This window comes from Streptomyces sp. YS415 (assembly GCF_023544665.1).
Lineage (GTDB): Bacteria > Actinomycetota > Actinomycetes > Streptomycetales > Streptomycetaceae > Streptomyces.
Genome location: NZ_JAMJFL010000003.1, coordinates 1 through 57470, shown reverse-complemented (window position 1 = coordinate 57470; position 57470 = coordinate 1). Strand labels below are relative to the sequence as shown.

The following is a 57470-nucleotide window of genomic DNA, read 5'->3' as shown; positions in this document are numbered from 1 at the left end:
CAGCAGGAACGGCGGGATCTTCAGGGCGACCAGGACCCAGCCCAACTGCTCGGTGTCCGCCCACCAGTACAGCGGGAAGAGGATCGCGCACTTGGCGAGCAGGATCGCGCCCCAGGCGTAACTGGCCTTGGCGTACGCCTTCTTGCGCCCCGGGTTCCGCTTGCGCCAGGAGAGGTTCTCCTTGAAGACCGGGCCGAGGATCAGGCCGATCAGCGGGACACCGCACAGGGTGGTGATGATGTACGCCAGGCCCAGACCCAGGGTGTAGAGCATGCCGGGCAGGTAGAAGTCCTTGGCGTTGCCGGTCATCATCGCGAAGACGACACCGAAGGCGACGCCGAAGACACCGCTGAAGGCGTGCTTGACGGTGTCCTTCATCACCAGGCGGACGGCGACGAGCAGCAGGGACACACCGAGCGCGGCGATCGCCGACAGGTGCAGGTCCTTGTTGATGGTGTAGATGGTGACGAAGAGCAGTCCGGGCAGCACCGTCTCGACCATGCCGCGCAGGCCGCCGAAGGCCTCGAACAGCGCGTCCTGGGTCACTGCCCGGGAGTCGTGCCCGCCTTCTGCGGTGGTGTCTTCGGTCGGCTTGTCGAGCGACGTCACCGGCTACTCCCGTCCGAGCGGTCTCAGTTCGTATTTCGGGTTGAACAGCACCCGGCGGCCCCGGCTCATCGAGATCCGGCCCGATGCGATCAGCTTGCGCCCCGGCTCTATGCCCACGATGGAGCGTCTGCCGAGCCACACCACGTCCAGTGCGGCGGAGCCGTCGAACAGCTCGGCCTCCAGGGCCGGGACCCCGGCACGCGGCCGCAGGGTGACCGTGCGCAAGGTACCAGTAACCGTGACTATCTGTCGGTCGCGGCAGTCACCGATGCGGGTGCAGCCGGCCGTCGCGGAGTCCTCGCGCAGTTCCTCGGACTCCAGGTCCTCCTGCGACGAGGAGAGCCGGTCGAGCATGCGCCGGAACCGGCCCGCCGGTTTCTCGGATCGAGGAACAGAACTCATGTCTGAAGCGTACCGGGGCGCACCAACCCCTTCGTAACCCCGGAGCGGGCCCGGACCGGGGCGAGCACATACCCCCTTGCCTAAAGCCTTTAGGCAATCCCATACTGGCATTCGGCAAAAGGAAGGGCGGTCATGGTACGCGCAGGACTCACCCCGGAGCTGCTGACCCGGGCCGGGGCGGAGCTCGCCGACGAGGTCGGCTTCGACCGGGTGACCGTCTCGGAGCTCGCCCGGCGGTTCGACGTGAAGGTCGCCAGCCTGTACTCGCATCTGCGGAACTCCGAGGAGCTCAGGACCCGGATCGCCCTGCTCGCCCTGGAGGAGCTCGCCGACCGCGCGGCGGACGCCCTGGCGGGCCGGGCCGGCAAGGACGCCCTGACCGCGTTCGCCGACGTCTACCGCGACTACGCCCGCTCCCACCCCGGCCGCTACGCCGCCGCCCGCTACCGCCTCGACCCCGAGACGGCGGCCCGCAGCGCGGGGGTCCGGCACGCCCAGATGACCCGGGCCGTCCTGCGCGGCTACGACCTGACCGAGCCGGACCAGACCCACGCCGTCCGCCTCCTCGGCAGCGTCTTCCATGGCTACGTCGACCTGGAACTGGCCGGCGGCTTCAGCCACAGCTCCCCCGGCAGCGAGGAGTCCTGGACACGGATCCTGGACGCCCTCGACGCCACCCTGCGCAACTGGCCCCCCTCCTGAAAGCCCACTCCATGCAGACCGCACCCCTGACCCCCGCCCTCGTGCGCGGCGCCCTCGAGCTGGAGCACACCGAGCACGGCCTGCTCCCGCACCGGCTCCCCGCCCGGGCCCGCGCCCAGTGCGCCGACCCCCAGCTCGCCATGGTGGAGTCCCAGCCCTCCGGCGTACGCCTCGCCTTCCGCACCCGGGCCACCACCGTCGAACTGGACACGCTCCCCACCAAGCGGTCCTACGTCGGCGTCCCGCCCCGTCCGGACGGCCTGTACGACCTGCTCGTCGACGGCATCCTGACCCACCAGGCCGTGGCGGCCGGCGGCAACACCCTGATCGTCGACATGGCCAGCGGCTCCACCGAGCACCGCCCCGGACCGGTCGCCACCCTGCTCTTCTCCGGGCTGCCCGCCCGGGACAAGGACGTGGAGATCTGGCTGCCGCACAACGAGACCACCGAACTGGTGGCCCTGCGAGCCGACGCCCCCGTCAAACCCCTGCCCGACCGCGGCCGCACGGTGTGGCTGCACCACGGCAGCTCCATCAGCCACGGCTCCGACGCGGCGAGCCCCACCGGCATCTGGCCCGCCCGCGCCGCGACCCTGGCCGGGGTGGAGCTGATCAACCTGGGCTTCGGCGGCAGCGCCCTCCTGGACCCCTTCACCGCCCGCGCGATGCGGGACACCCCCGCCGACCTGATCAGCGTCAAGATCGGCATCAACCTGGTCAACCTGGACCTGATGCGGCTGCGCGCCTTCACGCCCGCCGTCCACGGCTTCCTGGACACCATCCGCGACGGCCACCCCGACACCCCGCTGCTGGTCGTCTCCCCGATCCTGTGCCCCATCCACGAGGACACCCCGGGCCCGGGCGCCTTCGACCCGGAGGCCCTGCGCACCGGAGGCCTGAAGTTTCAGGCACTGGGCGACCCCGCGGAACGGGCCGCCGGAAAACTGACCCTCACGGTGATCCGCGAGGAACTGTCCACAATCGTCGAGCAACGCGCCCCCGAGGACCCCAACCTCCACTACCTCAACGGCCTCGACCTCTACGGCGAACAGGACTGGGCCGAGCTCCCCCTCCCCGACGACCTCCACCCGGACGCGGCCACCCACCGCCTGATCGGCGACCGCTTCGCCGAACTCGTCCTCAAGGCCCGGTCCTAGCGCTCGAAGCGGTACCCCATCCCGGGTTCCGTGATGAAGTGCTTCGGGTGCGAGGGGTCCGCCTCCAGCTTCCGTCGCAACTGGGCCATGTAGACCCGCAGGTAGTTCGTCTCCGTCCCGTAGGACGGTCCCCAGACCTCCTGCAGCAGCTGCTTCTGGCCGACCAGCCGCCCGGCGTTGCGGACCAGGACCTCCAGCAGGTGCCACTCGGTCGGCGTCAGCCGGACGTCGGCCCCGGCGCGGTTGACCTTCTTGGCGGCCAGGTCGACGGTGAACGTGCCCGTCTCGACGATCACCTCCCCCTCGCCGCCGCCGAGGGGCTCGGCGCGCCGGACCGCCGCCCGCAGCCGGGCCAGCAGCTCGTCCATGCCGAACGGCTTGGTGACGTAGTCGTCGGCGCCCGCGTCCAGCGCCTCGACCTTCTCGTCGGAGGAGTGCCGGGCGGACAGCACGAGGACGGGCACCCGGGTCCAGCCGCGCAGGCCCCGGATGACGTCGACGCCGTCCATGTCCGGCAGACCGAGGTCGAGGACGACCACGTCCGGGTGGCGGGCGGCGGCGAGCTCGAGGGCGCCGGCGCCGTCGTACGCGGCGTCCACCTCGTACTTGCGGGCCTTGAGGTTGATCACCAGGGCGCGCACGATCTGCGGATCGTCGTCGATCACGAGCACCCGGGTCATGGGGCCTCCTGCCTTTCGGGTTCCGGTACGTGCGGTACTGCGGGCCGGTCGAGCTCGTCGGCGGCGACGCGGAGCGTGAGCACCATCGTCAGGCCGCCGCCCGGGGTGTCCTCCGCGTTCAGCGTGCCGCCCATCGCCTCCGCGAACCCCCGCGCCACCGCGAGCCCGAGCCCCACCCCGGCCCCGCGCGGCGCGTCACCGTACCGCTGGAAGGGCGCGAAGATCCGCTCCTTGGCGTCGTCGGGGACACCGGGCCCGCGGTCCACGACCCGCAGCTCGACGCGGTCGGCGAGAGAGCTGGCGGAGACGAGGACCCGGGAGCCGGGCGGGCTGTACTTGACGGCGTTCTCGACGACGTTGGCGACCGACCGCTCCAGCAGCCCGGGATCGACGGCGACGATGGGCAGGGTCTCCGGGATGTCGAGTTCGACGCTGTCCTCGGGCACCCCGCCGAGCGCCACCGGCACCACTTCGTCCAGGCCGGTCCCGCGGACGATCGCGCTGACCGTGCCGGTCTGCAGGCGGGACATGTCCAGGAGGTTGCCGACCAGGTGGTCGAGGCGGTCGGCGCCCTGCTCGATCCCCGCCAGCAGCTCCGCCTCGTCCTCCGGCGACCAGGCGACGTCGTCCGACCGCAGACTGCTCACGGCCGCCTTGATCCCGGCGAGCGGGGTGCGCAGATCGTGGCTGACGGCGGCCAGCAGCGCCGTACGGATGCGGTTGCCCTCGGCCAGCGCGCGGGCCTGCCCGGCCTCCGCGCGGAGCCGGCGCCGGTCCAGGACGACGGCGGCCTGCGCGGCGAACGCGGCCAGCACCCGGCGGTCCTCGGCGGGGAGCACCCGGCCGGTGAGCGCCAGCGCCAGGTGATCGCCGACCGGCACGTCCACGTCCGCGTCCTCGGGCCGCCGCACCGGTCCGCCCCGGCCGACGCTGCCCGCGCAGGTCCACGGATCGAGGTCGCCCGCCCGCTCCAGCAGGGCCGCCGACTCCATCCCGAAGGTCTCGCGGACCCGTTCCAGCAGCGCCTCCACGCTGGTCTCGCCGCGCAGCACGTCACCGGCGAGGAAGGAGAGGATCTCGGACTCGGCGCGCAGCCGGGCGGCCTGGTGGGTGCGGCGGGCGGCGAGGTCGACCACCGAGGCCACCGACACCGCCACGGCCACGAAGATCACCAGGGCCAGGATGTTCTTCGGGTCGGCGATGGCGATCCGGTGCACGGGCGCGGTGAAGAACCAGTTCAGCAGCAGCGACCCGGTCAGCGCCGAGGCGAGCGCGGGCAGCAGTCCGCCGAGCAGGGCCGCCGCCACCGTCAGGGTCAGGAACAGCAGCATGTCGTTGGTGAGGCCCGGGTCCGCGTCGGCGTGGGTCAGCAGCAGGGTGAGCAGGGCCGGACCGCCGACGCCGGTCAGCCAGCCCCACACGATCCGGGACCGGCCGAGCCGGGCACCCCGGGCGACCGGCAGCCCGCGCCCCTTGGCGGCCTCCTCGTGGGTGACGATGTGCACGTCGAGGTCGGGCCCCGACTCCCGGGCGACGGTCGCTCCGACGCCCGGCCCGAAGACGTACTGCCAGGTCTTGCGGCGCGAGGAGCCGAGCACGATCTGGGTGGCGTTCACCCCGCGCGCGAAGTCCAGCAGGGCGGCCGGGACGTCGTCGCCCACGACATGGTGGAAGGTGCCGCCGAGCTCCTCCGCGAGGGTGCGCTGCACGGCGAGTTCCTCGGGCGAGGCGGAGGTCAGGCCGTCGCTGCGGGCGATGTAGACGGCGAGCACCTCGCCGCCGGCGCCCTTCTCGGCCAGCCGCGCGGCCCTTCGGATCAGGGTGCGGCCCTCGGGGCCGCCGGTGACTCCGACCACGATCCGCTCGCGCGAGCCCCAGATCCTCGACACCCGGTGCTCGCCGCGGTAGGTGCGCAGGTACTCGTCGGCCCGGTCGGCCACCCACAGCAGCGCCAGTTCGCGCAGGGCGGTGAGGTTGCCGGGCCGGAAGTAGTGGGACAGAGCGGCGTCGACCTTGTCGGGCCGGTAGACGTTGCCGTGCGCCAGCCGCCGGCGCAGGGCCTGCGGGGACATGTCGACGAGCTCGATCTGGTCGGCGCGGCGCACCACCTCGTCCGGCACGGTCTCCCGCTGCCGTACGCCGGTGATGGACTCCACGACGTCACCCAGCGACTCCAGGTGCTGGATGTTGACCGTCGATATGACGTCGATCCCGGCCGCGAGCAGCTCCTCGACGTCCTGCCAGCGCTTGGCGTTGCGGGAGCCGGGGACATTGGTGTGGGCGAGCTCGTCCACCAGTGCCACCCGGGGCCGCCGGGCGAGGACGGCGTCGACGTCCAGCTCGGGGAAGGTGCCGCCGCGGTGGGTGGGCTCCCGGCGCGGGATCCGCTCCAGGCCGTGCAGCAGCGCCTCGGTGCGCGGCCGGCCGTGATGCTCCACGAACGCCACCACGCAGTCGGTGCCCCGCTCGGCACGCCGGTGCGCCTCGCAGAGCATCGCGTACGTCTTGCCGACGCCCGGTGCCGCACCGAGATAGATCCTGAGCCTGCCGCGTCCCACAGCGTCGACCTTACGACCCGCAAACCCGGCATTTGCCACCGGGTGCGCCGGCCGGGGCGACCTTGACGCAACCCTGACGCGCACGGGAAAGGGCCGCACCCCTCGGGGGTACGGCCCTCTCGCTCATGGCTGTCTAGCGGACCTCGGTGATCTCCGGTCCGCGCTGCAACTGCCCCATGCCGCCGGAGAACCGGGATCCGGCGTCCTCCTGCTGGACCCCCTCGGGGACCATCTGGGCGTCGTTCGGCAGCTTCAGGACGATCGGGTCGCGGGGCGCCATCGGGCCCTCGCCGCGGACCACGACCGTGTCCCGGAAGATCTGCTCCAGCAGCCCGGCCGCCTGCGGCTGCACCGCGCCCTGGCCGGAGATCACTCCGCGCAGGAACCAGCGCGGACCGTCCACACCGACGAACCGCACGACCTGGAAGCCGCCCGTGCCGTCCGGCAGCTGCACCGGGACCTGCGCCCGCAGCTCCCAGCCCAGCGGACCCTCGACCTCGTCGATGATGCCGCCTTGCTGGGTGATGCCGGAGCCGATCTCCTCGCGCACCTCGCCCCAGATGCCCTCGCGCTTGGGGGCGGCGAAGGCCTGCAGCTGGATGGCGCTGTCACGCAGGACGACGGTCGCCGCGACGATCGCGTCGCCCGCGACCTCGACCCGCAGCTCCATGCCCTCGACTCCGGGCACGAAGAGCCCGCCCAGGTCGACCCGGCCCTCGCCGGGCTCGCGCACCTCGGTGCTGTCCCACGGTCCGTCGGGCCGCGGCTCCGGCTCCAGCCGCACGCGCTCGCGCGTGCCCTCGTCGTCCGCCTCGGTGTCGACGCCGTCGACGACCTGCTCGGGCTCGCCGGCCGCGTCCTCGGCGGCACCCTTCTTCTTGCGACGTCCGAACACGTCACTGTCCTTCCCGGTCGGATACGACCGAAGCGTATCTAGTCCCACCCGTCGTGCCGCCCTCGGCGGCCTGACCGCTTGTGCCGGGCTCGCCGTCCACGGCGGCGTGCCCACCGGTGGACCCGAAGCCCCCCTCGGCCCGCGCCGAGCCGGGAAGCTCCGCGACCTCCTGGAAGCGGACCCTCTCGACCTGCTGGACGACCAGTTGGGCAATCCGGTCGAAGCGCTCGAACCGCACGGACTCGCGCGGGTCGAGATTCACCACGATCACCTTGATCTCCCCACGGTACCCGGCATCAACCGTCCCCGGGGCATTCACCAGGGCGACACCGCAGCGGGCGGCCAGACCGGATCGTGGGTGCACGAAGGCCGCGTACCCCTCAGGGAGCGCCACAGACACCCCCGTCGGCAGCACCGCGCGCTCCCCCGGCGCCAGTTCGCGGGCTTCGGTGGTGCGCAGATCCGCGCCGGCGTCGCCGGGATGCGCGTACGACGGCAGCGGTACGTCCGGGTCGACGCGGCGGATCAGCACGTTCAAGGGGTCACGGCTCACGGGTTCACCTCGAAGGCGCGGGCCCGCCGCACCTGGTCCGGGTCGCTCATGGCCGCCTGGATCTCCTCCTGGCGGCCGTTGTCGATGAAGTGGTCGACCTTGACCTCGATGAAGAGCCCGTCGGCGCGGACGGCGACGGGCCCTTCGGGGCCGCCGACGCGTCCGGTGGCGGTGCAGTAGATCTTCCGCCCGGCCACCGCGGTCACCTCGGCCTGCAGATGCAGCACGGTGCCGACCGGCACGGGCAGCCGGAAGTCGGTCTCCAGGCGCCCGGTCACGGCAATGGTCCGCAGCAGCCAGTTCAGCGAACCGAGGGTCTCGTCGAGCGCGGTCGCGAGGATGCCGCCGTGCGCGAGGCCCGGCGCGCCCTGGTGCTCGGGGCGCACGGTGAACTCGGCGGTGAGGGTGACCCCTTCACCCGCCCGCGCCTGGAGGTGCAGCCCGTGCGGCTGCTCGCCGCCGCAGCCGAAACACTGGCCGTAGTGCGCGCCGAGCAGTTCACCGGGCGCGGGGGCGTCCGGGTGCCGGACCGGTTTCACGGCGTCGGCCGGGGGCTGAAGGTTTGCGGATGTACCACTCACAGCCGCAGACCTTACCCGCGCGTCGGCGCCTTCCGGACACCGTGCCAAGCTTGGATCCATGCAGCTCTCCGCCACCCCGTACGAAGAACGCCTCACCACCCCCCGCTCGTGGTGGCTGGTGTCGCTGCTGGCCGGCTTCTCGCTGGCGCTGATCCTGCTGCCCTTCGGCACCCTGCCGACGCTCGGCGGACTGGTCGGCGGCACGGCCGCGGCGGCCGTGGTGGCCAGTTCCTACGGCGCGGTCCGGATCCGGGTGGTGGGCGGCTCGCTGATCGCGGGCGACGCGAAGATCCCGGTCACGGCGCTCGGCGAGGCGGAGGTCCTGGACCGCGAGGAGGCCCGGGCCTGGCGCACGTACAAGGCCGACACCCGCGCCTTCCTGCTGCTGCGGGCCTACATCCCGACGGCGCTGCGGGTGGAGGTCACCGACCCCGAGGACCCGACGCCGTACCTGTACCTGTCGACGCGGCAGCCGGAGGCCCTGGCGGAGGCCATCGCGGCGGCGAAGGCGGCCTAGCGGCCGCCTGGCACACAGGGTCGAAGGCTCCCCGGAACAGGGGACCCGAAGCAGGTCATCCCCCTGACCGCCCGCGCCAGGGACGTCCGGGGCGGATCTCCTTCGCGACATCCCCCACCGTCAGCGGATCGGCCGGTGCCTCCAGCGGCGGGAGATCGGCCAGCGCGTCCCAGGGCACCTGGATCCGGCGCAGGTCCGCGCGGATCCGGTCGGCCAGCTTCTTGGTGTCCCGGCGGTTCATCAGCGCGCCCACGGCCGCACCGACCATGAACGGCATCAGGTTCGGCAGGTTGCGCACCATGCGCTTCATGATCTGCTGGCGCATCTGGTGCTTCATGTGGGTGTTCAGCGCCGTGCTGACGGTCGTCGGCTTGGTCACGTCGATGCCGCGCTCCCCCGACCAGGAGTCCAGGTAGGCGGTGGAGCGCTGTTTGAGGTTCCCCGGCGGGCGTACGCCGTAGACCTCGTGGAGTTCGGCGATCAGCTTCAGCTCGATCGCGGCCACTCCGGTGACCTCCGCGGCCAGCTCCGCCGGCATGGCCGGCGGCACGGGCAGCATCGCCGCCGCACCGACGCCCGCCCCGACGGTGGACGTCGCGGTCATCGCGCCCGCCACGAGCTTGTCGGCGAGCTGTTCGGGGCCGAGCCCCGGGAACTGTCTGCGCAGGGTCGCGAGGTCCCGTACGGGCACTCGCGGGGCGTTCTCGATGATCCGGTCGGCGAGGTGGGCGAGGCCCGCCTTCGCGCGGCTGCCGCCCTTGCGGACGCCTTCCGCGGCCTTCTCCCGGATCACCGCGGCCCGCCGCCGGGCGACGGGAGCCGGAGGCTGAGCCGGCACCGGCGGATTGCCGGAGCCGGCCGCCGGTTCGAGCGAGGCCGATCCGTCAGCGGATGAGCCTCGCCCGTCGTCACGCGCGCCGAAGGGGCCGCCGGGCGGCCCTTGGTCCGCTCCCCGGCCGGGGAAGCGGCGCTTCCAGGGAGGGGTCGAGCCAGTCACGGCCGACCCGCCCTCAGTCGCAGTCGCGGCAGATCGGCTGACCGTTCTTCTCCCGGGCCAGCTGGCTGCGGTGGTGCACCAGGAAGCAGCTCATGCAAGTGAACTCGTCCTGCTGCTTGGGCAGCACCCGGACGGCCAGCTCCTCGTTCGAGAGGTCCGCGCCGGGCAGCTCGAGGCCTTCCGCGGCCTCGAATTCGTCGACGTCCACTGCGGAGGTCGACTTGTCGTTCCGGCGGGCCTTGAGCTCTTCAAGGCTGTCCGAGTCGACGTCGTCGTCGGTCTTGCGTGGGGTGTCGTAATCCGTTGCCATGTCGCTCTCCCCCTCTGGGTGTCTGCGGTGTCTCCAGCGCACGTAACGCGTGAGAGGCCGGACTTGTGCCCGACCCGAGGCGGAGATTTTGCCTCACATCAAGGTCTGTTACTCAATCGACACCCAACCGGACTCCTCAAGAGTGATCGGCTTGGATGGCGATGCGGACCGTACACGGTCCCAATGCCGCACTTCAAAGGCGTCTCACCGTGTACTTCCCGTGATCAGGACCCCCGAAAACCCGGATTTTCCCGGCTTTCCGGCGGGTTGCATGATCACGGAGAGTAGATGGCCGGAAATTCGCCCTTGTGATCGATCACACACGGTACCTCGTGCGGCACGTCCAGAAAATTCCGCGCAAAGCGAACATGTCCGAGTGTCGCCTTGTCGATCTCCGCCGTGCGGCCGGTCTCAGACCGGCAGGGCGACTCTCATCACCAGACCACCGCCCTCGCGCGGCTGTGCCGCGATGTGACCGCCGTGCGCCCGGGCCACGGACCGGGCGATGGACAGCCCGAGCCCGACGCCCTTGTCGCTGCCGGTCCGCTCGGTACGCAGCCGCCGGAACGGCTCGAAGAGATTGTCGATCTCGTACGCCGGGACGACCGGCCCCGTGTTGGACACCACCAGCACCGCCTGGCCGTGCTGGAGCTCGGTGGTGACCTCGACCCAGCCGCCCTCGGGGACGTTGTACCGCACGGCGTTCTGCACGAGGTTCAGGGCGATCCGCTCCAGCAGGACGCCGTTGCCCTGGACCACCGCGGGGTCCCGCTTGCCGCGCATCTCCACGCCCTTGGCCTCGGCCTCGCCGTGCACCTGGTCGACGGCCTGCTCGGCCACCTCCGCGAGGTCCACCGGCTTGCGCTCGACGATCTGGTTGTCGCTGCGCGCGAGCAGCAGCAGGCCCTCCACGAGCTGCTCGCTGCGCTCGTTGGTGGCCAGCAGGGTCTTGCCGAGCTGCTGGAGCTCCACGGGGGCGTCCGGGTCGGACAGGTGCACTTCCAGCAGGGTGCGGTTGATCGCGAGCGGGGTGCGCAGCTCGTGCGAGGCGTTGCCGACGAAGCGCTGCTGCGCGGTGAAGGCCCGCTGGAGGCGCTCCAGCATGTCGTCGAAGGTGTCCGCCAGCTCCTTCAGCTCGTCGTCCGGGCCGTCCAGCTCGATCCGCCGGGACAGGTCGGAGCCTGCCACCGCGCGGGCGGTGCGGGTGATCCGGCCGAGCGGCGACAGGACGCGGCCCGCCATCGCGTAGCCGAAGGCGAAGGCGATCACGGCGAGGCCGAGCAGGGCCAGCAGGGAGCGGCTGAGCAGGGTGTCCAGGGCGTGCTGGCGTTGTTCGTTCACGCACTCGTTGAGCGCGCGGTTGAGCTCGTCCGCGGGAATCTTGGCGGCCCGCATGTTGCACATGTCACTGGAGACCTCGCCGGACAGGACCCGGAAGGGCAGGTCGCTGCCGACGTTCAGCGCGCTCGCGGCGAGCAGGTAGATGATCGACAGCAGCAGGATGCCGGCGATCAGGAACATGCCGCCGTAGAGCAGGGTGAGCCGTATCCGGATGGTGGGGCGCAGCCAGGGGAAGGGCTGCACCGGCCGTCTCGGGTCCCAGGTCGGCTTGGGGGGCGCCTGGGGCGGTACGGGGGTCGCGGCCATGGGGGATCAGATCCGGTAGCCGGAGCCGGGGACGGTGACGATGACGGGGGGCTCGCCCAGCTTGCGGCGCAGTGTCATGACGGTGACCCGGACGACGTTGGTGAACGGGTCGGTGTTCTCGTCCCAGGCCTTCTCCAGCAGCTGCTCCGCCGAGACGACCGCGCCCTCGCTGCGCATCAGCACCTCCAGGACGGCGAACTCCTTGGGGGCGAGCTGGACTTCCTTGCCGTCGCGGAAGACCTCGCGGCGGTTGGGGTCGAGCTTGATCCCGGCGCGCTCCAGGACGGGCGGCAGCGGCACGCTGGTGCGGCGGCCGAGGGCGCGCACGCGTGCCGTCAGCTCGCTGAAGGCGAAGGGCTTGGGGAGATAGTCGTCGGCGCCGATCTCCAGGCCCTCGACCCGGTCGCTCACGTCGCCGGAGGCGGTGAGCATCAGCACGCGGGTGGGCATGCCGAGTTCGACGACCTTGCGGCAGACGTCGTCGCCGTGCACGAGCGGGAGGTCACGGTCGAGGACGACCACGTCGTAGTCGTTGACGCCGATGCGCTCCAGGGCGGCCGCACCGTCGTACACGACGTCGACGGCCATGGCCTCCCGGCGCAGTCCGGTGGCCACCGCATCGGCGAGCAGTTGCTCGTCCTCGACGACGAGTACGCGCACGTCGCTGTTCCTTCCTGAGGTCCACTCGCATAGCGCCGCTGGGGCGCTCGAGCAGGGGTCTGGTGGGGTGTGGGCCTCCATCCTGCCCTTTTCGGCCATAAGTCGGCGGTAAGACGGGTGAGGGGCGCCCGCGGGGCTGCTGGGAGGCCCCGGGAATGCGGGATTTTCCGCGGGGGTTGAGGTTTCCGTGAGGGAGAGCAGGGGGAGGACGGCTTTACACCCCGCGATCACGCTCCGCTTGTGCCGCACCACCATGCGGTACGCGGCAATCCGCTTTCCGCAGAGCGGTCGTGGATGTCCGGCACCGTCGCCGCCCGGCAGGGGCAGCGCTGGGCACCCACAGGAGACGTGATCGCCCCTTCCGAACGGCACACCCCGGTGCCACCGACCCACGACCCAGGACGAGGGGGCACAGCATGGACGCATTCACCGCAGGGCTTCTGCAGCGCATAAGGGCGACCGAGTCCGACCTGACGCGGGCCCGCGACGAGGGCGACGACTTCCTCGTCGAGGTGGAGCAGGGCGAGCTCGACGACCTGCGCCGCCTCGCCGCGGAGCACGGCGTGGAAGTCAACGCGTACAGCGTCTGACCAGCACGTGCACACAGGGGCGGGCCCCCGGCGAATCCAGCGCCGGGGGCCCGCTCTCGTGCTGTGCCGGACGCGGTCAGTCGTGCCAGGCGCCGAAGTCCTCCAGCAGCCGCTGGAGGGGCTCGAAGACGCCCGGGGTGGCGGCAATCGCCAGGTCGCCCGTGGGGCCCTCTCCGGGCCGTCCACCGGTGACGGCGCCCGCTTCCCGGGCGATCAGGTCGCCCGCCGCGAGGTCCCAGGGGTGCAGGCCCCGCTCGTAGTAGCCGTCCAGCCGGCCCGCGGCCACGTCGCACAGGTCGACCGCCGCCGAGCCGGAGCGCCGGATGTCCCGCAGCAGCGGGATCAGCCGGTGGGCGATCTCGGCCTGGTGGACGCGGACCCCGGTCACGTAGTTGAAGCCGGTGGAGACCAGCGCCTGCTCCAGCGGCGGCGCCGGGCGGCAGGCCAGGGGGCGCTCGCCCTCCCAGGCACCGGTGGCGAAGGCGCCCGCGCCGCGGACCGCGTGGTACGTCTCCCCGCGCATCGGGGCGGCGACGACCCCGACCACCGTCTCGCCGTCCTGCTCGGCGGCGATGGAGACGGCCCAGGTCGGCAGGCCGTACAGGTAGTTGACCGTGCCGTCGAGGGGGTCGATCACCCAGCGGATCCCGCTGGTGCCCTCGGTGGAGGCGCCCTCCTCCCCGAGGAAGCCGTCGTCGGGGCGCCGATCGGAGATCAGGTCGGTGATCAGCTTCTCGGCGGCGATGTCCATCTCGGTGACCACGTCGATCGGGCTCGACTTGGTCCTGGCCACCGCGAGATCGGCCGGCCGGCCGTCCCGCAGCAGGTCGCCCGCGCGGCGCGCGGCCTGCCGGGCGAGCCGGAGCAGGTCCGTGTGGAGGGGGTTGGTCACGGCGCTCCTCATGCGTAGGGGCTGTCGGCGCCCGCGGCGGCGGGCCGGGGGGCGCGGGCCGGGCAGCAGCCGACCGGGCAGAGGTCGTGGCTCGCGCCGAGCGCGCCCAGGGCGCACGGGGTGACGGCCCGGCCGCTCTCGGCGGCGGCCCGCTCCAGGACCAGCTCGCGGACGGCGGCGGCGAACCGCGGGTCGGCGCCGACGGTGGCCGAGCGGCGGACCGGCAGACCCAGCTCCGCGGCCCTGGCCGTGGCCTCGGTGTCGAGGTCGTACAGGACCTCCATGTGGTCCGAGACGAACCCGATGGGCGCCATGACCACGGCCGGGACGCCGGCGGCGTGCCGCTCCTCCAGGTGGTCGCAGATGTCGGGCTCCAGCCACGGGATGTGCGGGGCGCCGGAACGGGACTGGTAGACGAGCTGCCAGGGGTGGTCGACGCCGGTGCGCTCGCGGACGCCCTCGGCGATGAGCCGCGCCACGTCCAGGTGCTGCCTGACGTACGCCCCGCCGTCGCCGTGCTCCCCGGCCGGTCCGGAGGTGTCCGCGGCGGAGACGGGGATGGAGTGGGTCGTGAACGCGAGGTGGGCGCCGTCCCGGACCTCCTCGGGGAGGTCGGCCAGGGACCGCAGCACACCGTCGGTCATGGGCTCCACGAAGCCCGGGTGGTTGAAGTAGTGCCGCAGCTTGTCGATCTTCGGCAGCTCCAGGCCCTCGGCCTCCAGGGCGGCGAGCGCGTCGGCGAGGTTCTCGCGGTACTGGCGGCAGCCCGAGTACGAGGCGTAGGCGCTGGTGGCGAGGACCAGGATGCGGCGGCGGCCGTCGCGCACCATCTCGCGCAGGGTGTCGGTGAGGTACGGCGCCCAGTTGCGGTTGCCCCAGTAGACGGGCAGGTCCAGGCCGTGGCCGGCGAAGTCCTTGCGCAGGGCGTCGAGGAGTGCGCGGTTCTGGTCGTTGATGGGGCTGACGCCGCCGAACAGGAAGTAGTGCTGTCCGACTTCCTTCAGCCGTTCCTTGGGGATGCCGCGCCCCCGCGTCACGTTCTCCAGGAACGGAACCACGTCGTCCGGGCCCTCGGGGCCACCGAAGGAGAGCAGTAGGAGGGCGTCGTAGGGGCTGGCATCGAGCGCGTCTGGCATGGGTCCGATCCTGCCACCCGGCACTGACGGCCGGGACGGGGCGGGGGGGTCGACCTGGGCCCCCGACCGGCCGATCGGGTGCATTAGGGTTGCCTTACTCGTAAGCTGTATCAGCTGCGTTCACGCCTTACGGGCGCAAGGGCGTGCGCCGTGCCGGGCGCGTCCCCGAGCCGCCCGCCTCTCGACCGGAGACCCCAGTGCCCAGCCCCTACCGCGCTCTGTTCGCCGCCCCCGGCTCCAAGGGCTTCTCCGCCGCGGGCTTCCTCGGCCGGATGCCTCTGTCGATGATGGGCATCGGCGTGGTGACGATGGTGTCCCAGCTGACTGGGCGCTACGGCCTGGCCGGCGCGCTGTCGGCCACCATCGCGCTGGCCGCGGCGGTGGCCGGGCCGCAGGTCTCCCGATGGGTTGACCAGTACGGCCAGCGGCGCGTGCTGCGGCCGGCGACGCTGGTCTCGCTCGCCGCGGCGGCCGGGCTGTTGCCGGCCGCGCACTACGGCTGGCCGGACTGGACGCTGTTCGTGTTCTCCGCCGGCATCGGCTGCGTGCCGAGCGTCGGGGCGATGATCCGCGCCCGCTGGGCTGCCGTGTACCGGGGCACCCCGCAGCTGCACACCGCGTACTCCTTCGAGTCGGTGGTGGACGAGGTCTGCTTCATCTTCGGGCCGATCATCTCGATCGGGCTGTCCACGGCCTGGTTCCCGGAGGCCGGTCCGCTGCTCGCCGCCTGCTTCCTCGCGGCCGGTGTCTTCTGGCTGACCGCCCAGCGCGCCACCGAGCCCGAGCCGCACCCGCGCGCGCGGCACGAGCGGCGCGGCAGCAGCGCGCTGCGCTCCGCCGGCCTGCAGGTCCTGGTGCTCACCTTCGTGGCGACGGGGGCGATCTTCGGGGCCGTCGACGTGGTCACCGTGGCCTTCGCCGAGGAGCAGGGCCACAAGGGGGCCGCGAGCATCGTCCTCGCCGTGTACGCGGCCGGATCTTGTGCGGCGGGCGCCGTGTTCGGGCTGCTGCACCTCAAGGGGGCGCCCGAACCTCGCTGGCTGCTGGGCATATGTGCGATGGCCGTGAGTATGATCCCCCTCCTACTGGTCGGAAACTTGCCGTTTCTGGCCGTGGCGCTGTTCCTTGCGGGGCTCTGCATCGCTCCGACGATGATCACGACGATGTCCCTCATCGAACAGCACGTACCTCGCGCGCAACTGACCGAGGGCATGACCTGGGTGAGCACGGGGCTCGCGGTCGGGGTCGCGCTCGGCTCCTCCGTGTCCGGCTGGGTGATCGACGCGGCCGGTGCACGGGCCGGGTACGGGGTTCCGGCGGTCTCCGGAGCCGTCGCGGTCGCGGTCGGTTTCCTCGGGTACCGCCGGCTCAAGCGGCCGGCTCCGCGTCGGGGAGGCACCGTTGAGCAGCACAGCGAGCGGGAAGAACGGCACGTGGCGTAACTGGGGCGGAAACGTCTCCGCCCGCCCCGCGCGGGAGGTCACGCCCGCCTCCGCCGAGGAACTGGCCGAGGCCGTGCGCCGGGCCGCCGAGGACGGCCTGACGGTGAAAGCCGTCGGTACCGGCCACTCCTTCACGTCGATCGCCGCCACCGACGGTGTGTTGATCCGTCCTCACCTGTTGACCGGCATCCGCCACATCGACCGGGACGCCATGACCGTGACGGTAGAGGCCGGCACCCCGCTCAAGAGGCTCAACCTGGCCCTGGCCCGGGAGGGTCTGTCGCTGACCAACATGGGCGACATCATGGAGCAGACGGTCTCCGGAGCCACCAGCACCGGAACCCACGGCACGGGCCGGGAGTCGGGGTCGATAGCCGCCCAGATCACCGCGCTCGAACTGGTCACGGCCGACGGCTCGGTGCTGGCCTGTTCCCCGAAGGAGAACCCGGAGGTCTTCGCCGCCGCCCGGATCGGCCTGGGCGCGCTCGGCATCGTCAGCGCGATCACCTTCGCCGTGGAGCCGGTCTTCCTGCTGACGGCCCGTGAGGAGCCGATGAGCTTCGACCGGGTCACCCGCGACTTCGACGAACTGTGGGCCGAGAACGAGCACTTCGAGTTCTACTGGTTCCCGCACACCGGCAGCACCAACACCAAGCGCAACAACCGCAGCGCGGGCCCGGAGCGTCCGGTGGGCCGGCTCAAGGCCTGGTTCGAGGACGAGTTCCTCTCCAACGGTGTCTTCCAGGCCGCGCAGTGGGTCGGCCGCGCGGCGCCCGCCGCGGTCCCGGCCATCGCCCGGATCTCCAGCAAGGCCCTGTCCGCGCGGACGTACACCGACATCCCGTACAAGGTCTTCACCTCGCCGCGCCGGGTGCGCTTCGTGGAGATGGAGTACGCCGTCCCGCGCGCGGCCGTCGTCGAGACGCTGCGGGAACTGAAGTCGATGATCGACCGCTCGGACCTGAAGGTCAGCTTCCCCGTGGAGGTGCGCACCGCCCCGGCCGACGACATCGCCCTGTCCACCGCCGCGGGCCGCGACAGCGGGTACATCGCCGTCCACATGGCCAAGGGGGCCCCGTACCAGCGGTACTTCACCGCCGCCGAGCGCATCTTCACCGCGCACGAGGGGCGGCCGCACTGGGGCAAGGTGCACACGCGCGACGCCGAGTACTTCGCCGGGGCGTACCCGCGCTTCGGGGAGTTCACGGCGCTCCGGGACCGGCTGGATCCGGACCGGTTGTTCCGGAACGACTATCTGCGGCGGGTTCTGGGCGACTAGCGCAGGCGCCGGGTCGCGTGAGGTACGCCACGTTTCGGATCCGCCAACTCCCTTGCGCGGCGGCCGAGTCCCGGCTCTCGCACCAAATCGGGCGGCGCGCCGATCCACGCTCGTGGCCCGAATGGAGTACTGTTGCGAGCCCTGGGTCCGGTCTCCCGCCAGGACGTCCGTGGCCTTCAAGGACCGTCGTGAGGGGGCTAGTTGCACAGGGTGACGGAGTTAGTCACTTAGCGTTGCGAATAGGTAACCGTGCCATAACGGCGATCCAGGGCCCGTGCCCGACACGCCGGGCAACTCGGCAAGGTTGTGGCAGGCTGCACCCGGGCAGGCCACACTCGACTAGCGGAAGCAGCGACGCACGTGACGTCGGCAGGCACCACCCGGGAGGTCCCCATGCCCGAACTGCGTGTCGTGGCCGTCTCCAATGACGGCACACGGCTGGTGCTGAAGGCTGCCGACGCAACGGAGTACACGCTTCCGATCGACGAACGTCTCCGTGCCGCCGTGCGCGGCGACCGTCCCCGCCTCGGCCAGATCGAGATCGAGGTGGAGAGCCATCTCCGCCCCCGTGACATCCAGGCGCGTATACGCGCGGGTGCCACGGCTGAGGAAGTCGCGCAGATGGCCGGCATTCCTGTCGACCGTGTCCGGCGCTTCGAGGGCCCCGTGCTCGCCGAGCGCGCCTTCATGGCCGAGCGGGCCCGCAAGACCCCGGTCCGCCGCCCCGGTGAGAACGCCGGACCCCAGCTCGGTGAGGCGGTCCAGGAGCGGCTGCTGATCCGCGGCGCCGAGAAGGACACGGTGCAGTGGGACTCCTGGCGCCGCGACGACGGCACCTGGGAGGTGCTGCTGGTCTACCGGGTGGCGGGCGAACCACACTCGGCGAGCTGGACGTACGACCCGCCCCGGCGGCTCGTGCAGGCCGTCGACGACGAGGCCCGCTCGCTGATCGGCGAGTCCGAGGACCTCGCCGCGCCCGAGCCCAGCTTTCCGTTCGTCCCGCGTATCGCGCGGCTGCCCCGTGACCGCCCGCTGGACGGCAGGATCGAGCGGGAGCGGCCGAGCCTGCCGGTCCCGGCTCTGGAGCCGGCCGAGGAGACCGCGAGCGAACGGGACTCGCTGACCAGCCTGCTGGAGGCTGTCCCGAGCTTCCGCGGCGACCTCGTCGTACCGGAGCGCCCGTCGGAGGCCCCCGCGCCGGAGGAGCCCGCGGACGAGCCCGCGGAGGAGGAACCGCCCGCCCCCGCGGCGTCGGCCGGTTCCGCCTACGCCGATGTCCTGATGCCCCGCTCCGTGGGCAGCCACCGCGACCGGCTGATCGGCTCGACCGACCGCCAGGCCGAGGCCGACGGCGTCCGCCCGGGCCGCCGCGCGGCGGTCCCGAGCTGGGACGAGATCGTCTTCGGCACCCGCCGCAAGAAGCAGGAGTAGGACGGCCGTACAACGCGGGGGCGCCGACAGGTGACCCCCTGGGCCCGCGCTGCACGGCGGGGGCCCTCAGTGCGCAGAGCACCGCCCCCGCCACCGTCCCCCGTGTGCCCCCGACTCAGGGCTACTGCGGGTCCGGGCCCACCGCCACCGGGCGGGAGGGGTCGGAGGACCATTCCGACCAGGAGCCGACGTAGAGCGCGGCGGGGATGCCGGCGACGGCGAGGGCCAGGACTTCGTGGGCCCCGGAGACGCCCGAGCCGCAGTACACGCCGACCGGCGTGCCGTCGTCGGCGCCGAGGGCCTTGAAGCGGGCGTGCAGTTCCTCGGCGGGGAGGAAGCGGCCGTCGGCGGCGACGTTCTCGTTGGTCGGCGCGGACACGGCACCCGGGATGTGCCCGCCGACGCGGTCGATCGGCTCCACCTCGCCCCGGTACCGCTCCCCCGCGCGGGCGTCCAGCAGCAGCCCGGAGCGGGCCAGTGCGGCGGCGCCGTCCGCGTCGAGCAGACCGGACGCGGCCGGGTTCGGCTGGAAATCACCCTCCGCGGGCGTCGGTACCGATGTCTCCAGCGGTCCGTCCCAGGCCGGCAACCCGCCGTCGAGGACCCGCACGTCCGGGTGACCCGTCCAGCGCAGCAGCCACCACGCGCGGGCCGCGGCCCAGCCCTGGCCGCCGTCGTACACGACCACGGGGCGTCCGGCGGAGACCCCCGCGCGGCGCATCGCGGAGCCGAACTCCGCGAGGTCCGGCAGCGGATGCCGGCCGGCGGTTCCGGGGGCGGCGGCGAGCTCTTCGTCCAGGTCGACGAAGACCGCGCCGGGGAGGTGCCCGGCCGCGTACTCGGCCCGTCCGTCGAAGGGCGGCTCGCCCGCCGCTCGAGCCACGCTCAACTGCCAGCGGACGTCCAGCAGCACCGGCGGACGGGATCCGCGCAGGTCGGCGGCGAGTTCGGTTGCGGAGATGATGGCGTTCATGGCCCCATCCTCGCGTACGGGGTGGCCGCACGGACCAGGTCCGGCTACTCTGCTCGGCCGGACCGCCCCGATCACGGGGCGTACGGGGTCGGGCACAAGCTGTACAGCCGATCGACACCCGTGGGCCATCGCGCGGAAACGGAAACGGACGAGAAGCGGCACAACGGGCATCCTCCGGGCGCAGCGCGCGGTACCGCGGCGCGCCCGGGACGCGCGGCGGCACGGGTGGTGCGAGCATCGGCACGGGGTCCGGAGAGCGGAATCGACGCGGCCACCGCGAGGGGCCGAGGAGAGAGTGACGATGACCGAGGCACGGGGGTCGGCCGGCCTGAACGGCGAAGCGCACGCTCGGCACGCGCCCGGCTCGCCCTGCTGGGTGAGTCTGATGGCGCACGGGGTTGCCGCGACCCAGGAGTTCTACGGTGAGCTGTTCGGCTGGGAGTTCCGGCCCGGACCGCAGCAGCTCGGCCCGTACGTACGGGCGCTGCTGGACGGGAAGGAAGTGGCCGGCATCGGCCAGCTGCCGCCGGACCGGCACCTGCCCGTCGCCTGGACGCCCTACTTCGCCTCGACGGACGTGGACCTGACGGCCGAGACGGTACGGCTGTGCGGCGGCACCGTGGGGGTGGGCCCCCTGGACGCCGCCGAGGCCGGCCGACTCGCGATCTGCTCCGATCCCTCCGGCGCCGTCTTCGGCGTCTGGCAGGCCGCGGCCCACCTCGGCAGCGCCCTCACCGGAGTCCCGGGCACGCCGGTCTGGAACGAGCTGCTGACCTTCGAAACGGTCGCCGTGACCAAGTTCTACGAGACGGTGTTCGGCCACGAACAGCAGAAGGTGGTCTCGGCGGACTTCGACTACGTCACCCTCCACCTCGCCGGCCGCACCATCGCCGCGATCCTCGGCCTCGGGCAGTCCCTCCCCCGCGACCGGGGACCGCACTGGATGACCTTCTTCGAGGTGGCCGACACCGACGCGTCGACGGCTCAGGCCGAATCACTGGGCGGCCAGATCCTGACCCCGCCCCACGACAGCGCCCTGGGCCGCATGTCCACGGTGACGGACCCGGAGGGCGCGAGGTTCTCGCTGCTGCAGAGCCACCCCTGAGGCCGGCCCGCCGCAGGCGGCCGCGCCGCTAGGCGGACGGCACCGGCAGGACGTCCGGCGACAGGGCCGCCGCTCGCGCGGTGGCCGCCGTCATACGGCGCCGGTGGTGACGGCGGCAGAGGACCTCGTAGCCGATGGTGTCCGACTGGTCGACGTCGCCGACGACCACCTGGGCGCCCTCCACCACCATCTCGCCGCCCACCGTACGGGCGTTGTGGGTCGCGCGGGCGCCGCACCAGCACAGGGCCTCCACCTGGAGCACCTCCACGCGGTCGGCCAGTTCCACCAGGCGCTGCGAGCCGGGGAAGAGCTTGGAGCGGAAGTCGGTGGTGATGCCGAAGGCGTAGACGTCGAGGCCGAGGTCGTCCACCACGCGCGCGAGCTGGTCGATCTGCTCCGGGGCGAGGAACTGCGCCTCGTCCGCGATGACGTAGTCCGCTCGGCCGCCCTGGGAGAGGTGGTCGACCAGGTACGCGTACAGGTCCTGCCCGTCCTCGACCTCCACCGCGTCCGTGACCAGGCCGAGGCGGGAGGAGAGCTTGCCCTCGCCCGCGCGGTCGTCCCGGGTGAAGATCATGCCGACCAGGCCGCGCGCCGAGCGGTTGTGCTCGATCTGGAGGGCCAGCGTCGACTTCCCGCAGTCCATCGTTCCGGAGAAGAACACCAGCTCGGGCATGGGGTGTGGAGCACCTTTCGGCAACAGGGTCGTGGCGGGCGGGGCGGGCAGCGTCAGGTGCGTACTTCCAGCAGCGGCACGAGCTGCTCCGCCGGGGTCATCGAGCCGTGGTTGCCGACCATCGCCGACTCCTTCGGCTCCCGCTCGGAAGCGATGATCAGCACATCGTCGCGGGCCGCCGCGATCACGTCGCCGAGCCGGGCGTACACCCGCTCGTCGACCTGCGGGCCGAACCAGCCCGCCGCGATCGCCTCGTCCCGGGAGGCCACCCAGAACTGCTCGCCGAGCACCTCGCGCCAGCAGGTCAGGACGTCGTTCCCGGCGCCGGGAACCGCGTAGACGTGGCGCGCGCGGCCCTCGCCGCCGAGCAGGGCGACCCCGGCCCGCAGCTCCCAGTCCTCGTCGAAGTCGATGCGGTGCTGCTCGTCGAACGGCACGTCGACCATGCCGTGGTCGGCGGTGACGTAGAGCGCGGTGCGCGGCGGCAGCTGCTCGGCGAGGCGCTGGACGAGCCGGTCGACGTACATGAGCTGGCCGCGCCACAGGTCGGAGTCGACGCCGAAGCGGTGCCCGGCGCCGTCCACCTCGGCGTAGTACGTGTAGACCAGGGAGCGGTCACCGGCGGCCAGTTGCTCGGCCGCGAGGTCCATCCGCTCCTCGCCGCTCAGCCGCCCGTGGAAGGTGCCGCCGCTCAGCGCCACCTTGGTCAGCGGGGTGTTCTCGAAGGCGGGGGACGACACCTGCGCGGCGTGCACCCCGGCGTCGTGGGCGAGCCGGAAGACGGTGGGGTACGGCTGCCAGGGGCCCGGCGCGGTCCAGGGCTGCCAGCGCAGCTGGTTCATCAGCTCGCCGGTGGCCGGGTTGCGCACGGTGTACCCGGGCAGTCCGTGCGCGCCGGGCGGCAGGCCGGTGCCGACGGAGGCGAGGGAGGTCGCGGTGGTCGCCGGGTAGCCGGTGGTGAGCGGCCGGCCGGTGCCGCCGCGGGAGCTGGCGAGGAGCGACGTCATGAACGGGGCGTCCTCGGGGTGCGCCTTCAGCTGCTCCCAGCCGAGGCCGTCGATCAGGAACACGCAGTTCCGGTCGGCCGGGGCCAGCTCGCTGATCGCGGCGGTCATGCCGGGTACGCCCATGCCGGCGGCGAGCGTGGGCAGCAGGTCGGCGAGCGATCCCGCGCCGTACTCGGGCAGGGGGGCGGAGTCGAGGGGCAGCGGCTGCGGGTCGTGCTCCCAGGCGGGCTGGGCCATCAGCGGGCGGTGTCCGCGGTCGCCTCGGAGAGCGCCTGCGCGAAGGCGAGCGCCTGGCGCACCGTCTCCGGTCCGTCGCCGGCCTCGCTGACGCGCAGGCTGAGGTCGTCGGCCGTGGAGCTGCCCGTGTAGCCGTGGTCGGCCTCGCAGTTGGGGTCGCCGCAGGCGGCCGGCTCCAGGTCGATCCGGGAGACCGCGCCCCAGCCGATGGTCAGCACGACCTCGCGGGGCAGGGTGCCGGGCTTGTACGACTCCGGGTTCGCGACCACCCGGCTCAGGACGACCGACGAGATCCGGCCGATCTTGACCGACTCGGTGGAGGTCGTGGCGTACGGGGTCGGCGAGGTGGTGTCGGCGGCCTGCTCGTCGGTGTGGCTGACGATGAAGCGGTTGTCGGTGAGGACCAGCACGGTGACGTGCCGCCGCACCTCGTTCTGGTCGAACGTGGTCTCCTGGTGGACCAGGTACGACCGGATGGGCTCGCCGCCCACGGCGGCCTCCACCGCCTCGGCCACGAGGGCCGGGTAGTAGCCGCTGCGCTCGATCGCCGCTCGCAGCCCCTGGGTCGTCGTACTGGTCTTGGCCATGGCCCCCATCCTACGGGGGCCCACTGACTGCGAGGGACCGCTCGCGCCGGTCAGTAGGCGGGCAGCGTGCGCGGCCCCAGGTCGTCGCGGGCGGGCGGCGGGGCCAGCCGTACGGTGGCGCCGAGCACGCTCAGGCCGTGCGGGGCGACGACGACGGGCTCCAGGGTCACGGCGACGACCTCCGGGTGGTCGTCGACCAGGCGGGACACCCGCAGAAGCAGTGCCTCCAGGGCGGGTGTGTCGACCGGGGTGGAGCCGCGCCAGCCGAACAGCAGGGGCGCGGTCCGGATCGAGCGGACCAGCGAGGCCGCCTCCCGGTCGGTGACCGGGATGAGCCGGTGCGCCATGTCCCCGAGCAGCTGGGAGGCGGCTCCGGCGAGCGCGAACGACAGCACGGCACCGGCCGCGGGGTCGATCACGGCCCGTACGACGGTGTCGACCCCGCGCGGGGCCATCGCCTGCACGACCGGCCTCAGCTCCGCCGGCGTCCCGAACAGCTCGACCAACTCGGTGTACGCCCGCCGCAGTTGCTCCTCGTCGGCGAGGTCCAGCCGGACGCCGCCCAGGTCGGCGCGGTGGCGCAGGTGCGGAGCGGTGGCCTTGAGGGCGACCGGGTAGCCGACGGCCCGCGCGGCGTCGGCGGCGTCGTCGGGGGTGGGGGCGGGCAGGGCCCGGCACACCTGGATGCCGTACTTCCCGAGCAGGTCACACGTTTCCTCGGAGCCGAGGGTCAGGCCCTGGCCCCGGGCAAGCAGCCCGTCGATGAGCGCGGCGGCCCCTCGCTCGTCGATGTCGTCGTACTCGGGCACGCGCCCGGGCTCGGCGGCCTCCCGGCGCCACTGGGCGTACTTGACGGCTTCGGCGAGCGCGCGGACGGCCCGCTCGGCGGCGGGGTAGGCGGGGATGAGCCGGCTTGCCCGCGCCGGGTCTTCCCCACCGGCCTCCTCGGCACCAGGGGCGCCTGCTCCGACGGGGCCCGGGCCCGTCAAGCCGCGGGCAGTCGTGCCGCCTGGGGCGGCAGGGGTGGGCGCTGCGGGCACCCGCACCGGGGGAGGTACGGCGCCGGCGCCGGGCCGCGCGTCCGGCCCCGCCTCCTCGACCACGAGGGCGGGCGTCGCCTGCGGTGCCGTGCTGGCGGCCGCGGACAGGGCCTCGGCCAGCCCGCCCAGCTCCACATGGACCACCAGCACCGGCTTGCCCGGCACCTCCTCCGCCGCCGACCTCAGCGCCTCCGCCAGGACCGCCTCCCCCACCGAGGGCTCCCCCAGCGCCGGAATCGCGGTCACCACGACGGAGTCGCAGCTGTCGTCGGCCAGCGCCCGCGACAGCGCCGCCCGGAAGTCCCGCGCCGACGCCCCGGTCGTCAGGTCCAGCGGCGGCAGCGGCCGCAGCCCCTCGGAGAGGCACGCGTCGTACGTCAGCAGCCCCAGCGACTCGGAGTTGCCGAGGATCGCCACCCGGGGTCCCGCCGGCAGCGGCTGGCGCGCGAGCAGCAGTCCCGCGTCGACCAGTTCGGTGATCGTGTCCACCCGGATCACCCCGGCCTGCCGCAGCAGCGCCGACACGGTGGCGTGCGGCAGCCGCGTCGCCCGTACCGCGTGCCCCTGCGGGGCCGCCCCGCCGTGCCGCGCGCCCTGCACCACCACCAGCGGCTTCGCGGCGGCCGTACGCCGGGCGAGCCGGGTGAACTTGCGCGGGTTGCCGATGGACTCCAGGTACATCAGGGCGACATCGGTGTCCGGGTCGTCGTACCAGTACTGCAGGACGTCGTTGCCGGACACGTCGGCGCGGTTGCCGCAGGAGACGAAGGTGGACACGCCGGTGACCCCGGTGACCCCGCCGCCGCGCCGGTGCAGCCGGGACAGCAGCGCGATGCCGATGGCGCCGGACTGGGCGAACAGCCCGATCCGGCCGGGCCGCGGCATCTCGGGCGCGAGGGAGGCGTTCAGCCGTACGTCCGCCGAGGTGTTGATGACCCCGAAGGCGTTCGGACCGATGATGCGCATGCCGTACGCGCGTGCGTGCCGGACCAGTTCGCGCTGGCGCTCCCGGCCCTCGGGACCGCTCTCGGCGTACCCGGCCGAGACCACGACCAGCCCCTGTACGCCGTGCTCACCGCACTCGGTGACGACCTCGGGGACCTGTTCGGCGGGCACGGCGACCACCGCGACGTCGACATGCCCGTCGATGTCGCGCACCGAGCGGTGCGCGGGCACTCCCGCGAGGTCCTTCAGATCCTCGGGGAACGCCTGGTTCACGGCGTACAGCGGACCGCGGAAGCCGCCCTCCCGGATGTTGTCGAGGATCCCGCGGCCCACCCCGCCGGGCGTGCGTCCGGCGCCGATGACGGCCACCGAGCCGGGGACCAGCAGCCGTTGCACGGACCGCGCCTCGGCGCGCTGCTCGCGCGCGTACTGCACGGCGAGCGAGCGGTCCGTCGGCTCCAGGCCGAACTCCAGCCGGACGACACCGTCCTCGAAGCTGCGCTTCTGGGTGTATCCGGCGTCCGTGAACACCTTGATCATCTTGGTGTTGGCGGGCAGCACCTCGGCCGCGAACCGGCGGATCCCGCGCTCCCGGGCGACGGCGCCGATGTGTTCGAGCAGAGCGGAGGCGACCCCGCGGCCCTGGTGGGCGTCCTGGACGAGGAAGGCGACCTCGGCCTCGTCGGCGGGCGCGGAGGCGGGCATTCCGTCGGCACCAATGCGGTCATAGCGTACGGTGGCGATGAACTCGCCGCCGATGGTGGCCGCGAGTCCCACCCTGTCCACGAAGTCGTGGTGCGTGAAGCGGTGGACGTCCTTGGCGGACAGACGCGGGTAGGGCGCGAAGAAGCGGTAGTACTTCGACTCGTCCGAGACCTGCTCGTAGAAGCTGACCAGGCGCTCGGCGTCATCAACGGTGATGGGGCGGATGCGCGCGGTGCCGCCGTCGCGCAGCACCACGTCGGCTTCCCAGTGGGCGGGGTACTCGTGCCGGTCCGACGCGCTCTGCATGGGGCCCAGAGTACGGCTCGCGTACGACAACGGCGCGGGGCAGTCTGTGGAGGACGGGTGTCGGATCGAGGCCGCGGTCCGACGGTCGCGCACGGGACGGGACGCAGGACCGTACCGGGCACGCTTCACGTTGTGGAACACTGGTCTAGACAACCTGAGAACCTGAAGGGCAGCATCACATGGCTGAGCGCCGCGTCAACGTCGGCTGGGCCGAGGGCCTCCACGCCCGCCCCGCCTCCATCTTCGTCCGGGCCGCCACGGCCACAGGGGTCCCGGTGACGATCGCCAAGGCCGACGGCAAGCCCGTCAACGCGGCCTCGATGCTGGCGGTCCTGGGCCTGGGCGCCCAGGGCGGCGAGGAGATCGTGCTCGCCGCCGACGCCGAGGGCGCGGACGCCGCCCTCGACCGGCTGGCGAAGCTGGTCTCCGAGGGCCTCGAGGAACTCCCCGAGACCGTCTGAGCGAATACCGGGCGCGGCAGCCGCCGCCTCCTCCAGGGCTCGTCCGAATTATCGGGCGGGCCCTTCGCATTTCCCGATTCCGGGCAGCGGAAATAATCCCCCTGGAATTACGCTCTCTTTGTATACGGCGCGCATGTTAATGCCGGAGGCCAGACATGTTTACGGGATGTTGCGAATTCCTCACACGCTCCCCGCCCGCGGTGAACCGCAGCCGGTGCGTGCCGCTGGAGCGCTCGGCGTGCACCGCCGTGATCGCCCGCGCCCGTTCGCTGTCGCCGCGGGCCACCGCGTCCACGATCGCCCCGTGCTCGGCCCAGGCCTCCACGGGCCCGGCCGACGCCTCCACCGAGTACATCCAGGCGATCTTGTGCCTCAGCTGGGTCAGCATCGAGGTCAGGGCGGGGCTGCCGGCGGCCTGGGCGAGCGTCTCGTGGAACCAGCCGCCCAGGGAGCGCAGATCCTCGCTGTTGCCCCGCCTGGCCCGCTCCTGACCGAGCCGCACCAGGCCGCGCAGCACCTTCAGATGCGCCTCGGTGCGCCGCTGGGCGGCCCGCGCGGCACCGAGCGGCTCCAGCAGCGAGCGCATCTCCAGCAGGTCGGCGGCCTCCTGCTCGGTCGGTTCCGCGACGCACGCGCCCGCGTGCCGCCGGGTCACCACGAACCCCTCCGCCTCCAGCGTGCGCAGGGCCTCCCGGACGGGGACGCGCGAGACGCCGTAGCGCCGCGCGAGCAGTTCCTCGGTGAGCCGGCTGCCGCGCTCGTAGACACCGGCGACGATGTCGTCCCGGATCGCCGTGCATACCGAGTGCGCCGGAATACGCATGACCCGACCTCCGCTTTAATCCCCGTGAAACGTCGACGACTGACGTGTGTTCAGTGACTCTATTCCAATGAGCTGGAATTTCCGACGGGGGGCCTGAATCCATGCATATTTTTTGGACAACGGGGGGTCGCAAACGCCGAAAACCCCGGCTCGGGGAGCCGGGGTCCGGGCAGTGCGGGGCGGGTGCCGTCAGATGTTCACGCCGTGCGAGCGGAGGTAGGCGACGGGGTCGATGTCCGAGCCGTACTCCGCGCTCATGCGGGCCTCGAAGTGCAGGTGCGCGCCGGTGACGTTGCCGGTGGCGCCGGAGACGCCTATCTGCTGGCCCGGGGTGACGCTCTGGCCGACCGAGACGCCGATGGACGACAGGTGCCCGTACTGGGTGTACGTGCCGTCGTGCATCTTGATGACGATCTGGTTGCCGTACGCCCCGCCCCAGCCGGCCTCGACGACGGTGCCCGTGCCGACCGAGCGGACGGGGGTGCCGCTGGCGGCGTGGAAGTCGACGCCGGTGTGGCTGCCGGAGGACCAGACGGCGCCACCGGCCCTGTAGGTCGTCGAGACGTAGGAGCCGGAGATCGGGGAGACGAAGGTGTTCAGGCGCTTGCGCTCGGCCTCGCGGGCGGCGCGCTCCTTGGCCTCGCGGGCCTGCTCGGCCGCCTCGGCGGCCCTCTTGCGGGCGGCCTCCTCGGCCGCCTGCTTCGCCGCCGCCTCGTCGGCAGCCTGCTGCTGGGCGGCGGCCTGGGCGTCGATCTGCTCGGCGACCGAGTCGCCGATGGTGACGACGGGGGTGAGACCGGTCTGCTCGGGCGAGGCCTCCGCGGCGAGAGCCGGGGCCCCGAGGGTGCCGATGACGCCGGTGGTGGTGAGGGCCGCGACACCCGCCGCTCGGGCGGTGGTGCGCTGCATCCGGCCGGGACGCCGGTGCTTGCCGGTGGCGCGCGTGAACGCCATGAAGTGGCTGGTCCTTTCCTTCCTTCTCGCCTACCGGGTTAGCTGACGGGTTCGGAGCAGGAAGGTCTCCTACGGACCCCCTCGCTCACGCGCGGGCGTCCGATTCACCCCAGGGACTGCGATGGGTCCCCGGCTCCCCTGGCTCGCGCCGTACGGGGACTCGGCGATGACTGTCCGGTGCCGCGGGTGCGGCGCACTGCCTGACGAACAGCCCGGATGACGCTAAACGCGGCAACTTTCAATTCCCAAACGGATCGCGGTTTTTGTAGCGCATGCCACAGGGCAGACAGGCAGCCTCTCCCTCAAATCGGACATGAGAAGGGCCCTGGTGGCGCTTCCGTCACCAGGGCCCCACACGCGCGTGACAGCGCGTTCACATCCCGAGGGTGTGTCTACTCGGCCGCGACGACGGTGACTTCACCGATCCCGAGGGCCTCCACGGCCTCCTTGATCTGCCCCGCGTCGCCGACGAGCACGGTCACCAGACGGTCCACCGGGAAGGCGCTCACGACGGCCGCGGTGGCCTCCACGGTGCCCGTCTCGGCGAGTCGGCGGTAGAGCGTGGCCTGGTAGTCGTCGGGCAGGTGCTGCTCGACCTGGTCGGCCAGGGTGCTCGCCACCGCGGCGGCCGTCTCGTACTTCAGCGGCGCCACCCCGACGAGGTTCTGCACGGCGACGTCCCGCTCGGCGTCGGTGAGCCCGCCCTCGGCGAGGGTGCGCAGCACCGTCCACAGGTCCTGCAGTGCGGGACCGGTGTTGGGGGTGTCGACCGAGCCGCTGATGGCGAGCATCGCCGCGCCGGTGCCGTCGGGGGCGGAGCGCAGGACCTGCCCGAAGGAGCGCACGCCGTAGGTGTAACCCTTCTCCTCGCGCAGGACGCGGTCCAGGCGGGAGGTGAGGGTGCCGCCGAGGCAGTAGGTGCCCAGGACCTGTGCGGGCCACACGCGGTCGTGCCGGTCGGGGCCGACGCGGCCGATCAGCAGCTGCGTCTGGACGGCGCCGGGGCGGTCCACGATGACGACGCGGCCGGTGTCGTCGGCGGTGACCGGGGGCACCGGCCGGGGTTCGGCCGCGGAGCCGGTCCAGGCGCCGAGGGTGTCCGCGAGGAGCGCGTCGAGGTCGGTGCCGGTCAGGTCGCCGACGACCACGGCGGTGGCCGTGGCGGGGCGCACATGCCGCTCGTAGAAGGCGCGTACGGCCGCGGAGTCGATGGCCGCGACGGTCTCCTCGGTGCCCTGGCGCGGGCGGGACATGCGCGCCGTCGCCGGGAAGAGCTGCCGGGACAGCTCCTTGGCGGCCCGCCGGGAGGGGTTGGCCAGCTCGTGCGGGATCTCGTCCAGGCGGTTGCGGACCAGCCGTTCGACCTCGCTGTCGGCGAACGCGGGCGCCCTGAGGGCGTCGGAGAGCAGACCGAGCGCCTTGGGCAGGCGGGAGACCGGCACTTCGAGGGAGAGCCGGACGCCGGGGTGGTCGGCGTGCGAGTCGAGGGTGGCACCGCAGCGCTCCAGCTCGGCGGCGAACTCCTCGGCGGTGTGCTTGTCGGTGCCCTCGGAGAAGGCCCGCGCCATGATCGTGGCGACGCCGTCCAGGCCGGCCGGCTCGGCCTCCAGGGGCGCGTCCAGCAGGATCTCGACGGCGACCACCTGCTGGCCGGGGCGGTGGCAGCGCAGGACCGTCAGGCCGTTGTCGAGGGTCCCGCGCGTGGGCGCCGGGAAGGCCCAGACCTTCGGCTCGCCCGCCTCGGGGCGGGGGTGGAACTCCATCGTGGCGAGCTCGGTCACTTGGCCGTCTCCTCGTTGTGGGCGCTTGCTTCCACGGTGGCCGCGGACTCCAGGTCTTCGGTGGGTTCCTCGACGGTCTCCGGGGGCACGGTCGGCTCGTAGACGAGCACCGCGCGGTTGTCGGGGCGCAGGCGGGCCTTGGCGACCTCCTGGACCTCCTCGGCGGTCACCTCCAGCACCCGCTGCACGGCGGTGAGGGCGAGCTGCGGGTCGCCGAACAGGACGGCGTAGCGGCACAGTTCGTCGGCGCGGCCCGCGACCGTGCCGAGCCGGTCCAGCCACTCGCGCTCCAACTGCGCCTGGGCGCGCTCCATCTCCTCGGCCGTGGGACCCTCCGCCGCGAACCGGGCGAGCTCCTCGTCGATGGCCGCCTCGATGACCGGAACCTCGACGTCACCGGAGGTCTTCACGTCCAGCCAGCCCAGCGAGGGCGCTCCGGCGAGCCGCAGCAGGCCGAACCCGGCGGCGACGGCCGTACGGTCACGGCGTACGAGACGGTTGTAGAGGCGGGAGGACTCGCCGCCGCCGAGGACCGTCAGGGCCAGGTCGACCGCGTCGCACGCGCGGGTGCCGTCCTCGGGCAGGCGGTAGGCGGCCATCAACGCCCGCGCGGGGACCTCCTCCTCGACGACCTCGCGCAGCTCCTTCCCGATGATCTCCGGCAGCGAGCCGTCGCGCGGGGCGGGCTTGCCGTCGTGGGAGGCGATGGAGCCGAAGTACTTCTCCACCCAGGCGAGCGTCTGCTCGGGGTCGATGTCGCCGACGACCGACAGCACGGCGTTGTTGGGCGCGTAGTACGTACGGAAGAACGCGCGCGCGTCCTCCAGGGTCGCCGCGTCCAGGTCGGCCATCGAGCCGATCGGCGTGTGGTGGTAGGGGTGGCCCTCGGGGTAGGCGAGAGCGGTCAGCTTCTCGAAGGCCGTGCCGTAGGGGACGTTGTCGTAGCGCTGGCGGCGCTCGTTCTTCACGACGTCGCGCTGGTTCTCCATCGACTCGTCGTCCAGGGCGGCGAGCAGCGAGCCCATGCGGTCGGCCTCGAGCCAGAGGGCGAGCTCCAGCTGGTGGGCGGGCATGGTCTCGAAGTAGTTGGTGCGCTCGAAGCTGGTGGTGCCGTTGAGCGAGCCGCCCGCGCCCTGCACGAGTTCGAAGTGACCGTTGCCCTGGACCTGGGCGGAGCCCTGGAACATCAGGTGCTCGAAAAGGTGAGCCAGGCCGGTACGCCCCTTGACCTCGTGGCGCGAGCCGACGTCGTACCAGAGGCACACCGCCGCGACCGGGGTCAGGTGGTCCTCCGAGAGCACCACGCGCAGGCCGTTGGACAGGCGGTGCTCGGTCGCTGTCAGGCCGCCGGAGCCTGCCTGGGTTGTGGCCGTGTGACCCATGGGCATGTACGTCCCTTCGATCGCGGACGCGGTCTCGCGACCGCGGTTTTCCTGCCGGTCCTGCCACTGTATGCAAGCGTGCGGGGCCGCGGCGAAGTTCCCGGGCCGCGTACGCCGAGGGCGGATGCCGGCAGCCGATCGCGTAGCCTGCGGGCAGCCGTGAGCGGAGGCCCCTCTCCGCGCCGGGGCGGACGGGCGACGCCGGGTCCTGATCCGGGTTGTCAGTGCCGCGGTCCACAATGGTCCGCGTCAGATCCAGTTCACGCGTGAGCATGAGCGCCCCGTAGGTGAGCGCACAGAAAAAGGAGCCTTGGCAGCGATGGCCCGCCGCACCACGAAGACCCCGCCGCCCGACGACTCGTACGAGGAGAAGATCCTCGACATCGACGTCGTCGACGAGATGCAGGGCTCCTTCCTCGAGTACGCGTACTCGGTCATCTACTCCCGTGCCCTGCCGGACGCCCGTGACGGCCTCAAGCCGGTGCACCGCCGGATCGTCTACCAGATGAACGAGATGGGCCTGCGCCCCGACCGCGGCTATGTGAAGTGCGCGCGCGTGGTCGGCGAGGTCATGGGTAAGTTGCACCCGCACGGCGACGCGTCGATCTACGACGCGCTGGTGCGCATGGCGCAGCCCTTCTCGATGCGCCTCCCCCTGGTCGACGGCCACGGCAACTTCGGCTCGCTGGGCAACGACGACCCGCCGGCCGCCATGCGGTACACCGAGTGCCGGCAGGCCGCCGCGACCAGCCTGATGACCGAGTCGATCGACGAGGACACGGTCGACTTCGCGCCCAACTACGACGGCCAGGAGCAGGAGCCGGTGGCGCTGCCCGCCGCCTTCCCGAACCTCCTGGTCAACGGCGCGTCGGGCATCGCGGTGGGCATGGCCACCAACATGCCGCCGCACAACCTCGCCGAGGTCATCGCGGCCGCCCGCCATTTGATCCGGCACCCGAACGCGGACCTGGACGCCCTGATGCGGCACGTCCCAGGCCCCGACCTGCCCACCGGCGGCCGGATCGTCGGCCTGACCGGCATCCGGGACGCCTACGAGACCGGCCGCGGCACCTTCAAGATCCGCGCCACGGTGGCCGTGGAGAACGTGACGGCGCGCCGCAAGGGACTCGTCGTCACCGAGCTGCCCTTCACGGTCGGCCCCGAGAAGGTCATCGCCAAGATCAAGGACCTGGTCGGCTCGAAGAAGCTCCAGGGCATCGCCGACGTCAAGGACCTCACCGACCGCGCGCACGGCCTGCGCCTGGTCATCGAGATCAAGAACGGCTTCGTGCCGGAGGCGGTCCTTGAGCAGCTGTACAAGCTGACGCCGATGGAGGAGTCCTTCGGCATCAACAACGTCGCGCTGGTCGACGGCCAGCCCCTCACCCTGGGCCTCAAGGAGCTGCTGGAGGTCTATCTCGACCACCGCTTCGAGGTCGTCCGGCGCCGCAGCGAGTTCCGCCGCACCAAGCGGCGCGACCGGCTGCACCTGGTGGAGGGCCTGCTCACCGCGCTCGTCGACATCGACGAGGTCATCCGGCTGATCCGCTCCAGCGAGAACAGCGCCGAGGCCAAGGCGCGCCTGATCGAGCGCTTCTCGCTGTCGGAGATCCAGACCCAGTACATCCTGGACACCCCGCTGCGCCGGCTCACCAAGTACGACCGCATCGAGCTGGAGGCGGAGAAGGACCGGCTCAACGAGGAGATCGCCGAGCTGACCCGGATCCTCGACTCGGACGCGGAGCTGCGCAAGCTGGTCTCCAACGAACTGGCCTCGGTGGCCAAGAAGTTCGGCAACGAGCGGCGCACGGTCCTGCTGGAATCGGCGGGCGCGGTGGCCGCCGCCGTACCGCTGCAGGTGGCGGACGACCCGTGCCGGGTGCTGCTGTCCTCGACGGGCCTGCTGGCCCGTACGGCCAACGGGGACCCGTTCGCGGAGGACGCCGACGCCAAGCGCACCAAGCACGACGTGATCGTCTCGGCGGTGCCGGCCACGGCCCGCGGTGAGGTGGGCGCGGTGACGTCCGCGGGCCGGCTGCTGCGGATCAGCGTCGTCGACCTGCCGACGCTGCCGGAGACGGCGGCGCGTCCCACCCTCTCGGGCGGCGCTCCGGTGACGGAGTTCGTCTCCGTGGAGGGCGACGAGACGGTGGTCTGCCTGACCACGCTGGACGAGTCCTCCCCCGGCCTGGCGCTCGGCACCGAGCAGGGTGTCGTCAAGCGCGTGGTGCCCGACTATCCGTCCAACAAGGAGGAGTTGGAGGTCATCACCCTCAAGGAGGGCGACCGGATCGTCGGCGCGGTGGAACTGCGCACGGGCGAGGAGGACCTGGTCTTCATCACGGACGACGCGCAGCTGCTGCGCTACCAGGCCGCGCAGGTGCGTCCGCAGGGCCGGCCGGCCGGCGGTGTGGCGGGCATCAAGCTGACCGAGGGCGCGAAGGTCATCTCCTTCACTGCGGTGGACCCGGCGGCCGACGCGGTCGTCTTCACCGTCGCGGGCTCGCGCGGCACGCTGGACGACTCGGTCCAGACGACGGCCAAGCTGACCCCGTTCGACCAGTACCCGCGCAAGGGCCGGGCGACCGGCGGGGTCCGCTGCCAGCGGTTCCTGAAGGGCGAGGACTGTCTGTCGCTGGCCTGGGCGGGCCCCGCTCCGGCCCGCGCGGCGCAGAAGAACGGCCTCCCGGCCGAGCTGCCGGAGATGGACCCGCGCCGCGACGGCTCGGGCGTGTCGCTGCCGAAGACGGTGGCGGTGGTGGCGGGCCCGGTCTAGACCGGGCCCCCGTGCTCGTCCTCGGAGCCCTGGACGTAGCGCAGAACGCCCCACATGCCGTGCTCGTCGGCGTGCGGGGCGTCGCTGCGGCACGCCTCCAGTTCCTTGCCGAGGGCGGGCGCGTCGATGCCGGAGCCGATGAGGACGAGCTGGGTGAGCCGCTCCTCGCCGGGCGCCCAGGGTTCGGGACAGAACCGCAGGAAGCTCCCGACGGCGTGCACGGCGTACCGGTTCAGGGTGTCGTGGGGGCCGAAGTCGACGTACCCCTTGATCCGGTAGAGCCCCTCGGGACGGCTGTCGAGGAACCTCATGAGCGCGCGGGGATCGAGGGGCCCTCCGGACACGAACGAGACGCTGTCGTACCCGGTGTGCAGGTGCCCGGCGTGGTCGTCGTGCTCGTGCAGGTCGTCGAAGGACAGCTGGCCCACGCGCTCCTCGCCCGGCCGGCAGTCGAAGAGGAACTCCGGGTCGATACGGCCGTGGACGGCGGGTACGACGGCGGCGCGCGGGGCGAGCTCCCGGACGCGCGGGACGAGCCGGTCCGGCTCCGCGACCCGGTCGAGCTTGTTGACGACGACGAGGTCGGCGAGGGCGAGATGGCGGTCGATCTCGGGGTGCCTGGCGCGGGTGGCGTCGAACTCGGCGGCGTCGACGACCTCGACGAGACCGCCGTAGACGATGCCGGGAAGCTCGCTGGCGAGCACCATGCGGACCAGTTCCTGCGGCTCGGCGAGGCCGCTGGCCTCGATGACGATGACGTCCAGGCCGGCGGCGGGGGCGGCGAGGCGTTCCAGGTACTGGTCGAGCTCACTGGCGTCGACGGCGCAGCACAGGCAGCCGTTGCCGAGGGAGACGGTCGAGTCGCCGAGCGCGCCGGCCACGGCCATGGCGTCGATCTCGATGGCGCCGAAGTCGTTGACCAGCGCTCCGATACGGCTGCCTCTGCTGCGGTGGAGGAGATGGTTGAGGAGTGTCGTCTTGCCGGAGCCGAGGAAACCGGCGAGAACGACGACGGGGATCTGCTGCGCCGTGCGGCTGCGGACCAACGAGCGACCTCTTTCACACCTACGCGTGCACCGGCTCACGTTCCGGCATGCGTACGAAGAATGAATGCCGGTCCAGGATACGAGCCGTGAGAAACCGCGCGAAGTGAACGATTGTTAGCTGCACTTGCGGGGCAGACGTTGGGCATGGCGCCGGACTGTGCGACCCTCGCTTCCCTCCGTGCGCCTCCTCTCCGCCTCCCCGCCGATCAGAGCCGCTCGGCACCCTGGGAGACGGCAAGCGCCGCCCACCGCTCGCCGGTCCCCTCAAGTCGACCCGCACCCCGACGACCGGCGGACGGCCGCCTGATCCGGGGGTTGACATGGCCACACAGAGTTCTGGCATACGGAGGATCGGTTCTGCAGTGCGGGCGGGGTTCGTGGCCATGAGCCACTCCCTGGCCGCACCGAGCACGCGCCACCACAAGAAAGCAGCGCTCCGCGAACAGCACCGACTCCATCTGACCCTGCTCTGCAAGGCCATGGACGACCCTGCCCTCGCCGCGGTCCTCGACACCTACGAGACCGAGATCCCGCTGGACAAGCGGCGCCAGTTCCTCTTCGCCAACGCGCTCTACATCAACGCCCTGCACTTCCACCGGATCGGCGCCATGAGCCTGGCCGAACTGCACGGACATCTGCGGGTCATGTGCCAGAACGACGTGTTCCGCGAGTACTGGGCGGCGACACGGCACCATCGCAAGAGCCTCCCGGCCGTCTCGGAGGAGTTCGAGCTGGGCCGGATGATGGACGAACTCATCCAGGAACTCGCCGACTCCGACACCGAGCAGTGGTGGGTCGTCGGCAGTCCGCCCGCTGACGACGTGCCCTGATTCCGGCGCGCGGGCGAGTCAAGAGCCGCTCGCAAAATTCACTCCACCGCATCGTCGTAACTGCCGCCCCACGCGCGCAAAGTCGATATGTTGTCGCGTGGCCCTCTCCGGGCGCTCCGACGAACACCCTTTGCGCTCGGAGAGATCGTCAACTCTGGCGCAGATCCGCCCGGAGACCGCGATACCCGGAAGACGCCTTTTTTCCACTTTGCCATGAAGAAGGCGGTATTTCTCCGTGAAGATCGTGCGACGTGTCGGGGCTTCCCCTCGTGAGCGCGGCAGCGCCACCGGCCAGACCTGCCCCGACATCTTCGAGCTCAGCAACGGCGACTTCGCCGTCATTGGGCGCGAAGCGACCGAGGAGCTCGACCCCGAGCTTCCGTCCGACGCCGCACGAGCCGACTACGAGCGGATCGTGGTCATTTCACGCGAGACGCTGCTGCGCGCCAAACCCGATATCCCCGACGCCTGATCCACCCCGCACGCAGCCCGGCAGGCTCCCGTGCCGGGCTTCGCGCGTCAGGCCGCCCGCCGGGGTACCGCCACCGGCGCCCCCGGCCCCACATACCGCGCCGCCGGGCGGATGATCTTGGGGTCCTCCGCCTGTTCAAGGATGTTGGCGCTCCAGCCCACCACGCGGGCCGCCGCGAAGGTGGGGGTGAACATCTCGCGGGGCAGGCCGCAGAGCTCCATGACCACGCCCGCGTAGAACTCGACGTTGGTGTGGAGTTCGCGGCCGGGTTTCAGTTCGGCGAGGATCGACTCGACCTGGCGCTCCACCTCCACGGCGAAGTCCACACGCGGGCCGCCGAAGCGCTGGGCGGTCTCGCGGAGCATGCGGGAGCGGGGGTCCTCCGTGCGGTAGACGGCGTGGCCGAAGCCCATGATGCGGTCGCCGGCGAGGACGCGTTCGCGGATCCAGGGGTCGATGCGCTCGGGCGTGCCGATCGCGTCCAGGGTGTCCAGCGCCCGGCTGGGGGCGCCTCCGTGCAGAGGGCCGGACAGGGCGCCGACCGCTCCCACCAGACAGGCCGCCACATCCGCTCCGGTGGAGGCGATGACCCGTGCCGTGAACGTTGACGCATTGAAACCGTGGTCAATGGTTGAGATCAAGTATTGCTCGACGGCCCTCACCCGCACCGGGTCCGGTACCGAACCCGTCAACATGTACAGGTAATTCGCCGCGTACGGCAGGTCCTCACGCGGCTCGACCGGCTCCAGCCCTTCACCGAGTCGGTACAGCGCCGTCAGCAGCGTCGGTACGGCGGCCGCCGCGGCGAGCGCGTCCCGGCGGCGCTCGTCCGCGCCGATGTCGTACACCGGCCGGAAGCCCCGCACGGCGCCGAGCAGCGACAGCGCGGTGCGCATGCCGGCCAGCGGGCCGGAACCTCCCGCGCTTGCACTCGCCTCAGCGACGGCGGGCAGGACCGCGCGCACTTCGTCCGGGAGCCGCCGCAGGGCCGCTGTTTCGGCGGCGAAGGCCGCGGCGCGCTCGGCGTCCGGCAGTTCGCCGTGGACCAGCAAATGCCAGACGTCCTCGAAGCCGCGGGTCTGCGCGAGCTCGACGGCCGAGTACTGGCGGTAGTGGTAGAAGCCCTCCAGCCCTCGGACGTCACCGATGGCGGTGTCGGTGACGACGACGCCGGCGAGTCCTCTCGGCGCCTCGATGAGAGCTTGGACCGACCTGTTGACGGACATGATTTCCTCCCTGCACTTGATTCGACTGTCCATGCTTGACTAGATCTCTGTCAATATTGATTGCGTCAATGCAAGCGTCAATGTGTCGTCCAGCGGATACGGTGGCCCCCATGCGCGACCAAGAACCCGGCTCCCCTCACACGACCCGGCGGCTGACCACCAAAGAGGCCGCCGAACTGCTCGGCGTGAAGCCCGAGACCGTGTACGCCTACGTCAGCCGCGGCCAGCTCAGCAGCCGACGCGTGGCCAGCGGCCGGGGCAGCACCTTCGACGCACAGGAGGTCGAGGCGCTCGCGCGGCGCAACCGGCGTGAGAGCAGCGGGACTTCGGGGTCGGGCGGTGAGTTGTCGGTGCGCACCCGCATCACGTTCATCGACACGGACCGGTACTACTTCCGGGGCGTGGACGCGGCCGAGCTCGCCGTACGCCACTCCTACGAGGAGGTCGCCGAGTGGCTGTGGACCGGGCGGCTGCGCCCCGGCATCGCCTTCGAGGCCCCCAGGGCCACGGTCGCCGCTGCCCGCCGTGCCGTCGACGCCCTGCCCGAACACGCCGGCCCCACCGACCGGTTGCGGGTCGCGGCCGTCGCCGCCGCGACGGCGGACCCCCTGCGCTTCGACCTGTCCGAGGACGCCGTCCTCGGCACCGCGCGCGCCCTCATCCCCACCCTCGTCGCCGCCCTGCCGCCGGTGCGGCGCGATCACCGCGACACCGGTCCGCTGGCCCACCGGCTGTGGGCCCGGCTCAGCGGCCACGAGGCGGACGAGACGTCGCTGCGCACCCTTGACACGGCGCTGGCCCTGCTGGTCGACCACGACCTCGCCGCCTCGACGCTCGCCGTACGCGTCGCCGCGTCCGCCCGCGCGCACGCCTACGCGGCCGTCTCGGCGGGTCTGGGCGTCCTGGAGGGCCCCCTGCACGGTGCCGCCAGCGGACTGGCCCACCGGCTGCTGCTGGACGTCCTCGACCGCGGCGACGCGGGTCCGGTGATCGCCGAGGAGCTGCGGGCGGGCCGACGCATCCCGGGGCTCGGCCACCGGCTGTACCCGGGCGAGGACCCACGCGCGCGCGTGCTGTTCGGGCTGCTGGAGGAGATCCCTCGGGCCGAGCCGGCGCTCGCGGCGGCCCGCGACATCGTCGCCACGACCGCCCGCCACACCCCGCTGCACGCCAATGTCGACCTGGCGCTGGCCGTGCTCACCGCCTCCAGCGGTATGCCCGCCACCGCGGGCGAAACGATCTTCGCCGTGGCCAGAACGGCGGGCTGGATCGCCCACGCGCTGGAGGAGTACGGCGAGCGCCCGCTGCGGATGCGCCCCAGCGGCCACTACGTGGGACCAAGGCCCCCGCAGCCGCTGCCCGAGTAGGACACGAGCGGTTCGGTGAGCCACTCCGGATCAACTCAGGTTAGGCTCACCTTTGTGAGTACTTGCTCAAGTGACTCCCGGGACCTCGGCGAGCCCATCGCGGGCACCGCGGCCACCGCGAGGACCTGGCTGCTGCTGGAACAGCCCGGCCCGTGGGGCGCCAAGGCGCTCACCTCGAGCCATCTGGACCCTGCGCTGGGCCGCGCCCTGGAGGCGGCCACCAGGAACACCGGGGTGCGCGTGGCGCTCATCCGCCGCCCCGGACGGCACGCCGACAGCAGCACGTCCGTCGAACGCCAGGTGTACGCCGCCCACACCACCCCTGGTCATGCCTGGCTGCACGGCACGACGGTCCGCGATCCGCGCCGGCTGCTCGACCTCGACTTCGCCGCGCTCGGCAGGGGCGACGCCGGTTCCTTCGACTCGGCGCTCGGGGCGAGCCCGTACACGGGCGACCCGCTCGCCCTCGTGTGCACCAACGGCAAGCGGGACCGCTGTTGCGCCCTCCTCGGCCGCCCCCTCGCCGCCGAACTGGACGCCTCCGGCGTCGGCGGCGTCTGGGAGGTCACCCATCTGGGTGGACATCGCTTCTCGCCGACGCTGCTCGTCCTGCCGTACGGCTACGCCTACGGCCGGGCCGATGCGGACTCCGTGCGGGAGATCCTCCATCAGGTGCGGCAGGACCGGATAGTCGTCGAGGGATGCCGCGGGAACTCCGCGTGGGAGCGGCCGGGGCAGGCGGCCGAGCTGGCCGTGCGCAGTGCCCTGGGTGAGTACGCGGCGGATGCGCTGAGTGTCGTCCGCACGGAGGGCGCCGCGCCGCGCTGGACGGTGACCGTCGCGCACACCGACGGACGCCACTGGCATGTGATCGTCGCCCAGGGGGCCGCGCTGCCGCCCCGCGCGGAGAGCTGCGCGGCCTCGGTGCTGGGCTCGCCCTCGCAGATGGACGTGGTCGCGGTGCGGGAGCTGGCGGGCGCGACGGCACTGGCGGGCTGACGTCGTTGTGGACCGGCCCGTCCAGCATTGATGTGGACCCGCCCGTCCACCGTTACTGTGGACCGGCCGTCCACCGTTGCTGTGGACCGGTCCGTCCACCGTTGATGTGGACCGGTCCGTCCGCCATTGATCAGGAGATCCGGGCCACATCCCCTTCGGTGCTCCCAGCGCGTCAACGTACGGTCTGGGGTATGAGCCCCACTGCCCCCGCGCGCCGCCTGCGCCTCGGTCTGCCGCGGCGGATGTTCTCGCAGGTGCTGCTGATGCAGGTGGCCATCGCGGCGGGAGTCGCGGTGCTCGCGACCGGGCTGTTTTTGGCGCCGCTCGGCAATCAGCTCGACGACCAGGCGATGCGCCGGGCCCTCGCCATCGCCCGGACCACCGCCGTCCAGCCGCAGATCGCCGAGGACGTCGTGAACACGCCCCCGACGGCCGGCGGCCCCGTCCAACGGGCAGCGGAGCGGATCCGGAAGGCCACCCGGGCCGAGTACATCGTCGTGATGGACGGGCGGGGCGTGCGCTGGTCGCATCCGACGCCCGGCGAGATCGGCAGGACGGTGTCCACCGACCCCGGACAGGCCCTGGCCGGTCACGAGGTCATGCAGATCGACGACGGCACCCTCGGCCGCACCGCCCGCGGCAAGGTACCGCTGCGCGACAGCAACGGGGACATCGTGGGCGCGGTCTCGGTCGGAATCGCCTATGGCAGCGTCCGGGCCCGCCTGATCCATGCGATACCCGAGCTGCTGGCGTACGCGGGCGGCGCGCTGGCGGTGGGCGCGCTGGCCGCCTGGCTGATCTCGCGGCGGGTCCAGCGGCAGACGCGGGACCTGGCCTTCTCCGACATCTCGGCGCTGCTCGCGGAGCGCGAGGCGATGCTGCACGGCATCCGGGAGGGTGTCGTCGCCCTGGACCGCGCGGGCCGCGTCCGGCTGCTCAACGACGAGGCGCGCCGGCTGCTCGGCATCGGTGACGAGGCCGTCGGCCGCTCCCTGGACGAGGCGCTCGGGGAGGGCCGTACGACCGATGTGCTGGCCGGGCGGGTCACGGGCACCGATCTGCTCACCGTGCGCGGCCGGCGCGTCCTGGTCGCCAACCGGATGCCCACCGACGACGGCGGCGCCGTCGCCACCCTGCGCGACCGCACGGAGCTGGAGCAGCTGGGGCGGGAGCTGGACTCCACGCGCGGTCTGATCGACGCCCTGCGCGCCCAGGACCATGAGCACGCCAACCGCATGCATACGCTGCTCGGGTTCCTGGAGCTGGAGATGTACGACGACGCCATGGAGTTCGTCGGCGAGGTGGTGGGCGACCACAGGGTGACCGCGGAACAGATCACCGAGAAGATCCAGGACCCGCTGCTGGCGGCGCTACTGGTGGGCAAGGCGACCGTGGCGGCGGAGCGCGGGGTCGCGCTGCTGGTGTCGGAGCGGACGCGGCTCCCGGACCGGTTGATCGACCCCAGGGACATCGTCACGATCGTCGGCAACCTGGTGGACAACGCCCTGGACGCGGTCGCGGGGACGGCGCACGCGCGCGTGGAGGTCGAGTTGCGCACCGAGGGGCGCGCGGCCGTCCTGAGGGTGCGGGACACGGGGCCGGGCATTCCTGCGGCGCAACGCGAGTTGGTCTTCACGGAGGGCTGGACCACGAAGGAGGCGCCGGCCCATCGTGAGCGCGGGATCGGTCTCCCCCTGGTGCGCAGGCTCGCGGAACGGCAGGGCGGTGCCGCCACCGTCGATCAGGCGCAGGGGGGCGGTGCGGAGTTCACCGTCGTACTGCCCGAGGCGCTCACCGAGCCGGACACCGAGCCGGCGCCCTACGCGCTCACCGAGCCGGACGTCGAACCGGCCCTCACCGGGCCCATGGCCCCCCGCACCGCCGAGGAGGAGTCGCGATGATCGAGGTCCTGGTCGTGGACGACGACACACGGGTCGCGCGGGTCAACGCCGCCTATGTCGAGAAGGTGCCCGGCTTCCACGTGGCGGGCGAGGCGCACAGTGCGGCCGAGGCGCTGCGGCAGGTCGAGGAGCTGCCCCGGGTGGACCTGGTGCTGATGGACCACTACCTGCCCGACGAGACGGGTCTGTCGGTCGTACGGGAGATGCGGCGGCGCGGCCACCGGACCGACGTGATCATGGTGACGGCGGCCCGGGACGTCTCCACCGTGCAGGAGGCGATGCGGCACGGCGCGCTCCAGTACCTGGTCAAGCCCTTCGCCTTCGCGGGCCTGCGCACCAGGCTGGAGGCGTACGCGGAGCTGCGCCGCACGCTCGACGGCGGCGGCGAGGCCGAACAGGCCGAGGTGGACCGGATCTTCGGCGCGCTGTCCGCGCCGTCGGAGCCGGCGCTGCCCAAGGGCCACTCCCCCACGACCGCCGACCTCGTCCGCCGCTGCCTGATCAGCGCCGAAGGCGCCCTGTCGGCCCAGGAGATCGCGGACCGCACCGGCGTCAGCCGCCAGACCGCCCAGCGCTACCTGAAGCTCCTGGAGCGCACCGGCCGGGCCCGGCTCACCCTCAAGTACGGGGACGCGGGCCGCCCGGAACACCGTTACGTGTGGGCGACCCGCGCCTGAGGGCATGGCCGGTGGTGGGAGCGGGGGAAGCGGCCGTACCCCCTGTCCATACGGATCCGGCGCGCCGTTGTCTCCGGCGGCACCGTTACGGGCTAGGCCGCTCCCGCCCCGGTGAGCGACCGCACTTCGGTCTCCGCGTGCTTGGCCTCGTCGGGGACCTCGGCGGAGGTGGCGGTGCCGAGCCAGCCGGCGAGGAAGCCGAGCGGGATCGAGACGATGCCGGGGTTCTGGAGCGGGAACACCTGGAAGTCGACGCCCGGGAACAGCGATTCGGGACTGCCGGACACCACCGGTGACAGCAGCACGAGTGTGATGGCCGGGATCAGGCCGCCGTACACCGACCAGACGGCGCCGCGGGTGGTGAAGCCGCGCCAGAACAGGGAGTAGAGCAGCACGGGCAGGTTGGCGGACGCGGCGACGGCGAAGGCGAGGCCCACCAGGAAGGCGACGTTGAGGTCGCGGGCGAGCAGGCCGAGGGCGATCGCGACGACGCCGATGCCGACCGCGGCGACCCGGGCGACGGCGACCTCGCTGCGTGGTTTGGCGTGGCGGCGCCGCAGTGAGGCGTACAGGTCGTGGGCCACGGACGCGGAGGAGGCGAGGGTGATGCCGGCGACCACGGCGAGGATGGTGGCGAAGGCGACGGCGGCGACGACCGCGAACAGAACCGTTCCACCAGCGGATTCCGCCCCGCCACCCAGATCGAGGGCCAGCAGCGGTACGGCCGTGTTGCCCGCGGCGTTCGAGCCGCGCACTTCGTCGGTGCCGACGATCGCGGCGGCGCCGAAGCCCAGGACGATCGTCATCAGGTAGAAGCCGCCGATGAGTCCGATCGCCCAGACCACCGAGCGCCGGGCCGCGCGGGCGGTGGGCACGGTGTAGAAGCGGGACAGGATGTGCGGCAGCCCCGCGGTGCCGAGGACGAGGGCGATGCCGAGGCTGATGAAGTCGAAGCGGGCGGTCCAGTCGGCGCCGTACTTGAGTCCGGGCGCCAGGAACGATTCGCCGTGGCCGCTGCGTTCGGCCGCGGTGAGCAGCAGTGCGTCGAAGTCGCCGTGGAAGCGCACCAGGACGAGCACGGTCAGGGTGATGGTGCCGCCGAGCAGCAGGACCGCTTTGACGATCTGAATCCAGGTGGTGGCCCGCATCCCTCCCAACGACACATAGATGACCATGAGCGCGCCGACGCCGATGACGGTCCAGGTCTGCGCCGCCTCGCCCTGGCCGCCGAGCAGCAGCGCGACCAGGCTGCCCGCACCCACCATCTGCGCCACCAGATACAGAACGGACACGGTGACCGAGGAAGTTCCCGCCGCGATCCTGACGGGCCGCTCGCTCATCCGTGCGGCGACCACGTCGGCGAGGGTGAACCGGCCGCAGTTGCGGACCAGTTCGGCGACCAGGAACAGCACGACGAGCCAGGCCACGAGGAAGCCCACCGAGTAGAGCAGCCCGTCGTAGCCGTAGAGCGCGATGAGCCCGGAGATGCCGAGGAAGGAGGCGGCCGACATGTAGTCGCCCGCGATGGCAAAACCATTCTCCAGCGGCGAGAAGAGCCGGCCGCCGGCATAGAACTCCTCGGCCGAACCGTGCCGGTGGCGGCTCACCCAGGTCGTGATCGCCAGGGTCACCGCGACGAACGCGCTGAACAGCAGCAGCGCCAGGGTCTGCTGGTCGCCCGTCACCTGTGGCCGCCCCTCGCGCACCGGGTCAGCTCCTGGGTGTCCCAGCGCAGGTCCAGCGCGGCGCGGTCCCGGCGCAGGCGCGCGTGCCGGGCGTAGGCCCAGGTGAGCAGGAAGGTGGAGAGGAACTGTCCGAGCCCGGCGAGCATGGCCACGTTCACCGCGCCGGCCACGGGCCGGGCCATCAGTCCCGGTGCGATGGTGGCGGCCACGACGTAGGCGAGGTACCAGGCCAGGAAGCCGATGACGGCCGGGACCACGAACCTCCGGTACCGGCTGCGCACCTCCTGGAAGGCGGCGCTGCGCTGCACCTCCAGGTAGATGTCGGCCGCGGCCCTCGCACCCTCCTCGCGGGCCTCGGGGACGGCGTCGGCAGCGGCGTCCGCCTCACCCCAGCCGGAGGCCAGCGCGTCGTACCAGGGGTCGTCGTATCGCACGCGCGCGTGGGAGCGACCGTTGCTTGACTGCATGCCCAAGGATGGGCAGAACGGGAAGATCCCCGACTCTTGTTCCCCTCGCCTTTCACCCCATCAGGTGATTTGTCCCGGAGGAAGCCATGAAACGGGGCGGGCACGGCCTGCGCTGTGCCCACCCCCTCTCTCGCCGGGCGCGGCGCCTACGCGTCGATGCGCGAACGGTCCAGGGTCGCCGCCGAGGACGAGATGAACTCCTTGCGCGGTGCCACGTCGTTGCCCATCAGCAGGTCGAAGACCTGCTCGGCCGCCTCCAGGTCGGAGAGGTTGATGCGGCGCAGGGTGCGGTGGCGCGGGTCCATCGTGGTCTCGGCCAGCTGGTCGGCGTCCATCTCGCCGAGGCCCTTGTAGCGCTGGATCGAGTCCTTGTAGCGGATGCCCTTGGTCTGGAACTCCATGAGCTTGTCGCGCAGTTCCCGGTCCGAGTACGTGTAGATGTACTTGTCCTGGCCCTTCTTGGGCTGGACGAGCTCGATGCGGTGCAGCGGCGGCACGGCCGCGAAGACGCGTCCCGCCTCGACCATGGGCCGCATGTAGCGCTGGAACAGCGTCAGCAGCAGACAGCGGATGTGGGAGCCGTCCACATCGGCGTCGGTCATCATGACGATCTTGCCGTAACGGGCCGCGTCGATGTCGAAGGTGCGGCCCGAGCCCGCTCCTATGACCTGGATGATCGCGCCGCACTCGGCGTTCTTCAGCATGTCGGTCACGGACGACTTCTGAACGTTGAGGATCTTGCCGCGGATCGGCAGCAGCGCCTGGAACTCGGAGTTCCGGGCGAGCTTGGCGGTGCCGAGCGCGGAGTCCCCCTCCACGATGAACAGCTCGCTGCGCTCCACGTCGTCGCTGCGGCAGTCGGCGAGCTTGGCGGGCAGGGAGGACGACTCCAGGGCGGTCTTCCTGCGCTGGGCGTCCTTGTGCTGGCGGGCCGCGATGCGCGTACGGGCGGCGGCGACCGCCTTCTCCATGACCACCCGGGCCTGGGCGGCCGCGTCCCGCTTGGTGGACGTCAGGAACGCCTTGAGCTCCTTGGTGATCACGTTGTTCACGATGCGGCGGGCCGCCGAGGTGCCGAGGACCTCCTTGGTCTGCCCCTCGAACTGCGGTTCGGCCAGGCGCACGGTGACGACGGCGGTGAGGCCCTCCAGGGCGTCGTCCTTGACGATGTCGTCCTCGGCCACGCGCAGCAGCTTCTTGGCGCGCAGCACCTCGTTCATGGTGCTGGTGACGGCCGTCTCGAAGCCCGCGACATGGGTGCCGCCCTTGGGGGTGGCGATGATGTTCACGAACGACCTCAGGGTCGTGTCGTACCCGGTGCCCCAGCGCATGGCGACGTCGACGTCGAGCTCGCGGGTGACCTGGGTGGGCGTCATCTGCCCGTGCTCGTCCAGGACCGGGACGGTCTCCCGGAAGGTGCCCTGGCCGGAGAAGCGGAGGACGTCGTTGACCGGCTTGTCGGTGGCGAGGTATTCGCAGAACTCGCTGATGCCGCCGTCGAAGCGGAAGGACTCCTCACCCTTGCTGCCGTCCTGGCCGAGGCCGAGTTCGTCGCGCACGACGATGGTCAGGCCGGGCACCAGGAAGGCCGTCTGGCGGGCCCGCTGGTGCAGGTTCTCCAGGGCGAGCTTGGCGTCCTTGAGGAAGATCTGGCGGTCGGCCCAGTAGCGCACGCGCGTGCCGGTGCGGTTCTTGGGGATCTTCTTGGTCTTGCGCAGCCCGCTCTTGGCCTCGAACTTCGCGTCGGCCCCGTCGCCGGCGAAGGCTCCGGGGACGCCGCGCCGGAAGCTGATGGCGTGGGTGTGACCGCTGCGGTCCACCTCGACGTCGAGCCGCGCGGACAGGGCGTTCACCACGGAGGCGCCGACGCCGTGCAGGCCGCCGGAGGCGGCGTAGGAGCCGCCGCCGAACTTGCCGCCGGCATGCAGCTTGGTCATGACGACCTCGATGCCGGACAGGCCCGTCTTGGGCTCGACGTCGACGGGGATGCCCCGGCCGTTGTCCCGGACCTCGACCGAGCCGTCGTCGTGGAGGACGACATCGATGTGGTCGCAGTAGCCCCCGAGGGCCTCGTCCACGGAGTTGTCGATGATCTCCCACAGGCAGTGCATCAGGCCGCGACTGTCGGTCGAGCCGATGTACATGCCCGGGCGCTTGCGCACCGCCTCGAGGCCCTCGAGGACGAGGAGGTGCCGCGCGGTGTAGTTGGAACCGTCCCGGTCTGCTCCTGCCAGCAGCGCTGTGGACGGCACGGACGTCTCGGCGGTCACGCGGTTCGCTCCTCGCTGAATTTCAGATGGTGCCCTTTGGGGTAAGGGCGCGGCTTCGGTTGCCGCTCAGAGGGTACCGAGGCCTGGTAGAGCCGATGTAACGCCACCCTCGTCTCTTGGCAGACTAGTGCAGCGTCGCATAGGTGTTCGATCCCTCGATGGAGTGAAGTACATATCACGTTCCCTTCGGGGCATGAACCATTTAGGCTCCGGGCACGTCCTCATGAACAAACCGGCAATCCAGCCGGGAGGACCGACCACTGACCGACAGCGCGAACCCGTACGACACACAGACACGCAATACGGCACATTCGCCGCCAACCGGCAACAGCCGGCCACCTGGAAAGATTTTTCAAGGAAAAGCCCCGAGCGGGAACGTTTTCGGGCTGGTTGGATGTTGACCCTGGTACGACAGCTCGTCGAGCTAGAGAAGAGGCGACGTGACTACTGTTCTGACCCCCGCGAGCCCGCTGACGGCCGCCGACCGCTGCGACCGTTGCGGCGCTCAGGCATATGTGCGCGTCGTCCTGCTGAGCGGCGGAGAACTGCTCTTCTGCGCCCACCACGGTCGCAAGTTCGAGCCGGGACTCAAGAAGATCGCCGCTGAGATACAGGACGAGACGGAGCGACTGACGGCCGCTCCGGCCACCGCCTCCGAAGAAGAGCGCTGACAACTCGCGTCCACGACGAGCCAGCTCCAGGCATTAGGCCGGCGTACGGGCGGCTGCCCCTGATAACCAGGGGCAGCCGCCCGTACGCGTTGTCGGCCCTCCCAGGGCCCTGAGAGGCCCGCAGCGGCCCTGTCAGCTCCTGCGGGTGCCGGCGTCCCAGCCCAGCTTCGTCAGGGCGTGGGACACCCGCGTGTACACCCCGGGACTGCCGGCGACACCGCAGGCCCCTCCCCAGGACACCAGACCGACCAGCCGCCCCCCGGCGACCAGCGGCCCTCCGCTGTCCCCCTGGCAGGCGTCCGGACCGCCTCGCACCTCCCCGGCGCACAGCATGCTCTCGGCGCTGTAGGAACCGCCGGCGCCGCCCGGGTAGGCCCGCTTGCACAGGGTGTCGGACAGCACTTGCAGGCGGGCCGCCCGCAGGCCCGCGGGGTAGTCGCCGCTGCCGGTCGCGTCACCCCAGCCGTAGACCATGGCCCGGGTGCCCGCCACGTACGCCGGATCCCCGGCCGGCGCCATCGGGATCACCGACCCCTTCGGCAAGGGCTCGGCCAGCGTGAGCACGGCGAAGTCCCCGACATTGGTGGCGTCGTCGTAGGCCGGATTCACCCAGGTCTCGCGTACCTTGATCTCCTGGCCCTCGCTCGTGCGCAGGTCCGTGCGGCCCGCGATGACCCTGAAGTCCGCCAGCTGGGCCGGCGGCCCCCCGAGGACGTCCTCGTCCAGGCAGTGCGCCGCGGTGAGCACGGTGGTCGGGCCGACGGCCACGCCGCCGCAGAACTGGCCCGAGCGGGTACCCCCGAACCGGTCACGGCTGGACAGTGCCACGGTCCAGGGGCTGTCGGAGATCTCGACCGGGAAACCTCCGACGACGACGTTGTCGGCGGCCGCCGGGGCGGCGGACGCGAGCGGTATGACGGCCGCGGCGGCAGCCAGGACCAGCGGCCCGGCCAGCGCCCGGACTAGGGGACGACGCATGCGCACTCCTCACGCAGGGCTGTTGTTGAGACACCCAGCGTGATCCACGCCGCCGTGCCCCGCACTCGCGCGGGCACGCGAAAGGCCCGGCTCCCGCGTGGGGGAACCGGGCCTTGTGCGTCGTAGGGCCGCGGCCTAGTCGAGGTAGTCGCGCAGCACCTGGGAGCGCGACGGGTGGCGCAGCTTCGACATGGTCTTCGACTCGATCTGGCGGATGCGCTCACGCGTCACGCCGTACACCTTGCCGATCTCGTCGAGGGTCTTCGGCTGACCGTCGGTGAGACCGAAGCGCATCGAGACGACGCCCGCCTCGCGCTCGGACAGGGTGTCGAGGACGGAGTGCAGCTGCTCCTGCAGGAGCGTGAAGCTGACCGCGTCGGCCGGGACGACGGCCTCGGAGTCCTCGATGAGGTCACCGAACTCGCTGTCGCCGTCCTCGCCCAGCGGGGTGTGCAGGGAGATCGGCTCGCGACCGTACTTCTGGACCTCGATGACCTTCTCGGGGGTCATGTCGAGTTCCTTGGCCAGCTCCTCCGGGGTGGGCTCGCGGCCCAGGTCCTGGAGCATCTGGCGCTGCACGCGCGCGAGCTTGTTGATGACCTCGACCATGTGCACCGGGATACGGATGGTGCGGGCCTGGTCGGCCATGGCGCGGGTGATCGCCTGACGGATCCACCAGGTGGCGTACGTGGAGAACTTGTAGCCCTTGGTGTAGTCGAACTTCTCGACCGCGCGGATCAGACCGAGGTTGCCCTCCTGGATGAGGTCCAGGAAGAGCATGCCGCGGCCGGTGTAGCGCTTGGCCAGGGAGACCACCAGACGGAGGTTGGCCTCCAGGAGGTGGTTCTTGGCGCGGCGGCCGTCCTCGGCGATGATCTCCAGCTCGCGCTTGAGCTTGGGGGCGAGTTTGTCGGCGTTGGCCAGCTTGTCCTCGGCGAACAGACCGGCCTCGATGCGCTTGGCGAGCTCGACCTCCTGCTCGGCGTTGAGCAGCGGGACCTTGCCGATCTGCTTGAGGTAGTCCTTGACCGGGTCGGCGGTGGCACCGGCGGCGGCGACCTGCTGGGCGGGCGCGTCGTCCTCGTCCTCGTCCGAGAGCACGAAGCCGGCGCTCTCGGTGCCCTCGGGCTCCTCGCCGGGCTTGACCTCCTCGAGGACTTCTTCCTCGGGGACCTCGGCGTCGTCCTTCTTGCCGGTGGTCTTCTTGGCCGCCGTCTTCTTGGCGACGGTCTTCTTCGCGGCCGCCTTCTTGGCGGTCGTGGTCTTCTTGGCAGCGGCCTTCTTCGCGGGCGCCTCGTCCTCGAGGGCCGCCTCGGCGGCGGGGGCCTCCGGCGTGGCGGTGGCGGTGGCCTTCTTCGCGGTCACAGCCTTCGCCGCGACCGTCTTGGTGGCGGTGCGCTTGGCCGGACTCTTCGCTGCGACGCTCTTTCGGGTGCGCTTGGGCTCCGCGGCACTGACCATCAGCGTCACACCCTCTTCCTCGAGGATCTGGTTGAGGCTGCGCAGTACGTTCTTCCACTGAGTGGCCGGAATCTGGTCAGCTTCGAAGGCCCGACGCACGTCATCGCCGGCGATCTGCCCCTCAGCCTTTCCCCGCTCGATGAGCGCCATGACAGAGACGGACTCGGCGATCTCCGGCGGGAGCGTACGGGATGTGCTGGCCGACACGAACAACCTCTCGGAACGTTGGAAAACGGCTTCCGGCCCCGTCCACAGCGGACAGGAGCCGACCACCGGCCTGGGGATGGGCCGACGGTGCGGGCGGGGGCCGGGAAGATGCACAGCGCCGTGTACGGCGTCCGTATTCCCTCCGCGGCTGTCACCTCTTAGGTCATCGCGCTGCTCCCACGAGCGTTACGCCCAATCTGCGTGGCCCGAGTCACACCCCGTAAGCGCTCAAAAACGGTCAGATACTGGCATATGCGGTCAGCTTCGCCGTCCCAGCCGCCGTGCGCCACCGCGCCGTCATCCCGTCATCCCACCGCACCGTCGGACCGTCGGACCGTCGGACCCCGCAGGATCCGGGTGATCCTGCGGGGTCCGACGGCAGGCGGCTCGCCGGCCGGGCGATGCCACAGGAGGGGGAGGCATCGCCGGGCCGCGCCGCACGTGGGCGCGCTCAGTGCTCGCGCGGGGCGGGCACCACGCGCTCCACCTCGGGGTGGACCATGAGCAGCTGCCGCATCGCCGTCTCCGCGCCCGTGGCGTCACCCGCGGCGAGGGCGTCGGCGATCCGGGCGTGGTGCGCGAGCGAGGCGTCGCTCGGACGGTCGCATCCCGCGATCGGTCCACCGGAGACCTGGAGTGCGGCCGACACGATCCCGGACAGGTGTTCCAGCATGCGGTTGCCGGCGACCTGGATGAGCAGCGAGTGGAACTCGGCGTCGGCCCGGGAGAAGGTCAGGGCATCACCCTGCGCCATGGCGTGGCCCATGATCTCCACCATGTCACCCAGCCGCTGCTGGACGTCCGCACGGCCATGACCGGCGGCCAGGCGCGCGGCCAGCGGCTCGATCGTCCAGCGCAGCTCGGTCAGCTCACGCCGCTGGTCGTCGCGCTGCGGGCCGAACGCCCGCCACTCGATGATGTCCGGGTCGAGCAGGTTCCAGTCGCTGACGGGACGCACGCGCGTGCCGACGTTCGGCCGGGCGCTGACCAGGCCCTTGGCCTCCAGGACGCGGAGCGACTCACGGACGACGGTGCGGGAGACCTCGAACCGCTGGCCGATCTCCTCGGGGACCAGCGGGCGGTCGGCACCGAGGTCACCGGAGACGATCATCTGGCCGAGCTGCTGGACGAGTTGGCCGTGCAGTCCGCGTCCGCGGCCCGCGGCGCGCCGGCCCACGCGGCCCAGCTCCTGGTCCGCGCCGTCCCATGAGGGGGTCACGACGCGGTCGGCGACAGGGGCCTCGGCGTAGGGGTAGCGGTCGAGTTCGCCCGGGCCGGCGAGACCGGAGTCGGCGGTGCGGGCGGCGGTCATCATGGTGTGCGCAAGGGTACTCACGGATCCTTTGTCGGCGCTCTCTTCAACTCCCTTGAGGTCTTTGGTGAAAAGCACACGAAAGGGTGATCGCTCACCCCGTCGCAATTGACGCCTTATCGGAAAGAAATGGGCTTTCCCCGGGGAGTTGTGCGCACAGGGGGTGCTGAAAGCGGGCGGACGGTCGTCATCGGACCTTGCCGCGCAGGGTCGTGAGCAGATACGCGCACAACAGTGCGGTCAGCGACAACATCAGCGCACCGCCCACGGGTTGGGCGATCACACGCGCCGCAGCCGCCAGATACCGCTCTCCCCCGAAGGGCCACTGCATCAGCAGCACCTCCCTGAGCCGCAGCGGAAAACCGGCCGCCGACCGCACCGCAGGCCCCTCCAGCACCTTGTGCACCAGCGGTACGACGAGGACGGGCACCGCCGCCACGACGGCGAGCCCGGCACTCGTGGACCGGAACACCCCCGCCGCCAGCACACCGGCCCACGCGCACCCCACCACCAGCCCGATCCAACTCAGCCCCGACACCAGCCAGTCCGCGGGAACCTCTGCCACCTCCCGTCCGTATACGAGATACAGCACTTCGGCGTCACACCCCACCGTCAGAAGAGCCAGCGACAGCGCGGTGACCCCGGAGACGAGGAGCTTGGCGGCCAGCAGCCCCAGCCGCCGGGGCACGGTGCCGCGGTCCACCGCCAGCGCGGGATGGCGGAACTCGTCGCCGAAGGCCAGCGCGCCCAGCAGCCCCGCCCCGAGCGCCGCGGGCGGCAACGGCAGCTCACGCGGCCAGGCAGCCAGCAGCCGGGCCTGCGGGGTGTGCCCGATGCGCGCGAGCACCAGCGCGGTGAGCGCCGACACGACGAGCACGGCGGCAGCGGTGAGGAACGTGGTGCCGACGCCCGCGGCGCGGCGGATCTCGTAGCGGAGGGGGCGGAGGGGGGAGGGGGCGGAGCGGACGGAGATGGGGGGTGGAAGGGAGGGGAGGGGGGAGGGGGCCCCCGGACTCCTCTCGGCGGGCCCATGGCCCCCCTCCTCGCCGGCTCCCTGCCCGGCCTCCACCTGCCCCACGGCGTCGCCCCCCTCTCCCCTCGCCGCCACCCTGGGGCCCATGTCCCCCACTTCGTCGGCGAGTTGGTGCACGAGGACGTCGTGCCGGAAGGCCAGTTCGCCGATGTCGGCACAGGTACTGCCATACACGGAGAGGCGGTTGCCACCCTCGCGGACGACCTCGACCGAGCGCTGTGCCGTGCGCGCGTCCTTCGTGATGAGGGCCGCGAGGCGGGTGGCGTGGGGGGTGCGGACGGCGACGCGGGGGCGCAGGCGGGTACGGGCGAAGTCGGCGGCGTCCTGGTCGGCGACGAGCCGGCCCTGCTCCAAGGTGATGACGCGGTCAGCTGTGCGGGCGGCTTCCTTGGGGTCGGCGGTGGTGAGCAGGACCGTGCCGCCCTGCGTGGCGTGGGCGCGCAGGACGCCGTGCAGCCAGCGGCTCTCGCGGGCGGAGAGTCCGTCGGCGGGGTCGTCGAGGACAAGGGTGTGGGGGTCGGCGAGGAGGGCGCACGCCAGGCCGAGGCGGCGGTCCATGCCGCGGGACAGGGTGCCGAGTCGTTCGTCGCGCAGACTGACCAGGCCGACGACTTCGAGGACTTCGTCGGCGCGGCGTACGGGGACGCCGGCGGCGGCGCACAGCATCCGCAGGTGGCCGCGGACCGTGCGGGCGGGATGGCCGGGAACATCGCCGAGGAGGACGCCCACCTCACGGGAGGGGTGCGCGATGCGGTGCAGGGGGCGGCCTCTGAAGTAGGTGAGCCCGCGGCCGTGTTGGAGTTCGAGCATGAGTCTGAGCGCTGTCGTCTTGCCCGCGCCGGGGGCGCCGAGCAGCGCGGTGACACGGCCCGCGTGTGCCTCGAAGGAGACGTCGTCGACGGCGGGCGGAAGCTCCTTGCGGGGGTCGCTGGTCAGTCCGAAGGCCTGGATCACCCGAAGCAAGATAGCGCGCTATGTCCGGTTTTTCGGGCACCGCAAGGCCCGTTCCCCGGGCGGCAGTCGATGCGCTCGGATCCTTGTTCGCCGTCCGCCGTTCGCGTGCGGGCCCGGGGGCGGCTGCGGGCTCCCGGTGCTCGTCTCAGACTTCCGGGCGCAGCATCGGGGGGTTGAGGAGGGTGGCACCGCCGGCCCGGAAGAGCTGGGCGGGGCGTCCCCCTTGGCGGGTGGTGGTGCCTCCGGTGGGGACGAGGAAGCCCGGGGTGCCGGTCACCTTGCGGTGGAAGTTGCGCGGGTCGAGGGCCACGCCCCAGACGGCCTCGTAGACGCGGCGCAGCTCGCCGACGGTGAATTCGGTGGGGCAGAAGGCGGTGGCCAGCGAGGAGTACTCGATTTTGGAGCGGGCGCGCTCGACGCCGTCGGCCAGGATCTGGGCGTGGTCGAAGGCGAGCGGCGCGACGGGTTCGTCCTCGCGGCCGTAGCCGCCCTGCTGGAGCAGTTCCTCGACCGGGGCCCAGCGGGCGTTGCTGGCGTCTCCGCCCGCGCGGGGGGCGGGCAGGTCGGGGGCGAGGGCGAGGTGGGCGACGCTGACGACGCGCATGCGCGGATCCCGCTTGGGGTCGCCGTAGGTGGCGAGCTGCTCCAGGTGGGCGCCGTTGTCATGGACGGGTACGGCGGGGTCGTGGGCGCGCATGCCGGTCTCCTCGGCCAGCTCGCGTGCCGCTGCCTGCGCCAGGTCTTCGTCGGCCCTGACGAATCCGCCGGGGAGGGCCCAGCGGCCCTGGAACGGCGGTTCGCCCCTGCGGACCGCCAGCGCGCACAGGGCATGCCGACGCACGGTCAGCACGACCAGGTCCACGGTGACGGCGAAGGGCGGGAAGGCTGACGGGTCGTAGGGCATGCCGCGATCATAGTCGTCTTCCTGACGATAAACACTCCCTTCGCCGGTCGTGGGGGACGATGTTCGGGTGCGGCCGGTGATCGGTTTTGCGGGTGTCGTTCGGGGAGCTGTTCCTTGATCGAGTTCGGTCCGAGATCCGGGTCGCGGGTGTCGGTGGGTGGGCTGTTCCTTGATTGGGTGCGGTCAGATATCCCGGGCGCGGGTGTCGTTCGTTGGTCTGCTCCCTGATCGAGTGCGGTCAGAGATTCGGATCGCAGGTCTCCTTCGGTGGTCTGTCCCCTGACCGGGTTTCGTCCGTGATCGGTCGGGCGTCCGATGTTCCGGCGGGCTGCCGTACGAGGTCACGCGCCCAGTTGCAGGCCGTCGGCGGCCTCCTCGACCATGGCGAGGCCGAGTCGGCTCACCCGCACGGAGAAGGGGGCGCCCGCGACGCGCAGCCCGGTGAGAACGATCTCTCCGAGTGGCGCCCCGGCCGCGGGGCGGAGGGTGACGGTGCCGGCGGGGGCGTCGGGGCGGATGCCGGCGAGCGTCGTCAGCAGGAGGACTCCGGCCGCCGCGGCGGTGGCAGCAGGTCGACAGGCCGCGGGATGCGGGAGGGGTGCGCCGGCGTCGGTGCGCTGCTGTCCGCCGTACATCTCCGGGAGCCGGTGGCCGAATGTCTCGGCGGCCGCGAGGGCGCCGCGCAGCAGCCCGGTCGCCTCCCTCTCGTAGCCTGCGGCGATCAGGCCCGCGACGGCGACGGCGGTCTCGTGAGTGCGTACGGCGCCACTGCGGTGCCCGAACGGGTTGAACCCGGTCTCTTTGGCACCGAGTCCGCGCAGACCCCAGCCGGAGTCCATGGCCGGGCCGCCGAGGAGTCGGGCGAGCTGTTCGGTCTGCACCTTGTCGAGCAGCCCGGGCGCCGGTTCGCCCCCGCCGATCAGGCCGGTGTCGAGGAGGTGGGCCGTGGCGGAGCCCAGGTGCGGCACGAGCCGTCCGTCCGGGGAGCGGGCTCCCGCGGGTCGGCCACCACCCAGGTCGTCGATCCAGAAGTCCCGCTGGAAGGCAGTCCGCAGACTCCTCGCCCAGTGCCGTAGCTCGGCGCCGCCGGGTCTGCCGAAGGTGTCGAGCAGGTCCGCGCCGAGCAGCGCCGCACGGTGGGCGTGGGCCTGGGTTTCGCAGCGCTGCGGTCCGCCGGGGTGGGGGTCGCAGAGGTAGGTGTCGTCGCCCACTGTCCTGCGCAGCCAGGTCAAGCAGTTCTCGGCGGCAGGGAGGAGTTCCTCGGTCTCCTTCTCGGGCAGTCCCCAGCGGCGGGCTTCGGCGAGGAGGACCGGGAAGAGCAGGGTGGCTTCCGTGGCCGTGCAGCTTGGGGGGAGATGAGGGCCGGCGTCCCTGCGCGGTCCGGGGATCATGCCGGACCGGGGCCCGGATCCGCTGAGCTGGGTGCGGGCCAGGGTGCGCAGTGTGCCCGCCGCGAGCCGGGTGCCGAGGGGCAGGGTCATCCGGGCTGCGGCCAGGGCTTCGGCGGGGGCCAGTCCGCAGCGCCAGGGTGCTCCGGCGGCGAGGTGGATGTCAGTGGGATGGGTGGAGTCGCGTAGCAGCAGGGACTGGAGGTCTTCGACGCAGGTGTGCAGCAGTGGCTGGACGCCGGGGTGGTCGCCCGCGGCCCGGGCGGCGGCCAGCGGGTTCGTGGCCGAGGTCCGGCCCACGGTGCGGAGGGGTCCCGGTCCCTCGGGTCGGACCCGCAATTCCACCTGGGCGCTGCCGCCGGGGGGCAGCTCGAACTCCCAGCGCAGCAGACCGGCGGAGGCCAGGGCGTCGGTGGGCGGGGGGTGGGCCGTGACGGCCGAGGTGCCCGAAGGGCAGGTCCAGCGCAGGCCGGAGTCGTGGACGGTGGCGGGCAGTTCGGGTCCGGTTGTGCCGGACGCGATGGCGCCCAGGGGAGCCAGGTCGGTGCCGAGGGCGACTTCGACCGGGAGGCGCAGGGGGCGCGGGGCCGAGCTGTGCAGGGTGATCTGCTCGGTGCCGTCAGCGTGGCGGACGCGCTCGACGACGATGTCGGGGTCAGGGCCTGCGTCGGGGGCGGCGCGGAGGGTGCCGACGAAGCGGGCTTGGTCCGCGGCGGTCATCCGGGCGTGCACGGGGAGGGGTTCGCGTCCGGCGACGCGCACCTGGCACCGGGAGAGCAGGCGCCGTCCCGCTCGGTAGAAGCCTTCCAGGCCTCGGCCGGTCAGC

At 72.0% G+C, this 57470-nt stretch carries 50 protein-coding genes and 1 riboswitch (1 of these 51 running past the window's edge); of the genes, 17 read left to right on the top strand and 33 right to left on the bottom strand.

Going from position 1 to position 57470, the window contains the following annotated elements:
• Together M8H82_RS05040 and M8H82_RS05035 are read right to left on the bottom strand one after the other, a co-directional pair.
• Window positions 1–609, bottom strand: partial view of a DUF3159 domain-containing protein gene (locus M8H82_RS05040; protein ID WP_250071192.1) — the 5' portion only. It extends 111 nt beyond the left edge of the window; only the first 609 of its 720 coding nucleotides appear in the window; its start codon is at window positions 607–609; its stop codon lies off the left edge, out of view.
• Between the two features lie 3 nt (window positions 610–612).
• Window positions 613–1011, bottom strand: a complete 399-nt coding sequence (locus tag M8H82_RS05035) for an OB-fold nucleic acid binding domain-containing protein (RefSeq protein ID WP_250071191.1) — start codon at window positions 1009–1011, stop codon at window positions 613–615.
• 132 nt (window positions 1012–1143) lie between these two features.
• On the opposite strand from M8H82_RS05035, the gene M8H82_RS05030 reads away from it, so the two are divergent.
• Together M8H82_RS05030 and M8H82_RS05025 are read left to right on the top strand one after the other, a co-directional pair.
• Window positions 1144–1713, top strand: a complete 570-nt coding sequence (locus M8H82_RS05030) for a TetR/AcrR family transcriptional regulator (protein WP_250071190.1) — start codon at window positions 1144–1146, stop codon at window positions 1711–1713.
• Window positions 1714–1724: 11 nt separating this feature from the next.
• Window positions 1725–2870 (top strand): GDSL-type esterase/lipase family protein, encoded by a 1146-nt coding sequence (locus tag M8H82_RS05025; protein WP_250071189.1) that lies wholly within the window; start codon window positions 1725–1727, stop codon window positions 2868–2870.
• Here M8H82_RS05025 and M8H82_RS05020 read toward each other — a convergent pair.
• From M8H82_RS05020 to M8H82_RS05000, 5 genes are all read right to left on the bottom strand, one after another.
• The gene (locus M8H82_RS05020; protein ID WP_250071188.1) at window positions 2867–3550 is read right to left on the bottom strand and encodes a response regulator; all 684 of its coding nucleotides are present in this window, start codon (window positions 3548–3550) and stop codon (window positions 2867–2869) included. The two genes, M8H82_RS05025 and M8H82_RS05020, sit on opposite strands and share 4 nt — an antisense overlap.
• Window positions 3547–6108 (bottom strand): ATP-binding protein, encoded by a 2562-nt coding sequence (locus M8H82_RS05015; protein ID WP_250071187.1) that lies wholly within the window; start codon window positions 6106–6108, stop codon window positions 3547–3549. The genes M8H82_RS05020 and M8H82_RS05015 overlap by 4 nt, the downstream gene beginning before the upstream one ends.
• A gap of 133 nt (window positions 6109–6241) precedes the next feature.
• Window positions 6242–7003 (bottom strand): DUF3710 domain-containing protein, encoded by a 762-nt coding sequence (locus M8H82_RS05010; protein ID WP_250071186.1) that lies wholly within the window; start codon window positions 7001–7003, stop codon window positions 6242–6244.
• A gap of 1 nt (window position 7004) precedes the next feature.
• The gene (gene dut, locus M8H82_RS05005) at window positions 7005–7556 is read right to left on the bottom strand and encodes a dUTP diphosphatase (protein WP_250071185.1); all 552 of its coding nucleotides are present in this window, start codon (window positions 7554–7556) and stop codon (window positions 7005–7007) included.
• The gene (locus M8H82_RS05000; RefSeq protein WP_250071184.1) at window positions 7553–8137 is read right to left on the bottom strand and encodes a PaaI family thioesterase; all 585 of its coding nucleotides are present in this window, start codon (window positions 8135–8137) and stop codon (window positions 7553–7555) included. The genes dut and M8H82_RS05000 overlap by 4 nt, the downstream gene beginning before the upstream one ends.
• Before the next feature lie 58 nt (window positions 8138–8195).
• Here M8H82_RS05000 and M8H82_RS04995 point away from each other — a divergent pair, with 58 nt between their 5' ends.
• Complete coding sequence (locus M8H82_RS04995) at window positions 8196–8654, top strand: DUF3093 domain-containing protein (protein WP_250071183.1); 459 nt, start codon at window positions 8196–8198, stop codon at window positions 8652–8654.
• 55 nt (window positions 8655–8709) lie between these two features.
• On the opposite strand, the gene M8H82_RS04990 is transcribed toward M8H82_RS04995, so the two are convergent.
• The 4 genes from M8H82_RS04990 to M8H82_RS04975 form a co-directional block, all read right to left on the bottom strand.
• Complete coding sequence (locus tag M8H82_RS04990) at window positions 8710–9651, bottom strand: hypothetical protein (RefSeq protein ID WP_250071182.1); 942 nt, start codon at window positions 9649–9651, stop codon at window positions 8710–8712.
• A gap of 13 nt (window positions 9652–9664) precedes the next feature.
• Complete coding sequence (locus M8H82_RS04985; protein WP_005481602.1) at window positions 9665–9961, bottom strand: DUF4193 domain-containing protein; 297 nt, start codon at window positions 9959–9961, stop codon at window positions 9665–9667.
• A gap of 411 nt (window positions 9962–10372) precedes the next feature.
• Entirely contained in the window at window positions 10373–11608 is a 1236-nt protein-coding gene (locus M8H82_RS04980; protein ID WP_250071181.1) for a HAMP domain-containing sensor histidine kinase, read from the bottom strand.
• 6 nt (window positions 11609–11614) lie between these two features.
• The gene (locus tag M8H82_RS04975; protein ID WP_250071180.1) at window positions 11615–12268 is read right to left on the bottom strand and encodes a response regulator transcription factor; all 654 of its coding nucleotides are present in this window, start codon (window positions 12266–12268) and stop codon (window positions 11615–11617) included.
• A 416-nt stretch (window positions 12269–12684) separates the two neighbouring features.
• Here M8H82_RS04975 and M8H82_RS04970 point away from each other — a divergent pair, with 416 nt between their 5' ends.
• Window positions 12685–12858 (top strand): hypothetical protein, encoded by a 174-nt coding sequence (locus M8H82_RS04970; RefSeq protein ID WP_250071179.1) that lies wholly within the window; start codon window positions 12685–12687, stop codon window positions 12856–12858.
• A 76-nt stretch (window positions 12859–12934) separates the two neighbouring features.
• Here M8H82_RS04970 and M8H82_RS04965 read toward each other — a convergent pair whose 3' ends face one another.
• Window positions 12935–13750, bottom strand: a complete 816-nt coding sequence (locus M8H82_RS04965) for an inositol monophosphatase family protein (protein ID WP_250071178.1) — start codon at window positions 13748–13750, stop codon at window positions 12935–12937.
• Between the two features lie 8 nt (window positions 13751–13758).
• Window positions 13759–14886, bottom strand: a complete 1128-nt coding sequence (locus M8H82_RS04960; protein WP_250071177.1) for a ferrochelatase — start codon at window positions 14884–14886, stop codon at window positions 13759–13761.
• 197 nt (window positions 14887–15083) lie between these two features.
• Here M8H82_RS04960 and M8H82_RS04955 point away from each other — a divergent pair, with 197 nt between their 5' ends.
• From M8H82_RS04955 to sepH, 3 genes are all read left to right on the top strand, one after another.
• Window positions 15084–16328, top strand: a complete 1245-nt coding sequence (locus M8H82_RS04955) for an MFS transporter (protein ID WP_250071176.1) — start codon at window positions 15084–15086, stop codon at window positions 16326–16328.
• Window positions 16288–17607 carry a D-arabinono-1,4-lactone oxidase gene (locus M8H82_RS04950; protein WP_250071175.1) on the top strand — a complete coding sequence of 440 codons (1320 nt, stop codon included), beginning with the start codon at window positions 16288–16290 and terminating at the stop codon, window positions 17605–17607. The genes M8H82_RS04955 and M8H82_RS04950 overlap by 41 nt, the downstream gene beginning before the upstream one ends.
• 393 nt (window positions 17608–18000) lie before the next feature.
• Window positions 18001–19038, top strand: a complete 1038-nt coding sequence (gene sepH, locus M8H82_RS04945) for a septation protein SepH (protein ID WP_250071174.1) — start codon at window positions 18001–18003, stop codon at window positions 19036–19038.
• Window positions 19039–19159: 121 nt separating this feature from the next.
• Here sepH and M8H82_RS04940 read toward each other — a convergent pair whose 3' ends face one another.
• On the bottom strand, window positions 19160–20011 hold the full coding sequence (locus M8H82_RS04940) for a sulfurtransferase (protein ID WP_250071173.1): 852 nt from the start codon (window positions 20009–20011) through the stop codon (window positions 19160–19162).
• A gap of 301 nt (window positions 20012–20312) precedes the next feature.
• Between M8H82_RS04940 and M8H82_RS04935 the strand changes: the two genes are divergently transcribed.
• Entirely contained in the window at window positions 20313–21116 is an 804-nt protein-coding gene (locus M8H82_RS04935) for a VOC family protein (protein WP_250071172.1), read from the top strand.
• Between the two features lie 28 nt (window positions 21117–21144).
• Here the strand turns inward: M8H82_RS04935 and M8H82_RS04930 are convergent, their stop codons facing one another.
• Genes M8H82_RS04930 through M8H82_RS04915 form a run of 4 tightly spaced genes read right to left on the bottom strand, consistent with a single transcriptional unit; the run spans window position 21145 to window position 26619 of the window.
• Window positions 21145–21792 carry a thymidine kinase gene (locus tag M8H82_RS04930; RefSeq protein WP_250071171.1) on the bottom strand — a complete coding sequence of 216 codons (648 nt, stop codon included), beginning with the start codon at window positions 21790–21792 and terminating at the stop codon, window positions 21145–21147.
• 53 nt (window positions 21793–21845) lie between these two features.
• Complete coding sequence (locus M8H82_RS04925) at window positions 21846–23036, bottom strand: alkaline phosphatase family protein (protein WP_250071170.1); 1191 nt, start codon at window positions 23034–23036, stop codon at window positions 21846–21848.
• A complete protein-coding gene (locus M8H82_RS04920) occupies window positions 23036–23623 on the bottom strand; it encodes a DUF5998 family protein (RefSeq protein WP_250071169.1) in 588 nt (195 codons plus the stop codon). Before M8H82_RS04920 ends, M8H82_RS04925 begins: the two co-directional genes overlap by 1 nt.
• A gap of 50 nt (window positions 23624–23673) precedes the next feature.
• Window positions 23674–26619, bottom strand: a complete 2946-nt coding sequence (locus tag M8H82_RS04915) for a bifunctional GNAT family N-acetyltransferase/acetate--CoA ligase family protein (protein ID WP_250071168.1) — start codon at window positions 26617–26619, stop codon at window positions 23674–23676.
• Window positions 26620–26798: 179 nt separating this feature from the next.
• Between M8H82_RS04915 and M8H82_RS04910 the strand changes: the two genes are divergently transcribed.
• Window positions 26799–27080, top strand: a complete 282-nt coding sequence (locus tag M8H82_RS04910; RefSeq protein WP_250071167.1) for an HPr family phosphocarrier protein — start codon at window positions 26799–26801, stop codon at window positions 27078–27080.
• Between the two features lie 136 nt (window positions 27081–27216).
• Here the strand turns inward: M8H82_RS04910 and M8H82_RS04905 are convergent, their stop codons facing one another.
• From M8H82_RS04905 to M8H82_RS04890, 4 genes are all read right to left on the bottom strand, one after another.
• Window positions 27217–27903, bottom strand: coding sequence for a GntR family transcriptional regulator (locus M8H82_RS04905; RefSeq protein ID WP_250071166.1), 687 nt, complete (start codon window positions 27901–27903; stop codon window positions 27217–27219).
• Between the two features lie 189 nt (window positions 27904–28092).
• Window positions 28093–28857 (bottom strand): M23 family metallopeptidase, encoded by a 765-nt coding sequence (locus tag M8H82_RS04900; RefSeq protein WP_250071165.1) that lies wholly within the window; start codon window positions 28855–28857, stop codon window positions 28093–28095.
• Window positions 28858–28870: 13 nt separating this feature from the next.
• Window positions 28871–29033, bottom strand: a riboswitch (cyclic di-AMP (ydaO/yuaA leader).
• 216 nt (window positions 29034–29249) lie between these two features.
• A complete protein-coding gene (locus tag M8H82_RS04895) occupies window positions 29250–30638 on the bottom strand; it encodes a pitrilysin family protein (RefSeq protein ID WP_250071164.1) in 1389 nt (462 codons plus the stop codon).
• Window positions 30635–32026: a pitrilysin family protein gene (locus M8H82_RS04890; protein ID WP_250071163.1), complete on the bottom strand. Its 1392-nt coding sequence runs from the start codon at window positions 32024–32026 to the stop codon at window positions 30635–30637. The genes M8H82_RS04895 and M8H82_RS04890 overlap by 4 nt, the downstream gene beginning before the upstream one ends.
• A 313-nt stretch (window positions 32027–32339) precedes the next feature.
• On the opposite strand from M8H82_RS04890, the gene M8H82_RS04885 reads away from it, so the two are divergent.
• Window positions 32340–34796, top strand: coding sequence for a DNA topoisomerase (ATP-hydrolyzing) subunit A (locus tag M8H82_RS04885; RefSeq protein ID WP_250071162.1), 2457 nt, complete (start codon window positions 32340–32342; stop codon window positions 34794–34796).
• On the opposite strand, the gene M8H82_RS04880 is transcribed toward M8H82_RS04885, so the two are convergent.
• The gene (locus M8H82_RS04880; RefSeq protein ID WP_250071161.1) at window positions 34793–35842 is read right to left on the bottom strand and encodes a GTP-binding protein; all 1050 of its coding nucleotides are present in this window, start codon (window positions 35840–35842) and stop codon (window positions 34793–34795) included. The genes M8H82_RS04885 and M8H82_RS04880 overlap by 4 nt on opposite strands.
• Before the next feature lie 383 nt (window positions 35843–36225).
• Between M8H82_RS04880 and M8H82_RS04875 the strand changes: the two genes are divergently transcribed.
• Complete coding sequence (locus M8H82_RS04875) at window positions 36226–36672, top strand: DUF6082 family protein (protein WP_308293233.1); 447 nt, start codon at window positions 36226–36228, stop codon at window positions 36670–36672.
• A 235-nt stretch (window positions 36673–36907) separates the two neighbouring features.
• A complete protein-coding gene (locus M8H82_RS04870; protein ID WP_250071159.1) occupies window positions 36908–37144 on the top strand; it encodes a hypothetical protein in 237 nt (78 codons plus the stop codon).
• A 47-nt stretch (window positions 37145–37191) separates the two neighbouring features.
• Here the strand turns inward: M8H82_RS04870 and M8H82_RS04865 are convergent, their stop codons facing one another.
• On the bottom strand, window positions 37192–38370 hold the full coding sequence (locus M8H82_RS04865) for a citrate synthase/methylcitrate synthase (protein ID WP_250071158.1): 1179 nt from the start codon (window positions 38368–38370) through the stop codon (window positions 37192–37194).
• Window positions 38371–38480: 110 nt separating this feature from the next.
• Here M8H82_RS04865 and M8H82_RS04860 point away from each other — a divergent pair, with 110 nt between their 5' ends.
• The 4 genes from M8H82_RS04860 (at window position 38481) to M8H82_RS04845 (ending at window position 43314) form a co-directional block, all read left to right on the top strand.
• The gene (locus tag M8H82_RS04860; protein ID WP_250071157.1) at window positions 38481–39737 is read left to right on the top strand and encodes a citrate synthase; all 1257 of its coding nucleotides are present in this window, start codon (window positions 38481–38483) and stop codon (window positions 39735–39737) included.
• Window positions 39738–39791: 54 nt separating this feature from the next.
• Window positions 39792–40736 (top strand): sucrase ferredoxin, encoded by a 945-nt coding sequence (locus M8H82_RS04855; RefSeq protein ID WP_250071156.1) that lies wholly within the window; start codon window positions 39792–39794, stop codon window positions 40734–40736.
• 191 nt (window positions 40737–40927) lie between these two features.
• Complete coding sequence (locus M8H82_RS04850; RefSeq protein WP_250071155.1) at window positions 40928–42637, top strand: sensor histidine kinase; 1710 nt, start codon at window positions 40928–40930, stop codon at window positions 42635–42637.
• Window positions 42634–43314, top strand: a complete 681-nt coding sequence (locus M8H82_RS04845; RefSeq protein ID WP_250071154.1) for a response regulator — start codon at window positions 42634–42636, stop codon at window positions 43312–43314. The genes M8H82_RS04850 and M8H82_RS04845 overlap by 4 nt, the downstream gene beginning before the upstream one ends.
• A 92-nt stretch (window positions 43315–43406) precedes the next feature.
• Here the strand turns inward: M8H82_RS04845 and M8H82_RS04840 are convergent, their stop codons facing one another.
• The 3 genes from M8H82_RS04840 to M8H82_RS04830 all read right to left on the bottom strand — a co-directional run bounded on the left by M8H82_RS04840 (window position 43407) and on the right by M8H82_RS04830 (window position 47736).
• On the bottom strand, window positions 43407–44999 hold the full coding sequence (locus M8H82_RS04840) for a cation acetate symporter (RefSeq protein ID WP_250071153.1): 1593 nt from the start codon (window positions 44997–44999) through the stop codon (window positions 43407–43409).
• Entirely contained in the window at window positions 44996–45466 is a 471-nt protein-coding gene (locus M8H82_RS04835) for a DUF485 domain-containing protein (RefSeq protein WP_250071152.1), read from the bottom strand. The genes M8H82_RS04840 and M8H82_RS04835 overlap by 4 nt, the downstream gene beginning before the upstream one ends.
• Window positions 45467–45612: 146 nt before the next feature.
• The gene (locus M8H82_RS04830; protein ID WP_250071151.1) at window positions 45613–47736 is read right to left on the bottom strand and encodes a DNA topoisomerase IV subunit B; all 2124 of its coding nucleotides are present in this window, start codon (window positions 47734–47736) and stop codon (window positions 45613–45615) included.
• A 440-nt stretch (window positions 47737–48176) separates the two neighbouring features.
• Between M8H82_RS04830 and M8H82_RS04825 the strand changes: the two genes are divergently transcribed.
• Complete coding sequence (locus M8H82_RS04825; RefSeq protein ID WP_250071150.1) at window positions 48177–48407, top strand: hypothetical protein; 231 nt, start codon at window positions 48177–48179, stop codon at window positions 48405–48407.
• 132 nt (window positions 48408–48539) lie between these two features.
• On the opposite strand, the gene M8H82_RS04820 is transcribed toward M8H82_RS04825, so the two are convergent.
• The 6 genes from M8H82_RS04820 to M8H82_RS04795 form a co-directional block, all read right to left on the bottom strand.
• Complete coding sequence (locus M8H82_RS04820; protein WP_250071149.1) at window positions 48540–49385, bottom strand: trypsin-like serine protease; 846 nt, start codon at window positions 49383–49385, stop codon at window positions 48540–48542.
• A gap of 135 nt (window positions 49386–49520) precedes the next feature.
• Window positions 49521–51053, bottom strand: a complete 1533-nt coding sequence (locus M8H82_RS04815; protein ID WP_250071148.1) for an RNA polymerase sigma factor — start codon at window positions 51051–51053, stop codon at window positions 49521–49523.
• 451 nt (window positions 51054–51504) lie between these two features.
• Window positions 51505–52389, bottom strand: coding sequence for a FadR/GntR family transcriptional regulator (locus M8H82_RS04810; RefSeq protein ID WP_250071147.1), 885 nt, complete (start codon window positions 52387–52389; stop codon window positions 51505–51507).
• A 163-nt stretch (window positions 52390–52552) separates the two neighbouring features.
• The gene (locus M8H82_RS04805) at window positions 52553–54352 is read right to left on the bottom strand and encodes an ABC transporter ATP-binding protein (RefSeq protein ID WP_250071146.1); all 1800 of its coding nucleotides are present in this window, start codon (window positions 54350–54352) and stop codon (window positions 52553–52555) included.
• Window positions 54353–54497: 145 nt separating this feature from the next.
• Window positions 54498–55256 (bottom strand): NUDIX domain-containing protein, encoded by a 759-nt coding sequence (locus tag M8H82_RS04800; RefSeq protein ID WP_250071145.1) that lies wholly within the window; start codon window positions 55254–55256, stop codon window positions 54498–54500.
• Between the two features lie 341 nt (window positions 55257–55597).
• Complete coding sequence (locus M8H82_RS04795; RefSeq protein ID WP_250071144.1) at window positions 55598–57469, bottom strand: glycogen debranching N-terminal domain-containing protein; 1872 nt, start codon at window positions 57467–57469, stop codon at window positions 55598–55600.
• Window position 57470 lies beyond the last annotated feature (1 nt).

Excerpts from the sequence above, each read along its gene's own strand:
- M8H82_RS05035 (WP_250071191.1), bottom strand. The coding sequence starts at position 1,011 with ATGAGTTCTGTTCCTCGATCCGAGAAACCGGCGGGCCGGTTCCGGCGC.
- M8H82_RS05030 (WP_250071190.1), top strand. The coding sequence starts at position 1,144 with ATGGTACGCGCAGGACTCACCCCGGAGCTGCTGACCCGGGCCGGGGCG.
- M8H82_RS05025 (WP_250071189.1), top strand. The coding sequence starts at position 1,725 with ATGCAGACCGCACCCCTGACCCCCGCCCTCGTGCGCGGCGCCCTCGAG.
- M8H82_RS05020 (WP_250071188.1), bottom strand. The coding sequence starts at position 3,550 with ATGACCCGGGTGCTCGTGATCGACGACGATCCGCAGATCGTGCGCGCC.
- M8H82_RS04995 (WP_250071183.1), top strand. The coding sequence starts at position 8,196 with ATGCAGCTCTCCGCCACCCCGTACGAAGAACGCCTCACCACCCCCCGC.
- M8H82_RS04985 (WP_005481602.1), bottom strand. The coding sequence starts at position 9,961 with ATGGCAACGGATTACGACACCCCACGCAAGACCGACGACGACGTCGAC.
- M8H82_RS04980 (WP_250071181.1), bottom strand. The coding sequence starts at position 11,608 with ATGGCCGCGACCCCCGTACCGCCCCAGGCGCCCCCCAAGCCGACCTGG.
- M8H82_RS04970 (WP_250071179.1), top strand. The coding sequence starts at position 12,685 with ATGGACGCATTCACCGCAGGGCTTCTGCAGCGCATAAGGGCGACCGAG.
- M8H82_RS04960 (WP_250071177.1), bottom strand. The coding sequence starts at position 14,886 with ATGCCAGACGCGCTCGATGCCAGCCCCTACGACGCCCTCCTACTGCTC.
- sepH (WP_250071174.1), top strand. The coding sequence starts at position 18,001 with ATGCCCGAACTGCGTGTCGTGGCCGTCTCCAATGACGGCACACGGCTG.
- M8H82_RS04940 (WP_250071173.1), bottom strand. The coding sequence starts at position 20,011 with ATGAACGCCATCATCTCCGCAACCGAACTCGCCGCCGACCTGCGCGGA.
- M8H82_RS04935 (WP_250071172.1), top strand. The coding sequence starts at position 20,313 with ATGACCGAGGCACGGGGGTCGGCCGGCCTGAACGGCGAAGCGCACGCT.
- M8H82_RS04930 (WP_250071171.1), bottom strand. The coding sequence starts at position 21,792 with ATGCCCGAGCTGGTGTTCTTCTCCGGAACGATGGACTGCGGGAAGTCG.
- M8H82_RS04925 (WP_250071170.1), bottom strand. The coding sequence starts at position 23,036 with ATGGCCCAGCCCGCCTGGGAGCACGACCCGCAGCCGCTGCCCCTCGAC.
- M8H82_RS04920 (WP_250071169.1), bottom strand. The coding sequence starts at position 23,623 with ATGGCCAAGACCAGTACGACGACCCAGGGGCTGCGAGCGGCGATCGAG.
- M8H82_RS04915 (WP_250071168.1), bottom strand. The coding sequence starts at position 26,619 with ATGCAGAGCGCGTCGGACCGGCACGAGTACCCCGCCCACTGGGAAGCC.
- M8H82_RS04910 (WP_250071167.1), top strand. The coding sequence starts at position 26,799 with ATGGCTGAGCGCCGCGTCAACGTCGGCTGGGCCGAGGGCCTCCACGCC.
- M8H82_RS04905 (WP_250071166.1), bottom strand. The coding sequence starts at position 27,903 with ATGCGTATTCCGGCGCACTCGGTATGCACGGCGATCCGGGACGACATC.
- M8H82_RS04900 (WP_250071165.1), bottom strand. The coding sequence starts at position 28,857 with ATGGCGTTCACGCGCGCCACCGGCAAGCACCGGCGTCCCGGCCGGATG.
- M8H82_RS04890 (WP_250071163.1), bottom strand. The coding sequence starts at position 32,026 with ATGCCCATGGGTCACACGGCCACAACCCAGGCAGGCTCCGGCGGCCTG.
- M8H82_RS04885 (WP_250071162.1), top strand. The coding sequence starts at position 32,340 with ATGGCCCGCCGCACCACGAAGACCCCGCCGCCCGACGACTCGTACGAG.
- M8H82_RS04875 (WP_308293233.1), top strand. The coding sequence starts at position 36,226 with ATGAGCCACTCCCTGGCCGCACCGAGCACGCGCCACCACAAGAAAGCA.
- M8H82_RS04865 (WP_250071158.1), bottom strand. The coding sequence starts at position 38,370 with ATGTCCGTCAACAGGTCGGTCCAAGCTCTCATCGAGGCGCCGAGAGGA.
- M8H82_RS04860 (WP_250071157.1), top strand. The coding sequence starts at position 38,481 with ATGCGCGACCAAGAACCCGGCTCCCCTCACACGACCCGGCGGCTGACC.
- M8H82_RS04850 (WP_250071155.1), top strand. The coding sequence starts at position 40,928 with ATGAGCCCCACTGCCCCCGCGCGCCGCCTGCGCCTCGGTCTGCCGCGG.
- M8H82_RS04845 (WP_250071154.1), top strand. The coding sequence starts at position 42,634 with ATGATCGAGGTCCTGGTCGTGGACGACGACACACGGGTCGCGCGGGTC.
- M8H82_RS04835 (WP_250071152.1), bottom strand. The coding sequence starts at position 45,466 with ATGCAGTCAAGCAACGGTCGCTCCCACGCGCGCGTGCGATACGACGAC.
- M8H82_RS04820 (WP_250071149.1), bottom strand. The coding sequence starts at position 49,385 with ATGCGTCGTCCCCTAGTCCGGGCGCTGGCCGGGCCGCTGGTCCTGGCT.
- M8H82_RS04800 (WP_250071145.1), bottom strand. The coding sequence starts at position 55,256 with ATGCCCTACGACCCGTCAGCCTTCCCGCCCTTCGCCGTCACCGTGGAC.